This is a genomic window from Roseovarius albus, assembly GCF_900172335.1.
Classification (GTDB): domain Bacteria; phylum Pseudomonadota; class Alphaproteobacteria; order Rhodobacterales; family Rhodobacteraceae; genus Roseovarius; species Roseovarius albus.
This window is the reverse complement of record NZ_FWFX01000019.1, coordinates 1-57,671: the sequence shown is the minus strand read 5'-3', so window position 1 is coordinate 57,671 and position 57,671 is coordinate 1. Positions and strand designations below refer to the sequence as shown.

At 55.8% G+C, this 57,671-nt stretch carries 51 protein-coding genes and 2 tRNA genes (1 of these 53 running past the window's edge); 28 read left to right on the top strand and 25 right to left on the bottom strand.

Features of this window, described 5'->3' with window-relative positions; all coding sequences use genetic code 11:
• The 3 genes from ROA7450_RS19725 to clpB form a co-directional block, all read right to left on the bottom strand.
• Positions 1–57: the 5' portion of a hypothetical protein gene (locus tag ROA7450_RS19725; RefSeq protein ID WP_085807678.1), read on the bottom strand. Its footprint begins 393 nt before the window's first position; the window shows 57 of its 450 coding nt (coding positions 1–57); its start codon is at positions 55–57; the stop codon falls past the left edge of the window.
• A 63-nt stretch (positions 58–120) separates the two neighbouring features.
• Positions 121–948 (bottom strand): SDR family NAD(P)-dependent oxidoreductase, encoded by an 828-nt coding sequence (locus ROA7450_RS19720; RefSeq protein ID WP_085807677.1) that lies wholly within the window; start codon positions 946–948, stop codon positions 121–123.
• A 66-nt stretch (positions 949–1,014) separates the two neighbouring features.
• Entirely contained in the window at positions 1,015–3,633 is a 2,619-nt protein-coding gene (gene clpB, locus ROA7450_RS19715; protein ID WP_085807676.1) for an ATP-dependent chaperone ClpB, read from the bottom strand.
• A 263-nt stretch (positions 3,634–3,896) separates the two neighbouring features.
• On the opposite strand from clpB, the gene ROA7450_RS19710 reads away from it, so the two are divergent.
• The 3 genes from ROA7450_RS19710 to ROA7450_RS19700 are packed head-to-tail and all read left to right on the top strand — an operon-like array spanning position 3,897 to position 5,236.
• The gene (locus ROA7450_RS19710) at positions 3,897–4,190 is read left to right on the top strand and encodes a hypothetical protein (RefSeq protein WP_085807675.1); all 294 of its coding nucleotides are present in this window, start codon (positions 3,897–3,899) and stop codon (positions 4,188–4,190) included.
• A 54-nt stretch (positions 4,191–4,244) separates the two neighbouring features.
• Entirely contained in the window at positions 4,245–4,937 is a 693-nt protein-coding gene (pyrF, locus tag ROA7450_RS19705; protein WP_085807674.1) for an orotidine-5'-phosphate decarboxylase, read from the top strand.
• Between the two features lie 50 nt (positions 4,938–4,987).
• Positions 4,988–5,236, top strand: coding sequence for a WGR domain-containing protein (locus ROA7450_RS19700; protein WP_085807673.1), 249 nt, complete (start codon positions 4,988–4,990; stop codon positions 5,234–5,236).
• 125 nt (positions 5,237–5,361) lie between these two features.
• Here ROA7450_RS19700 and fdhF read toward each other — a convergent pair whose 3' ends face one another.
• The gene (fdhF, locus tag ROA7450_RS19695; protein ID WP_085807672.1) at positions 5,362–8,136 is read right to left on the bottom strand and encodes a formate dehydrogenase subunit alpha; all 2,775 of its coding nucleotides are present in this window, start codon (positions 8,134–8,136) and stop codon (positions 5,362–5,364) included.
• Between the two features lie 288 nt (positions 8,137–8,424).
• Here fdhF and ROA7450_RS19690 point away from each other — a divergent pair, with 288 nt between their 5' ends.
• The 5 genes from ROA7450_RS19690 to ROA7450_RS19670 all read left to right on the top strand — a co-directional run bounded on the left by ROA7450_RS19690 (position 8,425) and on the right by ROA7450_RS19670 (position 12,340).
• Positions 8,425–9,075, top strand: a complete 651-nt coding sequence (locus ROA7450_RS19690; protein ID WP_085807671.1) for a histidine phosphatase family protein — start codon at positions 8,425–8,427, stop codon at positions 9,073–9,075.
• A gap of 12 nt (positions 9,076–9,087) precedes the next feature.
• Positions 9,088–9,705 (top strand): glutathione S-transferase family protein, encoded by a 618-nt coding sequence (locus ROA7450_RS19685; RefSeq protein WP_085807670.1) that lies wholly within the window; start codon positions 9,088–9,090, stop codon positions 9,703–9,705.
• Positions 9,702–10,757, top strand: coding sequence for a saccharopine dehydrogenase (locus ROA7450_RS19680; RefSeq protein ID WP_085807669.1), 1,056 nt, complete (start codon positions 9,702–9,704; stop codon positions 10,755–10,757). Before ROA7450_RS19685 ends, ROA7450_RS19680 begins: the two co-directional genes overlap by 4 nt.
• 3 nt (positions 10,758–10,760) lie before the next feature.
• On the top strand, positions 10,761–11,903 hold the full coding sequence (locus ROA7450_RS19675; RefSeq protein WP_085807668.1) for a saccharopine dehydrogenase family protein: 1,143 nt from the start codon (positions 10,761–10,763) through the stop codon (positions 11,901–11,903).
• A 68-nt stretch (positions 11,904–11,971) separates the two neighbouring features.
• Entirely contained in the window at positions 11,972–12,340 is a 369-nt protein-coding gene (locus tag ROA7450_RS19670; protein WP_085807667.1) for a hypothetical protein, read from the top strand.
• 368 nt (positions 12,341–12,708) lie between these two features.
• On the opposite strand, the gene ROA7450_RS19660 is transcribed toward ROA7450_RS19670, so the two are convergent.
• Positions 12,709–13,035 (bottom strand): DUF3775 domain-containing protein, encoded by a 327-nt coding sequence (locus ROA7450_RS19660; protein WP_085807665.1) that lies wholly within the window; start codon positions 13,033–13,035, stop codon positions 12,709–12,711.
• An 87-nt stretch (positions 13,036–13,122) separates the two neighbouring features.
• A complete protein-coding gene (locus ROA7450_RS19655; protein ID WP_085807688.1) occupies positions 13,123–14,373 on the bottom strand; it encodes an NAD(P)/FAD-dependent oxidoreductase in 1,251 nt (416 codons plus the stop codon).
• Positions 14,374–14,555: 182 nt separating this feature from the next.
• Between ROA7450_RS19655 and ROA7450_RS19650 the strand changes: the two genes are divergently transcribed.
• Complete coding sequence (locus ROA7450_RS19650; protein WP_085807664.1) at positions 14,556–15,893, top strand: amidase; 1,338 nt, start codon at positions 14,556–14,558, stop codon at positions 15,891–15,893.
• A 63-nt stretch (positions 15,894–15,956) separates the two neighbouring features.
• Here ROA7450_RS19650 and ykgO read toward each other — a convergent pair whose 3' ends face one another.
• Together ykgO and ROA7450_RS19640 are read right to left on the bottom strand one after the other, a co-directional pair.
• Complete coding sequence (gene ykgO / locus ROA7450_RS19645) at positions 15,957–16,082, bottom strand: type B 50S ribosomal protein L36 (protein ID WP_085807663.1); 126 nt, start codon at positions 16,080–16,082, stop codon at positions 15,957–15,959.
• A 79-nt stretch (positions 16,083–16,161) separates the two neighbouring features.
• A tRNA-Val gene (locus ROA7450_RS19640) sits at positions 16,162–16,236 on the bottom strand.
• Between the two features lie 146 nt (positions 16,237–16,382).
• On the opposite strand from ROA7450_RS19640, the gene ROA7450_RS19635 reads away from it, so the two are divergent.
• Positions 16,383–17,246 carry an N-formylglutamate amidohydrolase gene (locus ROA7450_RS19635; RefSeq protein ID WP_085807662.1) on the top strand — a complete coding sequence of 288 codons (864 nt, stop codon included), beginning with the start codon at positions 16,383–16,385 and terminating at the stop codon, positions 17,244–17,246.
• Positions 17,247–17,248: 2 nt separating this feature from the next.
• On the opposite strand, the gene ROA7450_RS19630 is transcribed toward ROA7450_RS19635, so the two are convergent.
• The 4 genes from ROA7450_RS19630 to hisS all read right to left on the bottom strand — a co-directional run bounded on the left by ROA7450_RS19630 (position 17,249) and on the right by hisS (position 22,045).
• Positions 17,249–18,502 carry a DNA polymerase IV gene (locus ROA7450_RS19630; protein WP_085807661.1) on the bottom strand — a complete coding sequence of 418 codons (1,254 nt, stop codon included), beginning with the start codon at positions 18,500–18,502 and terminating at the stop codon, positions 17,249–17,251.
• Between the two features lie 125 nt (positions 18,503–18,627).
• Positions 18,628–19,320 carry an ATP phosphoribosyltransferase gene (gene hisG / locus ROA7450_RS19625; protein WP_085807660.1) on the bottom strand — a complete coding sequence of 231 codons (693 nt, stop codon included), beginning with the start codon at positions 19,318–19,320 and terminating at the stop codon, positions 18,628–18,630.
• A complete protein-coding gene (locus ROA7450_RS19620; RefSeq protein ID WP_085807659.1) occupies positions 19,317–20,402 on the bottom strand; it encodes an ATP phosphoribosyltransferase regulatory subunit in 1,086 nt (361 codons plus the stop codon). Before ROA7450_RS19620 ends, hisG begins: the two co-directional genes overlap by 4 nt.
• Positions 20,399–22,045 (bottom strand): histidine--tRNA ligase, encoded by a 1,647-nt coding sequence (hisS, locus tag ROA7450_RS19615; protein ID WP_085807658.1) that lies wholly within the window; start codon positions 22,043–22,045, stop codon positions 20,399–20,401. Before hisS ends, ROA7450_RS19620 begins: the two co-directional genes overlap by 4 nt.
• 112 nt (positions 22,046–22,157) lie before the next feature.
• Between hisS and ROA7450_RS19610 the strand changes: the two genes are divergently transcribed.
• A complete protein-coding gene (locus ROA7450_RS19610) occupies positions 22,158–22,352 on the top strand; it encodes a SlyX family protein (RefSeq protein WP_085807657.1) in 195 nt (64 codons plus the stop codon).
• Positions 22,353–22,358: 6 nt separating this feature from the next.
• On the opposite strand, the gene ROA7450_RS19605 is transcribed toward ROA7450_RS19610, so the two are convergent.
• A complete protein-coding gene (locus tag ROA7450_RS19605; protein ID WP_085807656.1) occupies positions 22,359–22,991 on the bottom strand; it encodes a hypothetical protein in 633 nt (210 codons plus the stop codon).
• Positions 22,992–23,277: 286 nt separating this feature from the next.
• On the opposite strand from ROA7450_RS19605, the gene ROA7450_RS19600 reads away from it, so the two are divergent.
• Positions 23,278–23,721: an SRPBCC family protein gene (locus tag ROA7450_RS19600; protein ID WP_085807655.1), complete on the top strand. Its 444-nt coding sequence runs from the start codon at positions 23,278–23,280 to the stop codon at positions 23,719–23,721.
• 23 nt (positions 23,722–23,744) lie between these two features.
• Here the strand turns inward: ROA7450_RS19600 and dnaE are convergent, their stop codons facing one another.
• Positions 23,745–27,245: a DNA polymerase III subunit alpha gene (gene dnaE / locus ROA7450_RS19595; protein WP_085807654.1), complete on the bottom strand. Its 3,501-nt coding sequence runs from the start codon at positions 27,243–27,245 to the stop codon at positions 23,745–23,747.
• 149 nt (positions 27,246–27,394) lie between these two features.
• Here dnaE and ROA7450_RS19590 point away from each other — a divergent pair, with 149 nt between their 5' ends.
• The 7 genes from ROA7450_RS19590 (at position 27,395) to ROA7450_RS19560 (ending at position 34,348) form a co-directional block, all read left to right on the top strand.
• Entirely contained in the window at positions 27,395–28,918 is a 1,524-nt protein-coding gene (locus ROA7450_RS19590) for an ABC transporter ATP-binding protein (RefSeq protein WP_143534547.1), read from the top strand.
• Positions 28,905–29,987 (top strand): ABC transporter permease, encoded by a 1,083-nt coding sequence (locus tag ROA7450_RS19585; protein ID WP_085807652.1) that lies wholly within the window; start codon positions 28,905–28,907, stop codon positions 29,985–29,987. Before ROA7450_RS19590 ends, ROA7450_RS19585 begins: the two co-directional genes overlap by 14 nt.
• Positions 29,987–30,907: an ABC transporter permease gene (locus ROA7450_RS19580; protein ID WP_085807651.1), complete on the top strand. Its 921-nt coding sequence runs from the start codon at positions 29,987–29,989 to the stop codon at positions 30,905–30,907. The genes ROA7450_RS19585 and ROA7450_RS19580 overlap by 1 nt, the downstream gene beginning before the upstream one ends.
• 33 nt (positions 30,908–30,940) lie before the next feature.
• Entirely contained in the window at positions 30,941–32,014 is a 1,074-nt protein-coding gene (locus tag ROA7450_RS19575) for a BMP family ABC transporter substrate-binding protein (RefSeq protein WP_085807650.1), read from the top strand.
• A 104-nt stretch (positions 32,015–32,118) separates the two neighbouring features.
• Complete coding sequence (locus tag ROA7450_RS19570; protein WP_085807687.1) at positions 32,119–32,781, top strand: DUF938 domain-containing protein; 663 nt, start codon at positions 32,119–32,121, stop codon at positions 32,779–32,781.
• Between the two features lie 69 nt (positions 32,782–32,850).
• Positions 32,851–33,615: a glycoside hydrolase family 25 protein gene (locus tag ROA7450_RS19565; protein WP_085807649.1), complete on the top strand. Its 765-nt coding sequence runs from the start codon at positions 32,851–32,853 to the stop codon at positions 33,613–33,615.
• Positions 33,616–33,736: 121 nt separating this feature from the next.
• Positions 33,737–34,348 (top strand): DUF937 domain-containing protein, encoded by a 612-nt coding sequence (locus ROA7450_RS19560; RefSeq protein ID WP_234999610.1) that lies wholly within the window; start codon positions 33,737–33,739, stop codon positions 34,346–34,348.
• A gap of 139 nt (positions 34,349–34,487) precedes the next feature.
• On the opposite strand, the gene ROA7450_RS19555 is transcribed toward ROA7450_RS19560, so the two are convergent.
• The 4 genes from ROA7450_RS19555 to ROA7450_RS19540 form a co-directional block, all read right to left on the bottom strand.
• A complete protein-coding gene (locus ROA7450_RS19555; RefSeq protein WP_085807648.1) occupies positions 34,488–36,995 on the bottom strand; it encodes a GcvT family protein in 2,508 nt (835 codons plus the stop codon).
• A 143-nt stretch (positions 36,996–37,138) separates the two neighbouring features.
• Positions 37,139–38,743, bottom strand: coding sequence for a hypothetical protein (locus ROA7450_RS19550; RefSeq protein ID WP_143534546.1), 1,605 nt, complete (start codon positions 38,741–38,743; stop codon positions 37,139–37,141).
• Between the two features lie 111 nt (positions 38,744–38,854).
• On the bottom strand, positions 38,855–40,639 hold the full coding sequence (ggt, locus tag ROA7450_RS19545) for a gamma-glutamyltransferase (RefSeq protein WP_085807646.1): 1,785 nt from the start codon (positions 40,637–40,639) through the stop codon (positions 38,855–38,857).
• Positions 40,640–40,670: 31 nt separating this feature from the next.
• Positions 40,671–41,657 (bottom strand): 2-hydroxyacid dehydrogenase, encoded by a 987-nt coding sequence (locus tag ROA7450_RS19540; RefSeq protein ID WP_085807645.1) that lies wholly within the window; start codon positions 41,655–41,657, stop codon positions 40,671–40,673.
• 111 nt (positions 41,658–41,768) lie between these two features.
• On the opposite strand from ROA7450_RS19540, the gene ROA7450_RS19535 reads away from it, so the two are divergent.
• Both ROA7450_RS19535 and ROA7450_RS19530 read left to right on the top strand, forming a co-directional pair.
• Complete coding sequence (locus ROA7450_RS19535) at positions 41,769–42,275, top strand: SH3 domain-containing protein (RefSeq protein WP_370738222.1); 507 nt, start codon at positions 41,769–41,771, stop codon at positions 42,273–42,275.
• A 100-nt stretch (positions 42,276–42,375) separates the two neighbouring features.
• Positions 42,376–42,451 (top strand) — tRNA-Gln (locus tag ROA7450_RS19530).
• A 221-nt stretch (positions 42,452–42,672) separates the two neighbouring features.
• Here ROA7450_RS19530 and ROA7450_RS19525 read toward each other — a convergent pair.
• The gene (locus ROA7450_RS19525; protein ID WP_159454113.1) at positions 42,673–44,517 is read right to left on the bottom strand and encodes a TniQ family protein; all 1,845 of its coding nucleotides are present in this window, start codon (positions 44,515–44,517) and stop codon (positions 42,673–42,675) included.
• Between the two features lie 650 nt (positions 44,518–45,167).
• On the opposite strand from ROA7450_RS19525, the gene ROA7450_RS19520 reads away from it, so the two are divergent.
• The 3 genes from ROA7450_RS19520 (at position 45,168) to ROA7450_RS19505 (ending at position 47,295) form a co-directional block, all read left to right on the top strand.
• A complete protein-coding gene (locus tag ROA7450_RS19520; protein WP_159454112.1) occupies positions 45,168–46,412 on the top strand; it encodes an AAA family ATPase in 1,245 nt (414 codons plus the stop codon).
• A gap of 503 nt (positions 46,413–46,915) precedes the next feature.
• Positions 46,916–47,089 (top strand): hypothetical protein, encoded by a 174-nt coding sequence (locus ROA7450_RS21460; protein ID WP_268808486.1) that lies wholly within the window; start codon positions 46,916–46,918, stop codon positions 47,087–47,089.
• Positions 47,089–47,295: a hypothetical protein gene (locus ROA7450_RS19505; protein WP_085807640.1), complete on the top strand. Its 207-nt coding sequence runs from the start codon at positions 47,089–47,091 to the stop codon at positions 47,293–47,295. Before ROA7450_RS21460 ends, ROA7450_RS19505 begins: the two co-directional genes overlap by 1 nt.
• A 158-nt stretch (positions 47,296–47,453) precedes the next feature.
• Here the strand turns inward: ROA7450_RS19505 and ROA7450_RS19500 are convergent, their stop codons facing one another.
• From ROA7450_RS19500 to ROA7450_RS19480, 5 genes are all read right to left on the bottom strand, one after another.
• Positions 47,454–47,888 carry a hypothetical protein gene (locus tag ROA7450_RS19500; protein WP_085807639.1) on the bottom strand — a complete coding sequence of 145 codons (435 nt, stop codon included), beginning with the start codon at positions 47,886–47,888 and terminating at the stop codon, positions 47,454–47,456.
• A complete protein-coding gene (locus tag ROA7450_RS19495) occupies positions 47,889–48,437 on the bottom strand; it encodes a recombinase family protein (protein WP_085807638.1) in 549 nt (182 codons plus the stop codon).
• Positions 48,438–48,913: 476 nt separating this feature from the next.
• Positions 48,914–50,020 carry an alcohol dehydrogenase family protein gene (locus ROA7450_RS19490; RefSeq protein ID WP_085807637.1) on the bottom strand — a complete coding sequence of 369 codons (1,107 nt, stop codon included), beginning with the start codon at positions 50,018–50,020 and terminating at the stop codon, positions 48,914–48,916.
• Positions 50,017–52,413: a GcvT family protein gene (locus ROA7450_RS19485; RefSeq protein WP_085807636.1), complete on the bottom strand. Its 2,397-nt coding sequence runs from the start codon at positions 52,411–52,413 to the stop codon at positions 50,017–50,019. Before ROA7450_RS19485 ends, ROA7450_RS19490 begins: the two co-directional genes overlap by 4 nt.
• 6 nt (positions 52,414–52,419) lie before the next feature.
• Positions 52,420–53,043 carry a cupin domain-containing protein gene (locus ROA7450_RS19480; RefSeq protein WP_085807635.1) on the bottom strand — a complete coding sequence of 208 codons (624 nt, stop codon included), beginning with the start codon at positions 53,041–53,043 and terminating at the stop codon, positions 52,420–52,422.
• Between the two features lie 68 nt (positions 53,044–53,111).
• On the opposite strand from ROA7450_RS19480, the gene ROA7450_RS19475 reads away from it, so the two are divergent.
• Genes ROA7450_RS19475 through ROA7450_RS19465 form a run of 3 tightly spaced genes read left to right on the top strand, consistent with a single transcriptional unit; the run spans position 53,112 to position 55,884 of the window.
• Complete coding sequence (locus tag ROA7450_RS19475; RefSeq protein ID WP_085807634.1) at positions 53,112–53,942, top strand: aspartate racemase/maleate isomerase family protein; 831 nt, start codon at positions 53,112–53,114, stop codon at positions 53,940–53,942.
• Positions 53,939–54,721 carry a sulfotransferase-like domain-containing protein gene (locus ROA7450_RS19470; RefSeq protein ID WP_085807633.1) on the top strand — a complete coding sequence of 261 codons (783 nt, stop codon included), beginning with the start codon at positions 53,939–53,941 and terminating at the stop codon, positions 54,719–54,721. The genes ROA7450_RS19475 and ROA7450_RS19470 overlap by 4 nt, the downstream gene beginning before the upstream one ends.
• Positions 54,718–55,884, top strand: a complete 1,167-nt coding sequence (locus tag ROA7450_RS19465; protein ID WP_085807632.1) for an aromatic ring-hydroxylating oxygenase subunit alpha — start codon at positions 54,718–54,720, stop codon at positions 55,882–55,884. Before ROA7450_RS19470 ends, ROA7450_RS19465 begins: the two co-directional genes overlap by 4 nt.
• A gap of 206 nt (positions 55,885–56,090) precedes the next feature.
• On the opposite strand, the gene ROA7450_RS19460 is transcribed toward ROA7450_RS19465, so the two are convergent.
• The gene (locus tag ROA7450_RS19460) at positions 56,091–56,855 is read right to left on the bottom strand and encodes a DUF6998 domain-containing protein (RefSeq protein WP_234999609.1); all 765 of its coding nucleotides are present in this window, start codon (positions 56,853–56,855) and stop codon (positions 56,091–56,093) included.
• 272 nt (positions 56,856–57,127) lie between these two features.
• On the opposite strand from ROA7450_RS19460, the gene ROA7450_RS19455 reads away from it, so the two are divergent.
• Positions 57,128–57,418 (top strand): hypothetical protein, encoded by a 291-nt coding sequence (locus ROA7450_RS19455; protein ID WP_234999608.1) that lies wholly within the window; start codon positions 57,128–57,130, stop codon positions 57,416–57,418.
• Positions 57,419–57,671 lie beyond the last annotated feature (253 nt).

Genomic DNA, 57,671 nt, shown 5'->3' with positions numbered 1-57,671 from the left:
AAGACCCAAGATACTGAACACTGCGATCTTTATCCATTTGTGTAGGGCCGAATCCATAACATCTCAATGTTGCCCTATACTGATTGGAAAGCAAATCACGGGTCTGTCACGAATGGCACCTTATATTCCAAAGGGAATTCCGCCGCTGACCGGAAAATTAATGCCTGTTACATAACTCGCATCAGGACCTGCCAGGTAGGCAACAGCCGCGGCGACATCCTCGGGCGATCCTGCCTGCCGCAAAGCAACATCGGCATAACGACGGGTCTTGATCTCATCGACCGACAATCCACTTTCCTGCGCCAAACGTTCATTCGCTGCCAGATGCATATCGGTCGAAATGTATCCCGGGCAAACCGTGTTACACAGGATGCCATCTTTGCCAAATTCTGCCGCGATGGTTTTACTCAAGCCCACCAACCCGTGCTTCATCGCTGTATAAGCACCAAATCCGGCCTCAGCTCCAAGGCTCCCGGTTGAACCTATATTGATAATGCGGCCTCCCCCATTGGCCTGCATGTCCGGGATCACCGCTTGCGCCAGCACCATCGGCCCTAGCAGATTAACTCGAAAGCTGGCCTCCCACTGCGCAGGTGTGGTTGACAAGAACACATCCGATCCCGCCAGTGAACCCGCGTTGTTCACCAAGATATCAATCCGGCTAAGCTGCCGCTTTACCTCAGCAATACATGCTTGAATGCTGCCTGCATCAGTCACGTCCAAAGTTAGCGCTATCCCGGTTCCGCCCGCGTCATGCACGTCGGCAACAAGATCTTGTAGCAAATCTGAGCGATCCAAAACCTCGTTACCCAATTCAACGCTTCCGCTGATGTCCGTCACGACAACGACCGCCCCGTCACCAGCCAATCGCCGCGCAATGGCCCGGCCAATTCCCAACGGTGCAGACGCACCTGTGACAAGCGCCACTTTCCCAGCCAATGAAGCCATGGTACCCTCTTTGATTATTAGTGATGGATACAAAAAAGCCCGCCATAAAGGCGGGCTTTTTCTCTATCAATGCACAACCGCATCCTCGGGCGGTTTCTGGCTGGTGCTGCCAACCCGATCCCCAATGATCAGCCCCTCGGCGCCTGCGGTTACCGGCACCGTGCTACCATCGAGGATATCCCCCGCCAGCAAAGCCTCGGCCAGCGGGTCCTGCAAGGCTCGCTGGATCACCCGCTTCAGCGGACGTGCGCCAAAGACCGGATCGTAGCCTTCATCGGCGAGCCATTTCTTCGCCGCCTCATCCAGCTCCAGCGTGATTTTGCGTGCCGCAAGCCGTTTGATCAGGCGACGCATTTGGATCTCGACAATACCATCCATATCCTCGCGCCCCAGGCGGTCAAAGATGATGGTCTCGTCCAGACGGTTCAGGAACTCGGGGCGAAAATGCGCCCGCACCGCATCCATCACATCCCGCCGGGCATCCGAGGCATCAGCCCCGTCCGGCAGTTGGCTCAGCGCCTGCGCCCCAAGGTTCGAGGTCAAGATGATCAGCGTCTGCTTAAAGTCCACAGTCCGGCCCTGACCATCGGTCAGCACACCGTCATCCAGAACCTGCAACAACACGTTGAACACATCCGGATGCGCCTTTTCAACCTCGTCAAACAGGACAACCTGATACGGACGACGCCGCACAGCCTCGGTCAGAACGCCACCTTCATCGTAACCAATGTAACCCGGAGGCGCACCAATTAGACGAGCAACCGAATGCTTCTCCATGAACTCCGACATGTCGATGCGCACCATCGCGCTGTCATCATCAAACAGAAACTCGGCCACAGCCTTGGTCAACTCGGTTTTCCCCACACCCGTGGGCCCAAGGAACAGGAAGCTGCCCAACGGGCGGTTCTCATCATTCAGACCCGCCCGTGCACGACGCACCGCATTTGCCACGGCTTTGACCGCAGCATCCTGACCGATGACCCGACGATGCAGGTTGTCTTCCATGCCGAGCAGCTTTTCACGCTCGCCTTCCAGCATCTTCGCGGTTGGAATCCCGGTCCAACGCTCGACCACCTGCGCAATCTGCTCAGGGCGCACGGCCTCTTCGACCATAACATCCTTGTCTTCCGATGCTTCCGCCTCGGCCAGCTGTTTTTCAAGCGTAGGAATCACGCCATATGACAGCTCTCCAGCTTTACCCAGGTCGCCTTCGCGCTTTGCTGTATCCAGCTCTATGCGCGCGCGGTCCAGCTTCTCCTTGAGATCTCGGGCACCGGCCAGCTTATCCCGCTCGGCCTGCCATTGCGCCGTCATCTCTGCCGACCGCTCCTGCAGATCCGCCAGCTCTTTTTCCAGCTTCTCCAGCCGGTCCTTGCTGGCCGCGTCATCCTCTTTCTTCAGGGCTTCCGCTTCGATCTGCTTTTGCAGGATCTCACGATCCAGCGCATCCAGTTCCTCGGGCTTGCTGTCGACTTCCATGCGCAGACGGCTCGCCGCTTCGTCCATCAGGTCGATCGCCTTGTCCGGCAGGAACCGGTCGGTGATGTAACGGTGACTCAACGTCGCCGCCGTAACCAAGGCACTGTCCGAGATCCGCACGCCGTGGTGTAGCTCGTACTTCTCCTTGATCCCGCGCAGGATCGAGATTGTGTCCTCAACGGTCGGTTCTTCAACCACCAAAGGCTGGAATCGCCGCGCCAAAGCCGCGTCCTTTTCAACATGCTTGCGGTATTCATCCAGCGTGGTCGCACCAATACAGTGCAACTCCCCGCGCGCCAGCGCAGGTTTGATCAGGTTCGCCGCATCCATCGCGCCATCTGTCTTGCCCGCACCCACAAGCGTGTGCATCTCGTCGATGAACAATATCACCTCACCGGCCGCCGCGGTCACCTCATTGAGAACCGCCTTCAGGCGCTCTTCAAACTCGCCGCGATATTTCGCGCCTGCAATCAACGCCCCCATATCCAAAGACAAGAGCCGTTTATTGGCAAGACTTTCGGGCACGTCACCGTTGACAATGCGCAAAGCCAGACCTTCGGCAATCGCGGTTTTACCCACGCCCGGCTCCCCGATCAAAACAGGGTTATTCTTTGTGCGACGGCTCAGAATCTGCATCGCCCGACGAATTTCATCATCACGTCCAATGATCGGGTCAATCTTGCCTTCCGATGCCGCCTTGGTCAGATCGCGCGCATATTTCTCCAGCGCTTCATAGGTATCCTCCGCGCTGGCACTGTCTGCAGTGCGCCCTTTGCGGATATCGTTGATCGCTTCGTTGATTTTCTGCGCCGTGACGGCACCGGCGTCCAACGCATCCTTAGCCGGCGATTTCACCACCGCCAGCGCCGTCAGCAGTCGTTCAACCGGCACAAAGCTGTCACCGGCCTTTTGCGCCAGCTTTTCAGCCTCAGCCAAAACCTTACCGGTCTGCTGATCCATATAGGTCTGCCCAGTATCCCCTGACACCTGCGGAATCTTGGTAAGCGATTGCTCTAGTGCTTGCATCACACGTTCAGGCGCGCCGCCTGCGCGTTTGATCAGGTTGCTTGCCAGTCCCTGATCGTCATCCATCAATGCCTTGAGCAAATGTTCGGGTGCCAGTTTCTGATGGCTCTCCCGCATCGCAATCGTCTGAGCCGCCTGCAAAAAACCGCGCGACCGCTCCGTGAACTTATTTAAGTCCATCCTGTTCTCCTTTTCTTAAGCATTCCCAAAATGTTGCGCACCCGCTAGGCAGCATGCGTCGGTGTGGAAACCTCTGCACAATAAATGGGCAATCGGGCGCTTACCTTCAAGCCCACCCTCTTAAGATTTATCCATTAAACACTGACGCCGCGTCAAATTGGCACTTTTTCGTGAAACCCCTTGGAAAACAGGCGCTGCATCCCATTTATCCACAAGTTATCCACAGGCACTCAGCATGAGGCCCGAGCAGAAGGAAGACAAAAATGCAGATCGAGAAACTCCACCTCGACGATGTCCGTTACAACCCCGAACTCAGCGGATTCGAGGCTTTGGTCCGTATTCACGAAGACGGTGCGGTTTATTCCTACCCCTGTCAGGTCAACGCGCCTTTGCACGCAGATTTCAAGATCATTTCCCGCCGACTGACACAAAAGGCGAAAACTGCACACAAGGCCCCCTCGCCAATCCTGCGTCTGCGCCGTGATCTGCGCGATCTCAGTGATGCGCCACAGTCCAGCCCGGTCATCCAACAGCTGCGCCGCCTGATTGCCGCTTGACGCCTGCGCCTTGGGCCGCGACAAGGACGCAATTCGCTGCCCAAAGGAAATGCCATGTCTGATGACCGCCTGATTGTCGCCCTTGATGTCCCCAACGCTTTGGCTGGCCTGCAACTGGCCCAGCAACTCGGCGATGATGTCTCGTTCTACAAGATCGGGCTGGGTATGTTGACTGGCGGCGGACTGGCCCTTGCCAATGAGCTCAAGCAAGATCAGGGCAAACGCATCTTTCTAGATATGAAGCTGTTTGATATCGGAGCCACGATTGAAAACGCCGTCCGGGGCCTGGCCCAGTTTGATATCGACTTCCTGACCGTCCACGGCGACCCCCATGTTGTCCGCGCCGCCAAGGAAGGTGCCTCCGGCAAAGACCTGAAAATCCTCGCCGTCACCATCCTGACCTCACTGGACCGCGCCGATCTGGATGCCGGGCTGATCAAAGCAGGCGACATTCCCGATCTGGTGGCTGAACGCGCGGGCAAAGCCTTTGAGGCCGGTGCCGACGGCGTTATCGCCTCCCCGCAAGAAGCCGCAATGATCCGTGCCTTGCCGGAATCGCAAGGCCGGCTGATCGTCACCCCCGGCGTGCGCCCCACCGGTGCCGCGCTTGGTGATCAAAAACGCGTTGCCACTCCGGCGCAGGCGATCAAAGATGGCGCAGATCACATCGTGGTTGGCCGCCCAATCTGGGCCGCAGAAAACCCAAGCGCCGCCGCACAGGCCATTCTGGCGGAACTGCAAGGCTAAGAGATTCGGTTTTTCTTGCGCGCCGAATCACCGTGATCTAGAATCAGCCTATGGCTGTCTGCATTCTTTACCGTCGTACCCGTGCCCGCCGCCCGCGTTATTACCGGGTGGAAATCGCCTATAACCTGTTTGAGGAAATCTCGGTCCTTCGCGAATGGGGGATCGCAGGCGGCAAAGGCCGCTCGATGATCAGCATCTACGGCAACCTGCGCGAGGCGTCCGTAATGGCCGACAAATACCGCCACCGCGCGCAAAAACGCGGCTACAGCCGCGCCGACCAACTCGCCGCAACAGGCTAAGCCACTTATTTTCCATAGCACCAGCGCATCCCGCACCCCCCCGAGGAGAAGGCCAAAAGCCGCCGACGAGACAAAAAGCGCGCGCCCTTAGGCGCGCACCTTAAAATCAAACCTGTCTGATCAGCTTACTCGGCTGCGATCTGGCCTTCCACCGGCTCAACCCGCACAGCGGCGAATTTGAACTCGGGTATCTTGCCGTAGGGGTCAATCGCCGGGTTGGTCAGAACGTTGGCCGCCGCCTCAACATAGGCGAACGGCACAAACACCATATCCTCGGCAATCGCCCGGTCAGCCCGCGCCATGATGTTGATCGACCCGCGACGGGTGCTCAGGCGTACCATATCGCCCGGCTCCACACCCATCTTGCGCAGGGTTTTCGGGTTCAACGAACAGTTCGCCTCTGGCTCCACCGCATCCAGAACCTTGGACCGGCGCGTCATCGACCCGGTGTGCCAATGCTCCAGCTGACGGCCGGTGGTCATGATCATCGGGAATTCGGCATCAGGCGCTTCATCCGGTGCAATCACGGCTGCCGGGGTAAAGCGCGCGCGCCCTTCGGAACGGGGGAAGCCATCGCCAAACACAATCGCCTGACCGGGGTCGGTCTCCGACAGCGACGGATAGGTGATGGTTTCGGTCTTCAGACGCTCCCAGGTGATGTTGTTGAGGCTCTTCATATTGAGCTTCATCTCGTCAAACACCTGGCTCACATCGGTATAATCCCAGTTCAGGCCAATGCGCTGCGCCAGCTCGGTGGTGATCTTCCAATCCTCACGCGCCTCACCCGGGGGCGGCACGGCCGGGCGCACCCGCTGCACCTGACGGTTGGTATTGGATACGGTGCCGTTCTTTTCATAAAGCGCCGAGGCAGGCAGAATGATATCGGCATAGTTCGCCGTTTCGGTCAGGAAGATATCCTGCACCACCATCAGATCCAGCTTGGCAAAGGCGTCACGCGCGTGTTCCACATCCGGGTCGGACATCGCCGGGTTTTCACCCTGAATATACATGCCCTTGATGTTACCCGCATAGATCTCGTCAACGATCTCAGTCACAGTCAGACCTTTTTCGTTGCTGAAATCGTCGCTTTCCCAGACATCAGTAAAGGACTGGCGAATGCCGTCATCTGTTACGGTCTGATAATCCGGCAGGAACATCGGGATCAGGCCAGCGTCAGACGCACCCTGCACGTTGTTCTGGCCGCGCAGCGGGTGCAGACCCGCGCCCGGTTTACCGACATTGCCGGTCATCAGCGCAAGGCTGATCAGGCAGCGCGAATTATCAGTGCCGTGAATGTGCTGGGAAATACCCATACCCCAGAAAATCAGACCCGCTTCAGCACCCGCAAAGATACGTGCCACACGACGCAGCTGATCCGGGGAAATGCCACAGATCTCTGACATCGCTTCTGGGGTAAAGTTCTTCAGATGCTCTTTCTCTTCCGCCCAGTTTTCAGTCCAGCGGTGGATATACTGGCTGTCATACAGCTCTTCTTCGACAATCACGTTCATGATCGCGTTCAGCATCGACACGTCCGCACCGGGGCGGAACTGCACCATTTCAGTTGCAAAGCGACGCAGGCCCACACCACGCGGGTCCATCACGATCAGCTTGCCACCACGTTTGGTGAACTGCTTGAAATAGGTCGCCGCAACCGGGTGGTTCTCAATCGGGTTAGACCCGATCACAATCGCCACGTCTGCGTTTTCGATTTCGTTGAAGGTCGCGGTCACCGCGCCCGAGCCGACGTTTTCGATCAGCGCCGCAACCGAGGACGCGTGGCACAGACGCGTACAGTGGTCGACGTTGTTGTGCTTAAAGCCCTGACGAATGAATTTCTGGAACAGGTAAGCTTCTTCGTTGGTGCACTTGGCCGAGCCAAAGCCCGCAACGCGGCGCGGGTCATCTTCGCGCAGCTTCATCAGGCCTTTGGCGGCCAGATCCATCGCCTCTTCCCACGTCGCTTCGCGGAAATGCGTGTCCAGATTGCCCGGATCAACGTTCAGACCCTTCGCAGGCGCATCTTCACGACGGATCAGCGGCTTGGTCAGGCGGTGCGGGTGGTGGATGTAATCAAAGCCAAAGCGGCCTTTGACACACAGGCGGCCCTCATTGGCCGGGCCGTTGATGCCCTCAACGTATTTCACCTTGCCGTCTTTGACCTTCAGCGAAACCTTGCAGCCCACGCCACAGAACGGGCAAACGCTTTCAGTTTCCGAATCGAAATCACCCCGGTCGCCAACCTGGTTTTCGTCCACAACAGTCGATGGCATCAGCGCCCCGGTTGGGCAGGCTTGCACACATTCACCACAGGCCACACAGGTCGATGCGCCCATCGGGTCGGCAAAATCAAAGGTCGGATAAGCGTCATGCCCACGACCGGCCATACCGATCACATCGTTCACCTGCACTTCGCGGCAGGCGCGCACACACAGACCACATTGAATACAGGCGTCAAGGTTCACGCTCATCGCAACGTGGCTGTCATCGAGCAGCGGAATGCGGCCCTCTTCCAGTTTCGGGAACCGGCTTTCCGATACGCCATTCAGCTCGGCCATATCCCACAAGTGGCTCGACTTGTCATGCGCTTCTTCCTTGGCTGGCTGGTCCGCCAGAAGCATCTCCATCACCATGTTGCGCGCGCTTTCGGCGCGTGCGGTGTCAGTTTTGACAACCATGCCCTCTGACGGTTCGCGAATACAAGACGCCGCCAAAGTGCGCTCACCATCGATCTCGACCATACAGGCGCGGCAATTGCCATCGGGGCGATAGCCGGGTGCTGGCTTGTGGCAAAGGTGAGGGATCACCAGCCCACGGCCATTGGCCACTTCCCAGATTGTCTGGCCTTTTTCTGCCTCGACGTCTTTGCCGTCTAGGGTGAATCGGATTGTCTCAGACATTGCGCGCCTCCTTGGTTGCGGTAACACATAGATCACGCGAGCCCCGTTTGATGACCGGTAATCCCGACATAACCGCGTTTTTTTGCGCCATTTGTGACCAACTAGTTTCGGATAGTGAACATAATTTACGGTCCGCACCATTCACAAGAGACGATTGAGTGATTCTTGCAGAAAAATGCACTGAACTTTCTGATCAAAAAGCGATTTTGCGCCCTTTTATCGCTGGACCGTCAGCGCTAACCTGCCGCAGAGGAAAATCAGACCCCAAAACAACTGAAAGAGAGCAAAGTGACCGAGATTATTTTGGTACGGCACGGGCAGGCCAACAGCCATGCCACGGATGAGAAAAGCTACGACCAGCTCTCTGAACTCGGGCACCAGCAGGCCAGCTGGCTGGGGGACCATATGACCGCCACAAATCCACATTTTGATCAGGTCATCACCGGCACGTTGCATCGTCAGGCTGACACCGCCCGATCAATGGGATATGAGATTTCAAAACAAGACACCCGCTTGAACGAACTCAACTACTTCGCCATTGCACAGGCACTGGAACAGCAACACAAAATTCCGGCCCCACAATCGCCACAGGAATACGCCCACCACCTGCCGGTGCTCATTTCCCATTGGGCGCAGGATCGATTGACCGACATTCCGGAACAATTCAGCGGGTTCGAAGGTCGGATCACCAGCCTGATCACTGAACTTTGCGATCAAGGTGGGCGTCACATGTTGGTCACCTCTGGCGGCGTGATCGGCATCATCGTCCGGCACGTGCTGGGGCTTGCGCCCGATATGGCCTCGAAGATCATGCTGCAGGTCATGAACAGTTCCGTCCATCGATTGCATTTCATTCATGATCAGCTCTTACTGGCAGGCTTCAACGCGACCCCACACCTCGACGCCCCGGACCGCACCCACGCCCGCACATTTATCTAAAGGATCGAAACCATGAAACTCTATGCTATGCCCGGTACCATCGCAGTGGCCTCGGCCATCGCCCTCAAGGAAGCCGGAATTGAGTTCGACCTGCAGATCGTGGATTTCACCAAGGGCGAACAAACCGGCGCGGCCTATAGCAAGGTCAACGCCAAGGGCCGCGTGCCTGCATTGGAAACACCCGATGGGATCCTGACAGAAACAGGGGCGATCCTTGAATACATCGCCGCCATAACGCCCGAGGCCGGGTTAACTCCCAGCGGAGCTTTTGAAACTGCCCAGATGCGCGAAGCGATGAATTACCTCGCCAGCACCATGCATGTGGCCCATGCCCACAAACTGCGCGGCTCTCGCTGGGCCACGCAGCAAAGCTCCTTCGATGACATGACGGCCAAGGTGCCCGAAACCATGTCTGACTGCTGCGCCTACCTCGAATCGCACAACGCCTTCACCCCCTATGTAATGGGCTCAAATTACAGCCTTGCAGATCCGTGGCTTTATGCCATTTGTTGCTGGCTTGAAGGGGATGGCGTCGATATCGCCAAATTCCCGAAAATTCAGGCCTTTTTGGCCGCAATGAACGACCGCCCGGCCGTGCAGGCCGTCAAAGACTTGGGACTGATTAAATGACACACCTCTGGGTACGATCTGAGCAGCGCGAAAACGAAAAACGCGTGGGGCTTTCCCCCGCAGGGGCCGCTGCCCTGATTAAGGCAGGCATCAAGGTCAGTGTGGAAGAAAGCACAACCCGCGCCATCGGCATTGAGGGCTATGTTGATGCAGGCTGCGAGATCGTGGCCGAAAACAGTTGGCCCAGCGCGCCACAGGTTGCGATCATCTTTGGCCTGAAAGAACTGCCCGATGACAGCACCCCCCTGCCGCATCGCCACATCATGTTCGGCCACGCCTTCAAGGGACAGCACTCCGGCAGGGCCCTGTTGGAACGTTTTAAGGCCGGTGGCGGCACGCTTTACGATCTGGAATATCTGGTGGCCGAGGATGGCCGCCGCGTCGCCGCCTTTGGCTATTGGGCTGGTTATGCCGGGGCTGCCGTCACACTCAAGGCCTGGGCCAACCAAAAACAGGGCCGCCTCTGCCCGCCTGTAAGCACCTACAAAGACAAAGACGCGCTTCTGGCCGACCTCGCCAATGACATGCAGAACGCAAACACTGACACCCCTACCGCCATCGTCATCGGCGCCTTGGGCCGTGTCGGTACCGGCGCGGCTGACCTCTGTCAGGCGATGGGCATAGACGTCACCAAATGGGACATGGCGGAAACCGCCACCGGCGGACCTTTCCCCGAGATCCTCCAACATGACCTGTTCTTCAACTGCATCCTTGCCCGCCCCGGCACGCCGGTCTTTATCCCTCAATCGGCTCTGACTGCCGACCGCAAACTCACCGCCATTGGCGATGTCGCCTGCGACCCGGACAGCGACTATAATCCGGTGCCGGTCTATGACCGTGCCACCGATTGGAATGCGCCGGTCACCCGCGCCCATGACACGCCACCACTGGACGTCATGGCCATCGACAACCTGCCCTCGCTTCTGCCCCGCGAATCCTCCGAGGATTACGCCGAACAACTCCTGCCTTCCCTACGGACCCTCACCGACCTGTCCTCAGGTGTCTGGGCCCGGGCCGAGGCCACCTTCAACGAGCATATGAAAGGGATCTGAGACATGACAATTCACTGGTGCGGCACCGGCCTTTCGGCCATTCCCGGTCTGCGTCGCCTGATCGAGGCGGGCTATGATGTCACCGTCTGGAACCGGACGAAGGCCAAAGCCGAAGAGGCCGTTGGCGATCTGACCGACAAGATCAAAGCCTTTGAATTCGACGCCATCTCGGCAGATGTGAACGAGGGCGACTTGGTGGTCTCGATGCTGCCCGGCGACTGGCACGTGCCACTGGCCGAAATGTGCATCAACAAGGGCGCAAACTTTGTGTCCTCGTCTTACATTGCCCCCGAAATGCGCGACCTGCATGCCAAGGCTTTGGTGCGCGGTGTGTCTGTGGTGAATGAGATTGGCCTTGATCCCGGCATCGACCACCTGATGGCCCACCAAATGGTCGCCGATTACCGTGGGTCCAAAGCGTATGACGCCAGCAATGACCTCAGCTTCAAATCCTACTGTGGCGGCATCCCCAAGATCCCGAACCCCTTCCGCTACAAATTCAGCTGGTCGCCTCTGGGCGTGCTCAAGGCGCTGCGTTCCCCCTCCCGCTCGATCAAACACTTTACCGAGCTGAACGTCGCTCGCCCGTGGGACGCGATCTCAACCTATGACGCGCCGCTCGCCACACCCGAAAGCTTCGAGGTTTACCCAAACCGCGACTCCCTGCCCTTCATGGAAGACTACCAGTTCGACGCCAACTGGCGGGTCAAGGAATTCGTCCGCGGCACATTGCGCCTGAACGGCTGGGCCGATGCCTGGAAAGACGTCTTCGCCGAGGTCGAAACTCTTGAAGGTCCCGAGGGCGATGCCCGCCTGAAAGAAATGTCCGATACCTTCTGGGCCGAAAATGCCTATGACGAAGGCGAGCCCGACCGCGTTGTCATGTGCGTAGACCTCAAGGCCGAAAAAAACGGCAGCCCCGTCTGGCACAAGACCTATGTCATGGACGCCTGGGGTGACGCTCGCGGCACGGCAATGGCCCGTCTCGTGTCCATTCCTCTGTCCCTCGCGATTGAATCCGTCCTCAACCGCGAAATCCCCGCCGGCGTCAGCCCCGCCCCGCATGACCCCAAACTGGTCGCGCGCTATCTGGATGAGGTCAACACACTGGCGCAGCATCTGATGGTGGTGGATCATTTGGCGTGAGAAATTTAGGGGCGGGCAGAAATGCCCGCTTCTTTCCGCGCCCCTTGTAGGCAAACGTTAGCATCCAAATGAACTTAAGCAGGATATTTCGAGACGCGCCAGAGCATATCAAGCTGCTCCGGCACTACAACTTATCCAACCGCACACCGCTTAGTGATACGCAGATAAACGAACAGTTTTATGCAAAACATGGATTTGACAAAGCAACCGTACTGGAATGCTGGCAAGAAATTGAACAATGGCTCGGTCTCCCCACAGGAAGAATGCGCCCAAATGACCGATTGGTAGGGGATTTATGCCGCGAAAGAATAATACAGCCGTCAATTGAAAACCTGACCGAAGCAGCGATTGATCGAAGCAGCACAATGAACCTTCAAATTGACTTGGAGACTATCGAGACGGTCAATGACTATATAAAAGCTTTCGCTGCGCCGTAGGGTGGGTACCAACCCACCATTTTCTCCACATCAACTCTCGCTCCCTTTCCCAAGCCGCGCATCACCGACGCGCGGGGGCGATCTCAGGGATGTAACTGCCCCTTTATCCTGCAAAATCCGCACACCCCAACCGCCTCACTCAACCTCTCCAATCGCCGCCGCGTTGGGGCGCGTCGGCGATGCGCGGCGGGCGCTGCCCGCTATCTCGCGCGGGTTTTCTCGTGCAAATATCCCCGCTGGTGGCAACCCTGAGGCGGAGGCCAAAGGTCGACAACGAGACATCAAGCGCGCCGCAGGCGCACATTTCAACGAACAAACAGGGCCACAGGAGTTTTGTACAAAACCCGCGTAAAACTTGTACAAACTTTTCAGCCGCCGCGCACCAATTCGTCTTCGTCTTCCACCACCGAAATTCCCAGCTCGTCCAGCCCATTTTCCAGGTGGTCAGACAAGTGCGGCGTGCCCAATAGATAATCGACCGTTGGCGTGGTCGCCTCTTCGCGGGCGGTGGCTTTGGCCTCTTCAAGCTCATCTCGCATAAAACTATCGCGCCCGATCCACATGACGGCGACAAGGCTGACCTGTTCCTCTTCGGTCAGGCGTTCGATAAAGCCGCGCAATTCCCGCTCGGCCCGGTCAAGTTCGCGGGACATAAGGATAATTTGGGCAATCTTATGGGTGCTGATTCCAATCATCTCAGCCTCCTATACTTACATCTTACCACAAATTGGCCTGTAAATCAGGAGCGCACTTTGATCTGAGACAAATCGGCGAAAGTTGCCTCAGTGCCTGTCAAACCGATTGGCGTCAAACGGGGACAAGTCAATATTGGGTTTGCGCCCGCTGATCAGGTCAGCGATCAACCGGCCTGTTTTCGGCCCCGCTGTCAACCCGATGTGCTGATGTCCAAACCCCGCGTAAACCCCTGTTTTTCCTATCTCTCCGATCAAAGGCAAACTATCCGGGGTGGACGGACGATAGCCCACCCACTCTTCGGCCACGTCATATTCCAGATTGGGAAAATCCTTGGTGATCTGCTTGCGGATTAGTTCCAACGGGGCACGCGAGGCTCCGCGCTCATGGGTGCCAAGCTCCACCGTTCCGGCACAGCGCAGGCCTGTCGACATTGGCGTGACACCAAACTTGCCCTTGCCCAGAATCATCGGGCAACGCGGTATTTGTGAAGGGTTTTTCAGGTGCAGGTGATGGCCACGCTCTGTTTCCAACATCACCTTGAAACCCAGCTTTTTCATCAAGGCCTTGGACCATATGCCTGTCGTTAAGACCGCATGATCGCAAGGAAAGCCACCTTGATCCGTCTCAACCGAAGAAATCTTACCATCGTGCAGGGTGAAATCCTTGGCCTCTGCTTGTGCCACTTGCCCACCCTCAGCACGCAAAATATCCGCGAGCGCATGCATGTATCCGCCCGGATCAAGGATATGCCCCTGTGTCTTGAGCCGCGCGAGACACTGAATCGAGGGTCCCAACATCGGATCAAATTCCTGCACCGCAGCGCCTTCGATCATCTCTGGGACAAACCCGGCCTCGCGTCGGATACCCCAACCAAAGTTGTCTTTGTCAAAGTCTTTGCGCGAGGCGTAAGCATAGACAAAATCACTGCTGGTGATCATCTCTTCTGCCTGTGTCGCGCGGGTCAATGCCCGATGCTGATCACCCCCATCCGCGATGATATCAATCAAGGCCTGCGCCGTGTATCGCGCGTCCTTTGCATTGGCCCGTTTCACGAATTGCCACAGCCACGGGGCCAGCCTGGGCACTTGACCCCATTGCATAAACAAAGGTGATGATGGATCGGTGAGGTACTTGATGCTGTCCTTAATTAATCCCGGCGTGTTGACCGGAATGAACGCCCACTGCGCCATCAATCCGGCATTACCGTAAGACGCACCCGCCCCCGGCCCTTCGCGGTCGATCAATGTCACCTGATGCCCAGACCGCTGCAACCAGATGGCCGAGCTGAGGCCGCAGATGCCTGCGCCGATAACAACAATTTTTAAGGACGTGCTCATTGCCGTCATCCTGCTTTTGCATGACTTTGCGTCAGCTAAGAGCTTTGTGTGTCAAACAGCAAGCGAAGATTTAAACAGGCCGAAAGATCCATCCATTTCAGACAAAAGCATGTCGGGATTGGCAGGTTTGGAAGAGTTCCGCACCGCTATCAAAAACTGAACACGACTAAGCGAGACACGCCATGGACATTATCAAGCTTTCCGCCACTGAACTGACAGCACAGCTTCAGATTAGGGAATTGAGCGCGATAGATGTCTTGGCTGCTTATCAGGCGCAGGTCGAAAAAGTTGAGAGTGATGTGAACGCCTTTGTCACGCTCGACTGGCAAGCGGCCTATGATCGCACCCATGAACTGGACCAGATGGCGCAGCCCGTCGGGCCGCTGCACGGCATACCAATTGCGATCAAGGATATTTTTGAAACCAAAGGGTTACGCACCACATGGGGGTCGCGCAGTTATGAAAAACACACGCCCGGCTATGACGCCCTTCATGTCGCCCGCCTGCGCGCGGCGGGTGCCGTAATCATTGGCAAATCGAACACGCCGGAATTCGCTTTTTCCGGTCAAACCACCAACTTGGTGTCCGGCACAACGCGCAATCCGCATGACTTGTCAAAAACCGTGGCTGGTAGCTCGGGTGGGGCAGCAGCGGCGCTGGCAGCAAACATGGTGGCCTTGGCGGATGGGTCTGATCTTGGGGGGTCGTTGCGCAGCCCGGCGGCGTGGTGTGGGGTTGTCGGGTTCCGGCCCAGCTCGGGTTTGGTTCCCTACAATCCTAATCCAGTGCCCTACGATGGCCTTAGTATTCCCGGCCCTATGGCCCGCAACATCAAAGATCTGGTGATGATGCTTGAGGTCATGCAGGGAAATTCGTCGAAGCAGCCGCTTGGTTTCTGGAAAAACGAACCTTCGATGGAAGGCCTAAGCGCTTCACCGAGATCTGGACGTCTTGCGTTCGATCTGAACCCCTTTGGTGTACCAACTGATCCATCAATCTGCGTGGCCCTGCAACCGGTTGCAGATCTATGCAAGGATCTGGGCTGGCAGTTGGATCAAGCCGCACCGGACTTGAATCCGCTAACACACTATGTGCCGATGGTGCGCACGCTCTCGGCACTCGGAGTGAAAGCCGCGAAGAACCCTAACATGGATATAGCGGCTGAAAACTTTGTCACAGCCTGCCATCAAGGGCCTGAATTCAGCCTGTCAGATTACGCCGAGTTTCAGGTCGCTCGCGGCCAGGTTTGGCAGGAAGTTGCGGCGTTTTTCGAACAGTACGATTTTGCGCTCTGGCCCACCACTAGCGGGCTGGCGTTTGATGCAGATGCGAAGGATCACGAGATTCGCGAAGATTGGCGCACAGTAACGCTCACGCCAATTCTCGAGCTGCCATCGCTTTCGATGCCCTTTGGCACCTCCACGGATGGATTGCCTGTCGGTCTCCATATCACGGGTCCCAAGGGTTCGGATGCGCGTCTATTGCAATTCGCTCGTCAAATCGAACAAGCCGCCCAATGACACCCGTAGCCAATAAAAAACCCCGCTGAACAGCGGGGCATTTTAATCTTAAGCTGAAAGTTCTTAGCCTTGGCGGGCTTTGAACTTCGGTTGTGTTTTGTTGATCACGTAGACGCGGCCTTTGCGGCGCACGACACGGCAATCACGGTGCCGGTTCTTCAAAGAACGAAGCGAGTTTTTGACCTTCATGGTCCTCTCCTCATTTGTCGCGGCGCGGGCCAGCGCCTGGGTTGCGGGTGCTGCACGTTGCTGTGCAGCAGTGAATTCATGGTGGGCGATACAAGGATCGAACTTGTGACCCCTTCGATGTCAACGAAGTGCTCTACCGCTGAGCTAATCGCCCATGAATACCTTAGCGAGCCTGACCCCAATAAATTGGGGCGCGGAATCCCGCGCCGGTGTGCTGGGTCTATAAAAGGAGTCGGAGGAGGGATCAAGGGCTTTTAGAAAGACAATTTCAGTCTATTATAGAATTAATTGGGAGAACACATGCCAAAGGCCGCATATCATCTGAGCTACCCTGCACGGCGCACAACTTCTGTTGTGTTCGCTTCACCTCATAGTGGCCGCGACTACCCCTGGACTTTCGTGCGGCGCACGCAGTTGAATGAATACTCTGTGCGTAGCTCCGAGGATGCCTTTGTTGATGAGCTTTTCGAATGTGCCACGGACTTTGGCGCGCCATTTGTAAAAGCTGGAGCGCCTCGCGCCTTTGTCGATCTAAACCGAGCCCCCGATGAACTGGATCCAGCCCTGATCGAAGGGGTGCGCGCCACTGGACACAACCCACGCGTTGCCTCTGGGCTTGGGGTCGTACCGAGAGTCGTTGCCAATGGTAAGGCGATCTATCGCGGAAAAATCTCGATGAGCGAAGCACAAAAGCGAATCGATGGCTATTGGCACCCCTATCACGAGATTCTTACGGCCCAGATGGATCAGGCTTTTTTGATGTTTGGCGAAGCCATTCTGATTGACTGCCATTCGATGCCACATGAAGCCATGGATACACTGGCACGTTCTGGCATACGCCGCCCTGAGATCGTGTTAGGAGATCGGTTTGGGACTACGGCCAGTGACGAAATCGTCAGTCAGGTCGAAGCGGCCTTTGTCGAAGCAGGCTTGGTTGTGACCCGCAATGTTCCGTTTGCTGGAGCATATATCACGCAGGCCTATGGCCAACCGTCCAAGGGGCATCATGCGTTACAGATTGAAATCGACCGCTCACTTTATATGAACGAGCGTTTGATCCGACCAAACGGCAATTTCCAGTCATTCAAGGCACTTCTCGAAAATATTGTATCCGAGATCGCCGAGATCGGTCGCCCCAGTGAGAGCGCACTGGCGGCCGAGTGAACTTACCGCAAGGCACGGCCTTTCTTGATCGAGTCACGTCCGAATTTTTGCCTGATCTTATCCGTGGCGCGTTCGGCATCAGCGCGACGTCCCGCGTCTGGATCCAGCAGATCAGCTGAAAGATCCGCTTCATTTTCCGGTACAAGTTCAGACAGCCCCACCCCGAGCAATCGGTAGGCAGCACCCTGCTCTGTCTGATCCAGCAAATTTCGGGCGTTCTTGTAAATTTTGTCAGCAATTTGGGTTGGATGTCGCAATGAGATGCGGCGGCTGATCAAAGAATGATCAGCCCTTTTGAGCTTGAGATTCACCACGCGGCCAGCAATGGTTTTCGCTTTCAACCGGTCAGAAACTTTTTCTGATAGCCGCCAGATATGGCCATCCAGAATATCCACATCTGCCGTATCTTCGTTGAACGTCGTTTCGCTGGAAATTGATTTCATCGGTCCATCAGATGAAACGCCGCGGCTGTCCTGACCTCGCGCCAGATACCACAGACGATGGCCCATCGAACCAAACCGAGCAATCAGATCTTTCTGCTCCCACCGCAGTAAATCATCGAATGTACATATGCCTGCCGCATTCAGAGATGACACCCCCACCCGACCAACCCCCCAGATCAGGCTGACGGATTTGTCTTTCAAGAAGGCCGCAGTTTCCGCTTTGCCGATTACGGAGAACCCGTATGGCTTGTCCAGATCCGAGGCTACTTTCGCCAAAAACTTGTTATGACTCAAACCGATAGACCCCGTCAGTCCCAATTCGGATCGCATGCGGCGAATGAGGTTTGCGAGCATGACAGCGGGTGGCGCGCCGTGCAGACGAGCGGTGCCGGTGAGGTCAATGAACGCCTCGTCCAGCGACAAAGGCTCAATCGCGGGGGACAGTTCTGCCATCATCGACTTGATTTCGCGCGAGGCGGCAGAATAGGCCTCCATTCGGGGGCGGATCACCACCGCCTCGGGGCACAGTTTCAGCGCCTTGAACATCGGCATGGCCGAACGTACACCTCGAATTCTTGCAATGTAACAAGCCGTTGAAACCACACCCCGGTGCCCACCCCCAATGATCACCGGCTTGTCAGCCAACTCGGGATTGTCGCGCTTTTCAACGCTGGCATAGAAGGCATCGCAATCCATATGGGCGATACTGAGGTCAAACAACTCGTCATGCGCCACCACCCGACGACTGCCACAGGCTGGGCAACGTGGGGCAGCATCAAACATTTCCAGACAATCACGACAAAGCGCAGGCATAGGATTCGGAGGTCAGATTTTTGTACAACTTGTACAAGTTGTACGCGGGTTTTGTACAAAACTCGATATCGAAACCATGAACTATTCCGCCCTCTAACGCTCTGCTCAATGAATATTAACCAATGTTAAAGTTGCAAAAGCCCCGTGAGCTCTTTCAGTGTCTCGGCATCTGCTTTGGACATGTTTGCCTTGCGTGATCGGAACAGGGTGGCCTGACTGCGCAGCATCAAGCCGTCGCTCAGGATCTTGAGGTGGTTGGCACGCAGGGTGTCACCGCTGGAGGTGATATCGGCAACGGCCTCGGCGGTTTCGTTCTTGACCGTGCCCTCGGTTGCGCCTTGGCTGTCGACCAGCTGGTAGTCGGCCACGCCTTTTTCCCGCAGGAAATCGCGCACCTGACGGTGGTATTTGGTGGCGATGCGCAGGCGGAAGCCGTGGGTCGCGCGGAAGGCGGCGGCGGCGGCGTCAAGGTCATCCATTGTGCCTACGTCAACCCAGCAAGTGGGCACGGCCAGCACCAGATCGGCTTGACCAAAGCCCAGTTCAGCTAGCTCGGCGACCTGTTGTTCCCAAAGGGCCAGCTTTTCGCGAATAAGATCGGTTCCGGTGACGCCAAGGTGAATGCGTCCCGCAGACAATTCGCGCGGAATTTCCCCGGCGGACAGTAAGACCAGTTCGACATTGTCGATACCCTGCACATAGCCGGCATATTCGCGGTCCGAGCCGGAACGGCCCAGTTCAATGCCGCGTTTGGCGAACCAGTCAAAGGTTTTTTCCATCAAGCGGCCCTTGGAGGGCACTCCAAGTTTCAGGCTCATGCTGCGCCCCCCAGTTTAACAACCAGACCGGGGCGGATAACGCCACCAACGGCGGGAATTTCGCGGCCCTGCCCCAGCTGGCGGGTCAGAGCGTCGTAACGACCGCCCGAAGCGACGGGGGGCAGATCGGGGCGGCTTTCGGCGTAGAAGCCAAAGACAAAACCGTCGTAATACTCCATCTGCGTACGGCCATAGCTGGCCTCAAAATCCAACTGATCAACGTTGATACCGTTGCTTGCCAGCGCTTCGAGCCGTTTTTCCAGCCGCTCAACCGCAGCACGGATCTCCGGCAGATCAACAGCGATATCCAGTAGGCGTTCCAGCGCGTAGGGGCTGGTCTCACGTACGGCGAGGACGGCATCAAGAAGAGCGACCTCATTTTCAGAAATGGGCGCGGCAGCAGCGTCTTCTTTGAGGGCATTGATGCGCTGGAAAATCTCAGTCTCGGACCGCAGGCCGGTCATCGGGCCGATGTTGGCCATTGGATCCTCTGCCGCCAGCAATTTCACGCGGCTTTCCGGCGCAGGGATCTTGCCCGAGAACCGGTCGATCAATGCGCGGAACCGCTTTGGCCGCCAGATGTGGCGGCGCAGGGCATGTTTGCGGCGCTCGGTCGTGTTCAGCCCATCGACGGCGGCCATTAGGATGCCGATGTCGCCGGTGGCAGCGCGCAGGTTCATCGGCTTGAGGATGTCATAAATCAGCGCAAAGACACGTGCATCCGCTGCTGCCGGGTTCGCGCGATCAAACAGCTCGAACCCGACCTGCATATATTCGTTGGCACGATCCGGGTCGTCTTCTTGACGGCGGAAGACCTCACCCGAGTAGGTGTAACACGCCGGTTCTGCACCGTGTTCCATGTGCATCTGCACTACGGGCACGGTGAAGTCGGGGCGCAGCATCTGTTCGCCGCGCAGGGCGTCAGAGGTCACATAGGCGCGGGCGCGGATGTCTTCGCCATAGAGATCGAGCAACACGTCGGCCGGTTGCAGCACGGCGGTTTCGACCGGCTGTGCGCCAGCGGCCTCGAACAACCCGCGCAGGCGGTACATTTCAGCCCGGATGCTGTTGCGGGGTGTCATGCGCTTTGCCCGTCAAGGATTTCCTTGACCTTGGCGACAAGCTGATCGCGCGGCACTTCGAACTGGCTGGGGCGTTCTTTCCATTCTTCCAAAGTGGCGCTTTCGGCAATTTTTGCGCCAAGGATCAGATCTTTGATCTGGACGATGCCATTGGCCTTTTCGTCACCGCCTTCGATTACGGCAATCGGAGAATTGCGCTTGTCTGCGTATTTCAGCTGGTTGCCGAAGTTCTTGGGATTGCCAAGGTAAACCTCGGCCCGGATGCCCGCGTTGCGCAGCTCGGCGACCATAGCCTGATAATCAGCCATGCGGTCGCGGTCCATCACGGTGACCACAACGGGACCCGTGACATTGCCACCGATACGGCCTTTTTCGCGCAAGGCCGCGAGCAGGCGATCAACGCCGATAGAAACGCCTGTGGCAGGCACAGCCTGACCGGTGAAGCGTTTGACCAGATCGTCGTAGCGCCCGCCGCCCGCAACCGAGCCAAACTGGCGCTTGCGACCTTTTTCGTCAAAGATTTCGAACGTCAATTCTGCCTCGTACACCGGGCCAGTGTAGTAACCCAAGCCGCGCACAACGCTGGGATCGATGACAACTTGATCTTGACCATAACCTTGAGCCGCTAATAGGTCAGAAATTTGCTCAAGCTCGTCTACACCTTGCCCCCCAACTTCGGAACTACCAACAATTTCTCGCAAATATTGAATCGTGAAGTGCGAGTTAATTGCTAAAGATTTCTCTGGAACAGGAATTCCTCTTTTCTGAGCTATAGGAGCGATCTTCGCTCGCACTAAATCTTCGAAGAAATCGCTACCTGACATTTTAGCGGCTTCTTGAGCGTCGTGGATTCGTTTGAATATGTTAGATTTCGCTTCGACGAACTGCATAACAGTATCGATTTGGAGTGGAGAGAGATTCGCTCCCTTAGTGAAATCTCCACTAGCGTCTGCGCGGCCCGCTCCAAGCAGGTCACGCACACCTTTGCCGCCAAGCCTATCAATCTTATCAATAGCCCGGAGAACAACACCTCTTTCATATTCAAACTTTGACGGTTCGTTAGCGTCCAAGATACCGGCAATTTCCATCACACCATTGAGGACTTTGCGGTTGTTGATCCGCACCAGATAGTCGCCGCGCGGAATGCCAACGGTTTCCAACGTGTCGGACAACATCGCGCAAATCTCGGCATCAGCCGCCATCGACGCCGTGCCAACTGTATCGGCATCGCATTGATAGAACTGGCGGAAACGGCCCGGTCCGGGTTTTTCGTTGCGCCAGACCGGCCCCATCGCATAGCGACGGTAAGGCGTTGGCAGGTCATTGCGATACTGCGCATAAACACGGGCCAAAGGCGCGGTCAGGTCATAGCGCAGCGCCATCCAGTCACCTTTGTCTTCGTCATCGGCTTCCTGCCAGGCAAAGACACCCTCGTTTGGGCGGTCCACGTCGGGCAGGAATTTGCCCAGCGCCTCGACGGTTTCGACCGCGCTCGATTCCAGCGCCTCGAACCCATAACGATGGTAGACCTCAGCAATCGCACGCAGCATCTGCGTCCGTTCGGTTACCTCGGTTCCGAAGTAATCACGAAAACCCTTCGGCGTTTCTGCCTTGGGCCGGGGCTGTTTCTTGGTCTTGGCCATTTATTGAGGTCCTTGAGCGCTCTGAAAACTTGAGGCGGGATGTAGCCGATGGGGGGAACAGGAGCAAGGTGCCCTGTTGCGTGTGGCCCCTTGTTTCATTAATCCGTCACACATGAGCACCGTTGAAGAACATATCGCCCATCTGACCCACACGGTTGATGAACTGTCTCAAGAGGTCGCCTGCCAGCAGACCGAGATCGCGATGCTGACGCGCCGGGTGCAGTTGCTGATGGAACGCGAAGCCGGACGCGAAGCTGATGAGGGTGGTCAGATTGTGTTGGGGAATGAACGTCCGCCGCATTGGTAGGGTGGCTCAGACGCCCTTGCGATCCTGTGCGGCGATGCGGCCATTGTGCAGCAGCACATTGTTCCAGCGGGCGTTGCCGCCAAAACGTTCATAGATGCTGAGAAACACCGTGCCGCGCTCCAGCCGGCTGATCTTGCGGCCGCAGGGTTTGCGCTTGGGCACGCCGCAGGTTTTCGATTTCAGCTTGTCATAGGCTTTGTCGGTGTCGCTGTAGGGGTGGATTTCCGCAGGCAGACCATAGCGGATCTGTTCGTGCAGCGTGACCGATCCGAACACCGCCAAGGCGGCGCTAAACTGGCGGGCACAGCCATCGGCAAAACCGGTGACATAGAAAGTGCGCAGGCCGGTGGCACCGGGTTTGCTGTCATAGAGCTTGTATTTGGGCGATCTGGCGGGGTGTTTCTCGACAGCCTTGCCCAGTTGTTTGCCCCGGACGCTGCAGTTTTTGACCACTTTGCCAAAGGGAACGGGGCCAGACAGAGCCGCGAGTGGTGGGCCGTTTTTGCTGTCCTTTGGCGCAATCTCCAAGAGCGGCGCGCCGTCGGCGACATCTTCAGCTGCGAAACGCGGCATATCACTGATCGGCTCGGAACAAGCGACCAGAGACATGGAAACCAAGATGAAAAGCGGCAGCTTCAAAGGATTCCCCTTACAGGTTGGGGAGGCTTTACACGAAAACAGGGTGTCAGGTCTATGGGGGTGTTTGTCGGGGTCGAATTCAGGCTGGAGGTTGCTGAATACTTTTGCCCGAAAACAGGGGGCGCAGCGACGCCGGGCAGGGCCCGCCGTCCAAATCAGTGGCCTGAGCCATCATTTTTCATTTGGCACGTTGCCTTGCGTGACTGGCGTTCTTAACGGGGTGACCCTAATTCATTCATCACCTAGAATGAGACCGAACAGAAACTAGTCGTGGGGTAGGCACAATATGGCAAAAATCACGCACCAAGTCGGTATCGCGGGCGAAATTAAGGAAATTTACCGTGCCATGCATGAACCGGAAGGTTTGAACGGCTGGTGGGCCACAACCACCGACGGCACACCGACTATTGGAGAGGTTCTGGACTTGCATTTTGCCGATGTTGTGACCTTGTCATTTCGGATCGATGAACTGAACGAAAATGCAAAAGTTGGCCTGCACTGCGTGTCCGGCCCTGGCCCGTGGCAGAATTCTACGCTGCTATTTTCATTCAAATCTGATCATGATCAGGTTTGGGTCACGCTGGAGCATGAAAACCCAGCGGCAACGGACACTGAGTTCTTGTATTTCAGCACCAAATGGACGTGCTATCTTTTGAGCCTGCGCGATTTGATCGAAACAGGTGTCGGGTGCCCGTATCCCAATGACATTAAAATCCACGTCGGAGACTGATCCCGATATCAGCAGCCTTGAGTTTAAAACTCTTCAACCGCCATCACACCGGCAAGGCTTTTGATCGCGCCTTTGATTTGGGGGTTCACGGGGTATTCGGTGCCGGTGTCGATCTCGACCTCGCCGGGCAGTTCGGGATCGAGCAGGCAGAACTGGATCGGGCCGCGACCGCCGCTTTTGACGGATTTGGCCGCACCATCAAGCACCGAGGCGACGGAGGCGATGGCCGAGGCTTCTTCGATAAAGATCTTGAGGCCTGCGGTGCCCGCACCGGCCACCACATCATCCACCGGGGCGACAGAACGGCCCAGCAGTTTGAGCTGGTCGCTTTCCATTGCCGCCTCGACCGTCAGGACCACCAATGAGCCGGTTTCCAGAAACTCGCGGGATTTTTCCAGTGCGTCGGAAAACAGCGTCACCTCATATCCGCCGGTCGTGTCGCTGAGCTGGGCAAAGGCAAAGCGGTTGCCGCGGGCGGATTTGCGTTCTTGCCGTCCGGCCACGACGCCGGCCATTTTTACGATGGCAGGGGCGCGTTCGACCTTGAGCGCGACCTCGTCGAGGGTTTTGACATCCTTGCGTTTGAGCACGGCAAGGTAGTCATCCAGTGGGTGTCCAGACAAGTAAAACCCGATGGCGCGGAATTCTTCGGTCAGGCGCTCGGCGGGCAGCCAATCATCCATCTGCGGCAGACGGGGTTCAGGCAGGTCATCACCCGCCTCGCCAAACAGGGACACCTGATTTGAGTTGCGCTGCTCATGTATGGCGGCGGAATAATTGGTCAACGCTTCAATGCTGCCGAACACCCGGCGGCGGTTCCGATCCAGCTGATCAAATGCCCCGGCACGGGCCAGCATTTCCAACGAACGCTTACCCACGCGTTTGAGATCCACCCTGCGAGCGAAATCAAACAGGGTGACAAAGGGGCTGTCTTCGCGGGCATCGGTGATGAGCTTCATCGCCTCAACACCGACATTCTTGAGTGCGCCCAGCGCGTAGTGCAACACGCCGTCCTGCACCACGAATGTCGCTTCGGACCGGTTCACGCAAGGCGGCGCATAGGGCAGACCAAGCTGCTTTTTTACCTCTTCGAAATACACCGCCAGCTTGTCGGTCAGGTGCATATCGCAGTTCATCACCCCAGCCATAAATTCAACCGGGTGGTTGGCCTTGAGCCATGCAGTCTGATAGCTGACCACAGCATAGGCGGCGGCGTGGGATTTGTTGAAGCCGTAGTTGGCGAATTTTTCCAGAAGGTCGAAAACCTCAGACGCCTTTTTCTTCTCAACTCCGTTTTCAGCCGCGCCTTTTTCGAACTTGGGGCGTTCGGCGTCCATCGCCTCTTTGATTTTTTTACCCATCGCCCGGCGCAGCAGGTCAGCGCCACCCAATGAGTAACCCGCCATGACCTGCGCGATCTGCATCACCTGTTCCTGGTAAACGATGATGCCTTGGGTTTCCTCAAGGATATGGTCGATTAGCGGGTGCACCGACTCGCGTTCCTTGAGGCCGTTTTTCACCTCGCAATAGGTCGGAATGTTTTCCATCGGGCCAGGGCGGTAGAGGGCCACAAGGGCAACGATGTCTTCGATACAGGTGGGTTTCATGCGCTTAAGCGCATCCATCATGCCCGCGCTTTCCACCTGGAACACGGCGACGGTTTTGGCCGAGGCGTAGAGCTTGTAGGTCAGTTCATCATCCAGCGGGATGTGACCTATGTCGTTCTCGGCCCCTTCTTTGGGTTCATAGATAACGCTGCCGTCAGCAGATTCGTGCAGCTGCCGCCCACCGGCGCGTATCTGTTTGATGGCGTTCTCAATCACGGTCAGGGTTTTCAGACCCAGAAAGTCAAACTTGACCAACCCGGCCTGCTCGACCCACTTCATGTTGAACTGGGTGGCGGGCATATCGGACCGCGGATCGCGGTAGAGCGGCACCAGCGCATCCAAGGGTCGGTCACCGATCACCACCCCGGCGGCGTGAGTTGAGGCGTTTCGAAGTAACCCCTCAACCTGCATTCCGTATTTCAGCAGGCGGTCGACGACTTCCTCTGACTTCGCCTCGGTGCGTAGGCGTTCCTCTTGTTCCAGCGCCTTTTCGATGCTGACGGGTTTGACGCCTTCGACCGGGATCATCTTGGACAGGCGATCGACCTGACCATAAGGCATCTGCAATACACGACCGATGTCACGCACGGCGGCCTTGGACAAAAGGGCACCGAAGGTAATGATCTGGCCAACCTTGTCGCGGCCATATTTTTCCTGCACGTATTGGATCACCTCTTCGCGGCGGTCCATGCAAAAATCAATATCGAAGTCGGGCATCGACACCCGTTCAGGATTTAGAAACCGTTCAAACAGCAGGCTATAGCGTAGCGGATCAAGGTCGGTGACTGTCAGCGCATAGGCCACCAGCGAGCCCGCGCCCGAACCCCGGCCCGGGCCAACCGGAATATCATTGTCCTTGGCCCATTTGATAAAATCGGCAACGATCAGGAAGTAGCCAGGGAAGCCCATGCCCTCGATGATGCCCAGCTCAAACTCCAGCCGTTCTTCGTAGTCTTCAACGCTAGCGGCATGGGGGATCACAGCGAGGCGTGCTTTGAGCCCCTCTTGCGCCTGACGACGCAGTTCTTCCACCTCGTCATCAGCGAACTTGGGCAGGATCGGATCACGACGATAGGTACCAAAGGCGCAGCGCTGGGCGATCTCGATGGTGTTCTCAATCGCTTCGGGCAGGTCAGCAAACAGCGTGGCCATTTCCTTTGGCGATTTGAAGTAGTGCTGGGCGGTCAAACGGCGGCGCGGCTCGGACTGGTCCACATAGGCGCCTTCGGCGACGCAGAGCATGGCATCATGGGCCTCGAACATCTCGGCCTTGGGGAAATAGACATCATTGGTGGCGACCAACGGGATGTCCATGGCATAGGCCAGATCGATGGTGCCGCGTTCCGAGAGCTGCTCCGCTTCGGGCAGGCCGCTCTCACCCGGATGGCGTTGAAGTTCGGCATAAAGTCGATCGCCAAAGATTGTCGAAAACCTCTGCATCAGGGCCTGAGCAGCGGGGCGTTGTCCGTTTTGCAAAAGTCGGCCCAGAGGGCCATCGGGGCCACCTGAAAGGCAGATCAAATCGCTGCTGAATTGCTCCAATTCCTCCAGTGTGACATGGGGCAGTTGATCACTGCCACGCAGGTACAGGCACGAGTTCAGCTTCATCAGGTTTTCATAGCCTTGCTCATTCTGAGCCAGCAAAACGATGGGTGCAGGCGGCGCGGGCCGTTCGCCGGGGACAGTCGCAACATAGTTCAGGCTCAGCTGACAGCCCATGATCGGTTGCAATCCCGCGCCCTGCGCCGAGACCGAAAACTCCAGAGCGGAAAACATGTTGTTTGTGTCGGTCACCGCGACAGCGGGCATGCCCATTTCAACGCATTGGCCGGGCAGTTTTTTCAACCGCATTGCCCCTTCGAGCAGGGAGTATTCGGTGTGAACGCGCAGGTGAATGAATCGTGAAGTGCTGGTCATAGCAGCACCTTAGCTCGGCGGGGTGCAGGGCGAAAGACGTCGATTGGTTTTGCGTTGGGTAAATCGTTCAACGCCAATGAAAGCATTGAGCTTAACAATGTGGCTGGGCTAGAGTCGTCAGGGATCAGGGCCAAAGTTGGGGAAGCAGTTTGGTACAGACACTTATGGCCATCAGCAACCTGACCAAAACCTATCCGGGTGTTGTGGCAAATGATTCCGTTTCGATGGAGCTGCGGGCGGGCGAAGTACATGCGCTGTTGGGAGAGAACGGCGCGGGCAAATCCACCTTGGTCAAAATGATCTACGGCTTGGTGAAACCAGACAGCGGGTCGATGAAGTTTCAGGGCCAATCCTTTACCCCAGCGAACCCACATACTGCGCGGCAGGCTGGGGTGGCGATGGTGTTTCAACACTTTTCGCTGTTTGATGCGATGAGCGTGGCGGAAAACATCGCCTTGGGCATGGAGAACCCTCCACCGATGCGTGATCTGTCCGACCAGATCAAGGCGGTGAGCGAAACCTATGGCCTGCCCCTGCAACCCGATCATATCGTAGGCGATCTGTCGGCGGGTGAGCGGCAGCGGGTCGAGATCATTCGTTGTTTGCTACAGGATCCGAAGCTGCTGATCATGGATGAGCCGACCAGCGTGTTGACCCCGCAAGAGGTGGGCGTGCTGTTCGAAACCCTGCGAAAGCTGACGGCGCAGGGTGTGGGGATCCTGTATATCTCGCACAAGCTGGATGAGATCCGTGAGCTGTGCCAGCACGCCACCGTGCTGCGGCGCGGGCAGAATGTGGGCTCCTGCGTGCCAAGTGAGACCAGCGCGCGGGAGATGGCGGAGATGATGGTTGGATCATCGTTCCAGACACCAGAGCGCAGCCGTCATGCGCTGGGCGATGTGGTGTTGAAGATCGATAAACTTTCGGCCCCGTCCCCCAATGAATTTGGCACCCCACTGCGCGAGATCAGCCTGGAGCTGCACGCGGGTGAGATTTTGGGCATCGGCGGTGTCGCTGGGAACGGGCAAGATGAATTGCTGGCCGCGCTGTCTGGTGAGATGCGCACGGTTGCTGATGCGGTTGTCTTTGAAGGCGAGGTCATTGGGCGGTTAGCCCCGGCAGCGCGGCGCAAGATGGGATTGCTGACCGCACCCGAAGAACGACTGGGCCACGCCGCAGCGCCAGACATGAGCCTGACAGAAAATGCCTTGCTCACCGGGGCGGAACGGGAAAACTTGACCAGCCGTGGCTTCCTGAAATGGGGCGCGGCGCAGAAGTTTGCCCAATCGGTGATCGAAAGTTTCGATGTGCGCACGCCGGGCACGGAAACGGCCGCGCGCGCATTGTCGGGCGGGAATTTGCAGAAATTTGTCATCGGCCGCGAGGTGCTGCAACGCCCCAAGGTGCTGGTGGTGAACCAGCCCACCTGGGGCGTGGATGCAGCAGCGGCAGCGGCGATCCGGCAAGCACTTTTGGATCTGGCAACCGAAGGTGTTGCCATCCTCTGCATCAGTCAGGATCTGGATGAATTGATTGAAATCTCTGACCATTTTGCTGCGCTCAACGAGGGACGCTTGTCCGACATTCGGGAAACCGAGAGCCTGAACATGGAACAGATCGGCCTGATGATGGGTGGGGCACATGGCATGGAGGTGGCGCATGTTGAGGCTTGAAAAACGCGCGCAGCCCTCCAAACAATGGGCTGCTTTGGCACCGGTGTTGGCAGTGCTGATCACGATGGTGGTGGGCGGCGGATTGTTTGCTCTATTGGGGAAGAACCCGTTCGAGGTGATCCGCACGATCTTCTGGGATCCACTGTTTGGGGAGTTTGCGTTTTACTATCGTCCGCAACTGCTGATCAAAGCGGGGCCGCTGATCCTGATCGCCATTGGCTTGAGTCTTGGTTTCAGGGCCGGCATCTGGAACATCGGGGCTGAGGGACAATATATCATCGGCGCGCTATGTGGCGCGGGCGTGGCGCTGACGTTCTATCCGCTGGATGCATGGTTCCTGTTTCCGATGATGATTTTGGCGGGTGCCTTGGGCGGCTGGGCCTGGGCGATGATCCCGGCGCTGCTGAAGGTGCGGTTTGGCACCAATGAAATTCTGGTCTCCTTGATGCTGGTCTACGTGGCGGAAAAACTGCTGGCCGCGATGGCGCTGGGCCCGATGCGCAACCCCGAAGGTCACGGTTTTCCGGGTAGTCGCAACCTGCAACAATACGAGTCGGCCCATAATGCCGAGCTGTTCACCGGATCAGGTCTGCATTGGGGTGGGATCACCGCGCTGTTGGCGGTGATCTGCGCTTATATCTTACTGAACCGGCATATTCTGGGCTTCAACATCCGCCTACTGGGACAGGCCCCCCGGGCCGCGCGGTTTGCCGGGGTGAACCCAAACCGGTTGACGGTGTTCTGTTTGGGCATCTCCGGCGCGCTGGCCGGGTTGGCAGGGATGTATGAAATCTCTGGCCCGTCAGGGCAGGTCAGCATCGATTTCAACGTCGGCTATGGCTTTACTGCTATTATCGTCGCCTTTCTGGGTCGCTTGCATCCGGTGGGGATTTTACTGGCGGGGCTGTTGATGGCGCTGACATACATCGGCGGTGAAATTGCCCAGTCGAACATGAACCTGCCCGCAGCGGCCATTCAAATGTTCCAGGGCATGATGCTGTTTTTCCTGCTGGCGGTGGACCTGATGGCCAATTACCGCCTGCGTTTGACCCGTGCGGAGGTGTCGTGATGGATCTGTCGTCAATCAAACCCGCACTGTTGCTGGCCTCACTCATGATTGCGGCGACGCCCGTGATATATGCCGCCATTGGCGAGCTGGTGGTGGAGCGCGCCGGGGTGCTGAACCTTGGCGTTGAAGGCATGATGATCACCGGGGCGATCTGCGGCTTTATCGCCGCCGTGAACACGGATTCGCCGATGCTGGGCTTTATGGCGGCGGCTGTTGGGGGGGCGCTGCTGTCGCTGTTATTTGCATTGCTGACGCAATATGCACTGGCCAATCAGGTGGCCAGCGGGCTGGCGCTGACGCTGTTTGGGCTGGGGGTGAGTTCCCTGCTGGGGCAGGGCTATGTCGGGATCAAGCCGCCAAGCACGCCCAAGCTGGACATTCCCGTGCTGTCGGATCTGCCGGGAATCGGCACGGTTTTGTCAGCGCATGATATCATGATCTACCTGGGCTTGTTGCTGGTGGCGGCAGTCTGGGCGGTGCTGAAATACACCCGCATCGGGCTGATCCTGCGTGCGGTGGGGGAAAACCACGATGCGGCGCATGCGCTGGGCTACAAGGTGGTACGCGTGCGCGTACTGGCGATCATGTTCGGTGGGGCCTGCGCCGGTCTGGGCGGGGCCTACATCAGCTTGGTTCGCGTACCACAATGGACCGAAGGTATGACCGCCGGTGTCGGCTGGATCGCGCTGGCGCTGGTGGTTTTTGCCTCTTGGCGCGCCGGGCGCGTGTTGTTGGGCGCGTGGCTGTTTGGAGGGGTAACGGTGTTGCAGCTCAACTTGCAGGCGGCAGGCGTCGCCATCCCAGTCGAATATCTTTCGATGTCGCCCTACTTGATCACCATCGTCGTCCTCGTCATCATGTCGTCAGACAAAAACAAGGCCCCGGCATCGCTGGGCAAAATCTTCCATGCCTCATCCTAATGGCATGCTGCCAATAAACAGGGAGTATTATTCATGAAGTTTATCAATCTGCTTGCCAGTGCTGTGCTGGCGCTGGGCACGGCCAGCGCGGCGGTGGCCGAAGACAAGACCAAGGTCGGGTTTGTCTATGTCGGCCCGGTCGGTGACGGCGGCTGGACCTATGAGCATGACCAGGGTCGTCTGGCCGTCGAGGAGCATTTCGGCGACAAGGTCGAGACCGTTTATCAGGAAAGCGTTCCTGAAGGCCCGGATGCCGAGCGGGTGATCACGCAGATGGCGCTGCAGGGTGCGGACCTGATTTTCACCACCTCATTTGGCTATATGGATCCAACGCTGAATGTCGCGGGGAAGTTCCCGGATGTGAAATTTGAGCACGCCACAGGGTATAAGACATCCGATAATATGGCGAATTATTCGGCGCGTTTCTACGAAGGCCGCGCGGTGCAGGGCCATATCTCAGGCAAGATGACCAAGAGCAACATCATCGGCTACATCGGCTCGATTCCAATCCCAGAGGTGATCCGGGGCATCAACGCGGCCTATATCCATGCCAAGAAGGTTAACCCTGATGTGCAGTTCAAGATCGTCTGGGTGTTTGAATGGTTCGATCCGGCAAAAGAAGCCGATGCTGCCAAGGCCCTGATCGATCAGGGAGCCGACGTGATCCTGCAGCATACTGATTCAACCGCGCCACTGGCCGCGGCCGAGGAAGCAGGCGACGTCATTGGCTTTGGTCAGGCTTCGGATATGGCCGAATACATCGACGGGCCACGGGTTAGCTCAATCATCGACAACTGGGCGCCTTACTACATTGCGCGTACGCAAGCCGTCATGGATGGCACATGGGAAAGCGTCGCCACATGGGATGGTATCGCGCCGGGCATGGTCGAGATCGGAGAGATCACCGACAAAGTGCCTGCTGATGTGAAAGCCGAAGCGCTCGCATTGAAAGAATCAATTGCCGCCGGCGATTATCATCCCTTCACCGGCCCGTTGAAAAAACAGGACGGCTCAGACTGGCTTGCCGAAGGTGAAGTGGCCGATGATGGTACGCTTCTGGGCATGAACTTCTATGTCGAAGGGCTGGACGGCGACATCCCGCAATAAGATTTCTAGATATTTTTTTAAAGCCCCGCCGATTGGTGGGGCTTTTACATTTGAGAACACTAATGCACGCGATATCTTTTGCAGACATTCATAAGGATACCCAAATGCCAATTCGCCCCCCACTCTCCGGTGTTGCGTCGGTTGCTTCTCCTGAAGGAGGCGGAAAACTCTCGGCTCCGGCGGCAGCACGCAACAAGGATTCAATTGTGGATGCGTTGCGCCGGTTCCTGCCTGCCTCTGGCAATGTATTGGAATTGGCCAGCGGGACAGGACAGCACGCTGTCGCACTGGCAAAGGCGTTTCCAAATCTCATATGGCAACCAACAGATATGGACCCCAGCCGCCTGAGCAGCATCGATGCTTGGGCGGATGAGGCAGAACTGGAGAACTTGAAGTCAGCAGTTACCTTGGATGCGGTGAATCCAGGCTGGGCCACAGCTCACGCTCCACAGGATGGCGTATTGTTGGTCAACCTGCTGCATCTCATCAGCACGAATGAATCCAAATGCATTATCCGCGAAGCTGCGCAGGCGTTGAACCCCGGTGGCCGTTTGATGATCTATGGTCCATTCTTGCGTGAGGGCCGCGCCACGAGCGAAGGCGATCAGAGCTTTCACAGCCGCCTACAGTCCCATGATCCCGAGACCGGCTACAAAGATCATGAGGATGTCATGACATGGGGACTGGACCAGGGCCTTGCACCCCACGATACCATCGAGATGCCCGCCAACAACCTGTTCCTGATCTGGCAAAAACCCGCCGTCTGACAGGTTGTGTTTATCAGAGCGCTTGCTAGGCTAAGGACAGATTCAACCGATTTGTTCCGGAGACTTTTGATGTTGCGCGCTTTGACTTTAGCCCTGATCGCTTCGCTTTCCCTTATCGCCCCAGACTCGCAGGCACAGGATGTGCGCAAAGCCAAATTCGGCGACAGCAAACCGGTCAACTGGAAGAGCCGCGCGCCGTCGACTTACCCGGTGCATGGCATCGATGTGGCGCGGTTTCAGGAGCGGATTGATTGGAAAAGGGCCCGCAAAGATGGCGTGAACTTTGCCTTTATCAAGGTGACCGAAGGCGGTGATCTGCTGGACCCTATGTATGCCGATCACTGGCGCGGGGCGAAAAAGGCCGGGGTCGCACGCGGGGCTTATCATTTCTACTATTTCTGCACCAAACCCGAAGTGCAGGCACGTTGGTTCCTGAAGAATGCGAAGAAAGACAAGGGCGCCCTGCCCCCGGTTCTGGACATGGAGTGGAACCCGTTTTCCCCAACCTGCAAGAAGCGCCCCCCTGCTGCCGAAGTGCAAAAGCAAATGAAAACGTTTCTGAAAATCGTTGAGCGGGGTTACGGCCAACGGCCAATCATTTACACCACGCCGCAGTTCTACAAAGACGCAAACCTGCATCAGATGGCAGGCGAAGAATACTGGCTGCGCTCCACCGCGAAGACGCTGGACAGGGCCTATCCCGGGCAGAAATGGAGCTTCTGGCAATACTCGGCAACCGGGGTGATTTCCGGGGTTGAGGGGGATGTAGATCTTAACGTCTTTGTGGGCAGCAAGGCCGATTGGAAACGCTGGTTGAACGCACGTCAAAGATAGCGGCCAAACGTTTACCTAATGTCAGAACTGTAGTGAAGCTCGGAATATTCCCCTTAATTCTGGATCCAAGCTGTGGTGCATTTGCGCCAAGTTTTTGCGCATTTGATATAGGAGAGTAATGATGTCACTGATGAATTTGTTGCAGCAGGCACAAGGTGGTCAGGGCCTTGGACAATTAGCACAACAACTTGGGTTGGCTCAGAGTCAGGCCGATAGTCTGACGGAAATGCTAGCTCCGGCAATTGGATCAGCTGCACGCAAACGCGCTGAATCAGGTGGATTAGACGATATTTTGGGTGCTCTGCGCGGTGAAAATCAGGCAGGCATGTTTGACGACGCCCAAACAGCGGCCAGCCAAAGCGGACAGGCGCAAGGGCTCGACTTTCTTGAGCGTCTCATGGGTGGCCGCAACGAGGCGCAGGATCTGGCGAATGAAGCGGCCCAACGCGCAGGTGTTGATCAAGGGTTAGTTCAACAATTCCTCCCTGCCCTTGCTGCGATGGTCCAAGGTGGATTGCAAAAACAGATGCCAGATAGCCAGATTGACGGAATGATTGCAATGCAGGCCAGCGCCCAGGGCCAAGGCGGTGGTTTGATGGGTATGATAGGTAATCTCGTTGGTGGCGGAAACGCTCAGCAAGGTGACGTTGATCTGTCGATGTTAACAGGACTTCTGGATGCTGACGGCGATGGTTCGGCTCTGGATGATGTTCTGGGCAAGCTGATGCGTTGACTTTAAAGGGTTCTTAACACTTCTGAGTCATGCTTGATGACACCTCCGAGTTTTACGGTTCCCGCAGGATTTTGAACACTCACAATACAAAACGGGCGGCTCAAGGCCGCCCGTTTCCAAATTGAGTTAAACGCGACGCTTAACCGTCGACGCGGATCACGGCGTTTTTCGGGTCATACGGACTGTCGCAGGTGACAACTGCATCCCACAACTTATCCTGAATCTTGACCTGCAATTTGGTGCCTTCAACCGCCTGCTCGGGCTTGACGTAACCCATGCCAATGGATTTCTCGAAGGCGACCGAATAGCCACCCGACGTCAGACGACCAACACGCTCACCTTCAGGCGTGTAAAGAACTTCGCGGCCCCATGGGTCGGCATCGGCAGGGCCGTCGATCAGCAGGGTACAGCATTTCACGCGCACACCAGTTTCGACCATTTTGCCTTTACCGTTGAAGTCTTTTTCCAGATCGACAAAGCGCGGCAGATCGGCCTCGAGCGGGTTCGCGTCGCGACCCAGTTCGTTGCCAAAGGCGCGATAGGATTTCTCCTGACGCAGCCAGTTTTGCGCGCGGGCGCCAACCAGCTTCATGCCGTGCTTTTCGCCAGCTTTTTCCAACAGGTCAAAGAGGTAGTTCTGCATTTCCATCGGGTGATGCAGTTCCCAACCCAACTCACCGGTGTAGGCCACGCGGATCGCATTAACCGGGCACATGCCCAGTTCGATCTGTTTGGCAGACAGCCATGGGAAACGCTTGTTCGACAGCGCAGTTTCCTTGTCTGCGTCGACGATGATCTCTTTTAGTACATCACGCGATTTTGGACCAGCGATGGCGAAGACACCCCATTGCGTGGTGACGTCCTGAATTTCGATGTAACCGAACTCATCCATCTTGTCCTCGGCTGCCTTGCGCAGGAAGTCGGCGTCGTACTCTGTCCAGGCACCAGCAGAAACAAGGTAGTAGTTGTTCTCGCCATTACGCACGATGGTGTATTCGGTGCGGGTGGTGCCGTGTGATGTCAGCGCATAGGTCAGGTTGATCCGTCCGACCTTTGGCAGCTTGTTGCAGGTGAACCAATCGAGGAACGCGGTTGCGCCCGGTCCTTTGACAACGTGCTTGGTAAACGCAGTCGCGTCGATCAGACCGACGCCTTCACGGATTGCTTTTGCTTCATCCACAGCATGTTGCCACCAACCGCCACGGCGGAAGCTTCGCGCCTCATGGTCAAAGTTTTCTGCTGCATCTACCGGGCCAAAGTAGTTCGGGCGTTCCCAACCGTTGACCCAGCCAAATTGTGCGCCACGTGCCTTTTGACGATCAAATGCTGGTGCGGTCCGCAACGGGCGGGCGGCAGGGCGCTCTTCGTCAGGGTGGTGCAGAATGTAGACGTGTTCGTAGCACTCTTCGTTTTTGCGTGCCGCGAATTCAGTAGTCATCCAGTTGCTGCTGTAGCGCTTGGGATCCAGCGACGCCATGTCGATCTCGGCTTCGCCGTCGACCATCATCTGCGCCAAGTAGTAGCCGGTGCCGCCCGCTGCGGTGATACCGAAGGAGAACCCTTCAGCCAGCCACATGTTACGGAGACCGGGAGCCGGACCAACCAATGGGTTGCCGTCTGGGGTGTAGCAGATCGGGCCGTTGAAATCGTCTTTCAGGCCAGATTCGGCGCAGGATGGAACGCGTTCCGCCATCGCCATGTACTGATCAGCGATCCGGTCCAGATCCAGTGGGAACAGGTCCGCACGGAAGCTGTCAGGTACGCCGTGTTCAAAACGTGCTGGCGCGCCGTGCTCATAAATACCCAAGATCCAGCCGCCACGCTCTTCGCGGGCGTAAGATTCATTGTCGGCATCACGCACAACAGGGTGCTCTGGGTTGCCGGCTTCGCGCCATTTGACCAGCTCAGGGTCTTTGTCCATGACGATGAAGGTGTGCTCAACCGGGATGGCTGGCATCTTGATGCCCAGCATTTTTGCAGTGCGCTGCGCGTGGTTACCTGATGCGGTGACAACGTGTTCGGCAGTGATGACGACCTTCTCGTCGCTCTCAACCAGGTTACCGCCCTTTTCCACCATCTTGGTGCAGGTGACTTCCCAATGCGTGCCGGTCCAGTGGAAGGCATCGGCTTGCAGTTTACGAACGATCTCAACACCACGCTGACGGGCACCTTTGGCCATCGCCTGTGTCACGTCGGCAGGGTTAATATAACCATCTTCGGTGTGGTAGATCGCACCCTTCAGGTCCGATGTTTCGATCAGCGGCCAGCGTTCCTTGATCTGATCCGGTGACAGCCACTCGTAAGCAACATCACAGGTTTCCGCAGTTGATGCATAGAGCATGTATTCATCCATGCGCTCCTGCGTCTGCGCCATGCGCAGGTTGCCCACAACGGCGAAGCCTGCATTCAGACCGGTTTCTTCTTCCAGCTGCTTGTAGAAATCGACCGAATACTTGTGAATGTGCGTTGTCGCATAGGACATGTTGAACAGCGGCAGCAGGCCAGCGGCGTGCCATGTGCTGCCCGAGGTCAGCTCATCGCGTTCAATCAGCATCACATCATCCCAACCGGCTTTGGCCAGATGGTAAGCAATCGACGTGCCAACGGCACCGCCGCCAACAACAAGGGCTTTGACTTGGGTTTTCATTTACTGCGACTCCTGTGGGCAGAATCCAATTGATGAGGTTTTATCAGCAATAGAATTTTACGCACAGCCCAGCCGACCCAAGATCGCGCAAAACCGACGTTTGCAGCAGATAGTCCTACAAAACCGTCACCAAACTTTGGTGGTTAGTTTTTGCAGAACTTCCCAGCTGATCCATTCAGACAGGAGGAGCCACCTGACATTTGGATGCGTTTGGGTTTTTCGCTCACAGATTTGCTGGCCGCAGCTGTTTGATTAGTTTCGGCTGAATCATCTCCGGCAAAGGCAGAAGACACAGCACCCCAGAGTTTACCGAGACCGCCGGAACTGCCACTTTCAGATGTATCCACATTCCGCGCTTCGCGAACCGCCTTTGCATTTTCAAGACAGGCAACTCTTGAGTCGCTAAGGTTGACAACACAATCCCCCGGGGGCAAGCCGCGACGATATTCCATCACACGCGCGGCAGTCTGATCACCTGCATCTTCATAAAATTTGGCAATGTCTTCGTTGTCTTTTGCGTAAGCAATTTCCGCCTGAGTAAAGCCACTTGTTTCGATATTGCCATAATCAATTTGTGAGTTCTCTGACGCATTTTCTTGATATAAGCCCAATTCTTTGGCCAATTCCGGTGACATTTGAGGAGCCTCCGGTTCATCGGCGTCGCTGACACTCGTTTCATCCAGGGTCTGAGCCACCGCATGATGAATCATCGCTTCGATTTCATCACTGGCTTCTTGTGGTGATCGCCCCTCCATCAGGGCGTACAATCCTTTGCGATAGCCAAAGTTGATTAGGGTTTTCATGCTGACCTTTTGGCCTCCGGTCAGGTCTATGGCACCATCCATGCCAGTGTAACCTTGCAAGTAGGTGTTTACGATCAACGCCCCACCATCAATGTTCGCCATTCGATACTGAGCTTCTTGCGCCTTTAGGTTTAAGAATTCACCGCGCAGGCTGGCCATACTTTCAGCCAATTCTGTTTCAGAAGTTCCTTCTGGCAGCGTCACATCATTGCCCACTGTTTTTACCGGATAGCCCAACATGGAATTAAGGCCATCATAGTCAATCGCTTCTAGAATTTCGCGTGTCGTTATGCGTGACGCGTTGGCGTGAACGCGCAGCTCAACTTCTTGACCAAAACCAATGATCCCCTCTAAGACTCGGTAATGGTGTTCACGCTCGCCTTCCCAGTTAACCTGTTCAGTAAATCCAACCCCGCCAACAACAGCGTATCCCACGAGTGAATTCCCTGCCGACATACCATTTATAGTATCGGCAATCAGTCCGGTCAGACTATTGCCGTTTGACTCTTGTCGAGTTCGAACCTCGATATAAACAGCTTCATTGCCACGCTTATACACCCAACTACGATTATCCAGATCTTTAATCCGATCTGCTTCCTTGCGAGCCTCCATCTTGGCAAACATGGAACCACTCGCCTTATCGCTTTTGCTTTGGTCCTTGCGAGGCAGGACAGCACTATTGTCTCCTTCAGACAAAGCGCTGCGTGTCCATCCCTCGGGCGCTTCCGGCAGAAATGGGCGACCACCAGCAAGCCAGCGCGCTTTTCGTTCTTCTTGCTCAGCTTTCAGGCGTTTTTCTTCCTGCGCACCGTTAAAACGTTGCTGATAGGTTGCGATATACGCGCCCGGTGACAATTCACCAAGAGCTAGTCCCGCTGTTTGAGACTGTTGATGGTAATCAACACCAGCAACTACAATTCCCGCGACAACCGCAAATCCAAGCACATGTGTGACCGACATTTCCGACCAAATCCTTGCTAAAAATCTACGACAAAGGTGCTTCGCAATTCCGGCAAAATTAGGATTTGGACCCGGCGATTATCAGGCAAAAGTAGTTTAGTTCCCCAGCGCAATACCTTCGCGACGTGGATCGGCGCCACCTAACAAAGTTTCATTTATTGAGATCGCATGGACACCCGAAGTCATGTCCTTGTTTTCGGTCGCAAAGCCCATAGCCTGCAGGTCTTGCGCTAATTCCTCTGCAGCTGTGCCTGCCTCAAGATCATAAACCCCAAAACGGTTGATCATATTGGGAAAACTGGCCGCTTCTTGCACATCCATTCCCCAATCCAGATGGGCAATGATTGCCTTAGTGACATAGCTGATGATCCGGCTCCCACCTGGGCTGCCAACAACAAGAACTGGTTTGCCATCCTTGAGCACAATTGTGGGTGCCATAGAAGAGCGCGGACGCTTGCCCGGGGCAATAGCGTTGGCGATGGGGCGTCCTTCATCGTGGGTCAGAAATGAGAAATCGGTCAATTCATTGTTCAGCAAAAAGCCCCGCACCATCAGGCGGGACCCAAAGGCATTTTCGATAGTCGTGGTCATCGACAGGGCATTGCCATACTGATCGACGATGGAAATATGCGAGGTCGAAGGCAGTTCGATAGAGATATCATCTGCCCAATTCAGAGCATGATCAAACTCCGGTGCACCGGGCAAAGCTTGCTCTAAAGTGGTATCTCGTTTTAGCAGCTCTGCGCGTTCAGCAAGATAAGCCGGATCAAGCAGACCTTTCGTGGGCACGGGCACAAAATCGCTATCGGCCATGTAGCGGCCGCGATCGGCGAACCCCAAGCGTGTTGCATCACCGATCAAGCGCCAGCTTTGTGGGTCATCGGGGCCAAGGGCGGCAAGGTCGAAGTTTTCAAGAACGCCCAGAATCTGCCCAACGGTCAGCGCGCCAGAGGACGGCGGCCCCATGCCGCAAATCTGGTAACCGCGATAATCGCTGCACACCGGCGCGCGTTCTTTAACCTGATAAATCGCCAGATCCAGCGTGCTCAACACGCCCGGATTGCCGGGGGCTGTCAGGACGGTTTCGACAATATCCTCTGCAATCTCGCCGGTATAAAAAGCCCCCGCCCCGTGCCCGGCAATTTCCTTGAGCGTTTCAGCATATTCCGGATTCGTCAGGATATGGCCGACCTGCGGCACAACCCCATCGGGCACGAAATAGTCACGGGTGGTTTGAAAGCGCGACAGGCGATCCGCATCCCCTTCAATCAGCTTGGCGAGACGGGGGCCGACTGCAAAACCGTTCTCCGCTAGCGCGATTCCATTGACAAACAGCGTCGGCCACTCTGCCGTGCCCCATTTTTGATGCGCCGTTTCAAGCAAAGCCACCGTTCCGGGCGTGCCAACCGAGCGCCCACCCACAACCGCGTCATAGAATGCAAGCGGTTCGCCCGCTTCATCCTGAAACAGGGTCGGAGTTGCTGCCAAGGGCGCGGTTTCACGGCCGTCCAAGGTGGTCAGTTCACCAGATTCGCCATCATACCAAACCAGAAACGCCCCACCGCCGAGGCCCGAGCTTTGCGGCTCGACCAGGCCCAGAACCACCTGAACCGCAACCATGGCATCGGCAGCGGTCCCGCCACTGCGCAGGATCTCGGCCCCAGCCTCAACGGCCAAGGGGTGCGCGGCGGAGATCATCCAGCCTTGCGCTTCGATCGGCACACCGGCCAGCTTCGCCACCTCGGCAGCTTGCGATTCTGGCGTGGTTGCCACCTGCCCCGCACCTGCAAGTTCCGGCTCGAACTGGTCTGCGGTTTGCTCGGCTGTGGCAAAGGTTGGAAGCAAGAATGAGGTCAAAAGGAGTTTTGCGAATTGTCTCATGGTACGGCAGCTACCTTTGGTTTTCGGCGTCTTAAGGCAGGTCTGGAATCACCTGATCCGGGGGGCGGTGGCCGTCATCAAAGGTCTTAATGTTAACCAGTACCTTTTCGCCCATCTCGACCCGACCCTCAAAAGTGGCCGACCCCATATGCGGCAGCAGCACAACATTCTGCAACTCGCGCAGGCGCGGGTTGAGCGCATCCCCGTGTTCATAAACATCCAGCCCGGCCCCCGCGATCTCGCCCGAACGCAAAGCGCGGGTCAGCGCATGTTCATCGATGACTTCGCCGCGCGAGGTATTTACAATCACCGCGTCCGGATTCATCAGCTTCAAACGACGTTCGTTGATCAAATGGAAGGTCGATGGTGTATGCGGGCAATTGACGCTGATGATATCCATGCGTGACACCATCTGATCCAGTGATTCCCAATAGGTCGCCCCAAGTTCGTCTTCGATCTCGCTGCGCAATCGATTGCGGTTGTGGTAGTTGATCTCAAGCCCAAAGGCAGCTGCGCGGCGCGCAACGGCCTGCCCGATTCGACCCATGCCCAATATGCCAAGACGGCGACCTGACACCCGCCCGCCCAGCAAAGCGGTAGGCGCCCAGCCGTCCCAATTGCCTGTCCGCATCACGGCCAGTCCCTCGGGAATGCGGCGGGCAACACTGAGAATCAGCGCCATCGTCATATCGGCCGTGTCGTCAGCTGAGACGCCCGGTGTATTGCTGACCATGATGCCGTGTTGACGCGCGGCCTTCACATCGATGTGATCGATGCCTGCGCCATAATTGGCAATCAGCTTCAGCCGGTCCCCGGCCTGTGCAATTAGGGCCGCATCGATCTGATCGCTTAAAGTCGGCACCAGAACATCCGCCGTTTTTATCGCCTGAACCACCTCAGCCCGGGTCATCGGTTTATTATCTTCGCGCAGGGTCACATCAAATAGCTCTGCCATCCGCGCTTCGGTCGCTTCTGGCAAGCGTCGCGTTACGACAACACTCAGACGGCCAACTGTCATCAAACCCCCCTCGGTTCTTTCAAATTGCAGGCGTTGATGGCAGAGTGGCGCAGGAATGAGCGGGGCACAAGAACCCCAACAAAATTAACCTGCGGTAATTTGAGGCGCACTGTGAAAAGCACCGTGAAAACAGGCTGTGGAATTGTTGTTGCGATTGCATTGTTTTTCAGCACATGGGCCGCTGCGCAAGAGCGCGGGCCGGTGACCAATCTGCCATTGCCGCGATTCGTTTCGATGAAAGCCACCGAGGCCAATATCCGTCGCGGCCCCAGCCTGACCCACAAGATCGATTGGGTGTACAAGCAAAAAGACATCCCGCTGCAGATCATCGCCGAACACGGCCACTGGCGACAGGTGCGCGACCGTGATGGTGCTGGCGGCTGGATTCACTATTCACTGCTGTCAGGCGCCCGCACGGTTCTGGTCGAACGTGACATGCTGGCCCTTCGCAAAACGCCCACACCTGATGGTGTTCCACAGGCTCATCTTGAGCTTGGCGTAGTGGCTCGCATTGAGAAATGCGAGTTGGGATGGTGTCGCCTATCCGCGGGCGGGTACAAGGGCTGGGCTGAGAAGGTTTTTGTCTGGGGTGTAGGCACGAACGAAATCCTTGAGTGACATTTCAAACACGCACGAATGCCGCGCAAAACATGGTTCAAAATTTTTGCAAAACAGCCCTTGCACAGCCGAGAAGTCCAGAGTAACTAGCGCGACACGTTGGGAAGTAGCTCAATTGGTAGAGCACCAGTTTTTGGTACTGTAGGTTGCAGGTTCGAGTCCTGCCTTCCCAGCCAAACACTCCCCTTGTGCCAATGAAGCATAAGTGTGCAAATTCGGTCCATTTCGTGCATATCGCTGTCAAGAAGTTTATTTTTGTAAAATATAGCTGGCAAAATGGAGATTTGGTGCATTTTCGCACATACAATCGAGCAGTTATCACGAAGCCTCATTTTTGATGTTCACTACTGTTGAAACTTCCGTAGGCCATAGTGTCGGCCAGAAGGCTGATTGAATGCTATCCTAGGACCGGTTCGACATCTTCACGGAGATAGAGCGGGCCATAGTCCTCTCCATTTGGAGAAAATCGTTGTACTTTCGCTTCCTCCAATTTCAAAAGTAACGCTTTTTTACTTCGCTCAAATTCTTCTTTCATTGTCTTTGTGGTCAAAAACCGTTTGTGAAATACTTCGATGTCTCTGACAGACGCATAGATCCATTCGCCACCATATTTGGGATGAGGCATTGATGTCGCCGGCGTGTGACCCGCAGCCGCAAGCTTTTCGAACCATCCTTGCGTGCGTATGCCAACTCGTCGACCAAAGGCGGCGGCTGTAATAACCGGGCCACCTACTGCCACTAGGTTTTGAGACTTCACCTGATCAATTTCTTCTTTCAGCACACAAAACGCTGCATACCCTTCAAGGTTGGTGCGCCGGCCCAATTTCAGTTTACCTGCACGCACCTCGGTAATTATTTCTCCGACACCTAAATCAGATCGTTTCTTGGCAGCCTGCATACCTTCCCAGCACTTATCAGATGGCTCAATTGGAATGGCGAGTGCTCGAAGTTCGGCAACCAAAGCAATACCATCCGACGCCCGCCATGGCGACTTGATCTTGGGAGTATTGATCCTGGGCACCAATACACCATCTTGCGCCAATGAAGCCAGCTGTCCCTTCGTTGCCCCCATCGCTCTCTGCATACCAATAGGTCCAACCAACGTCGGAATTTCCGCGAGCAGGTCAGCATAAACCAATGCATCGAAAGTTTTTCGAGCTGTCGGTCTGTCATCGTCAGCATCTATCGCGCCAGCATGAACTAGAAACTGTTCAAGCAACACCTCCCCTATACCTGTTTCTTGTGAGGCAGTAAGGATCGAGTGCAGTTGCCTTTCTGTTTGGATTGCCCCGAGAACAGTTTCGCCAGCTGCGACCGGCCAGACCTCCACGATGCAATCCCGCAAAATTTTCCGAAACGGGGCAAATTCAGACTTATCGAGATATGCACTATTTAGATCTATGTACAATCTACCAAAAGCTTTTTGCGGCCTGGCGTTGGCCCCATCTGCTAGGGTAGCCAACTCGTTCAACGCAGCCCGAATCTTTGCCTCCCCTTGGCACGCCACTCGAAAGCCCAAAGTTCGGGCAAGCCGAAGTTGAGCACCTCGATCCAAGTCAGACGCGTTTTCCAAGCGCAGAAGTTCTTTGCCCAGAAGCTCACAGAATGTTGTGGCGGCATATAGAGTATGATTGGCAAGCCATGTATCGTCCGCTCCTGTTTGCAGGCGCGTGTCGAGCCATAAGTCATATGGTGAAAGGTTAACTCGCGGCTGTTCTAACCTCCCCTCCTGAAGGTCTCGCAAAATGTCGGCAAAGCGGGAAGACAGATCATATCTTCTGGCCAAAGACTGCTGCTCCCAAAGCGGTACGATAGGATGGCAATGTTTGACGCAGAGATTGACTGCTCGTAGTTGCCAGTCCCCACGCATCATCATTTGGGTAAGCGGCTCCGCGCGATCAAGTTCAATATCTTCCTGCAAACAAACAGGACACCCTCGAATGATGGGATTCCTGAGCGCACGAGAAACGAACTCTTCACCACGAAAGGTCATCCGAACATCACCAGCGCTTTGTCCAGTCCAGCTCATAAGTTCCTCGAGCTGCACGTCGGTCAGCCCCCCACACAGCGACAGGTTGCTTAAAGCAACCTCTTCGAATTCGACAAATCTCTTGAGAGAAAACCCCATGTCCAAAGCGAAATTGGTGGCACTTACGCCATTCATTGCTGCTATCCGAGACAGAAAGGATGGTAACGTTTCTCTGTGCTTCGGTACAGGGCGGAGTGGGAGTGGCTTTTGCACGGCGGGAGAAGATACTCTGAAAATATGCTGAAATCGTTATGACTGAAGTCAGCGCTACAGTCTATCAAAAGGAAATCCGCCGCTTTATCGGATTAGCATCTGGCAAATCTCAGTTAAACTAGCTCAACGCGCAGAACATTCAGACCTATACCGTTAAGCCAATCACAACGTGCGAGCGGCCTTTGAGATTTTTCGTAAGTCATCTTTTGTCTGATACTCGTCGAGGCCAATTTCATGGGGTCGAGCTTCCCCAACTATTGAAGCGCTCGGCTTCCCAAAACCCACTCAGATCTAAACACTTGACGGATTACTGATTTCGGTCGTTCAATGTCACTATGGATTCGAGAAAGCTCATATCGCCCATAGGTAATACTATTACCCGCTGACCTTTCGTAAGTTCGCTGGCTCAACTAACTCAAGACTAGCGACGGCTTTCTGACATTCTCAAAATAAAGCAAATAGTTCCATGCCCCTCCTGCCCTCCCGTTTCTGCCAACGAATATCGGTGACCAACCGATAACCCCGGATCACGGGAGGCAGCATGGGTATGCGGGCGGGACTTATAACCCTGTAGCTCCAGATTAGAGTGCACGAGTCGGTTCAAGTCCGACGCCTCCTACCATTCCCGAATGACATCGTATGAGGCGCACATGGAAAAAGGACTTAAAACCGAACTCAAGAAACTCGAAGCTTTTGGCGCTGTGGAGTTCGCCGTGCTGAAGGATCTCTTTCAAGGCTGGGACCACGTGGATTTCCTGCTTGTCGAGGCCGCCATTCAAGCCGCCAGCACCCGCCAACAACTGAGAGAGAGGCTGGATCACGCGCAATGGCAAGAAGATGAGCAATGGGCCATGGCCTGGGAGGTCCATTTTGGCGTGGCATGGAAGTCGGCCGGCTACGCCAATGTAAGGGAAACAGTGGCCCTGTTGAGAAGACTGCAACGCATCACCAATGAATCAGAGTTTCGCACACTTGCCGAAGCGCTGAGGGTGCAAATGCCCTCAGATCAGGAAACGCCCGGGAGGCGATATATTACGGGTGCCCAAAACCAATATGAACTTCCCCGGTCTGTTCGAAATGGTTTGGACAATTATGAAAGGCTCTTTGAAATTCGCAATGTCGCTCGTTTTGACCAAGAGGCACTCTCGAGTGCGTCCGCTATCAAAGAGCGTTTTCCGAATGCGGGCAACGTGGTTGACGGCCTTCTGGGGGAAATGCGGCGGGGGTTCTCCCTGGCTGATGACACCATTCGCATTCGTCCGACCATCATTCTGGGCACCCCAGGTGTCGGAAAAACCACAATGGTCCGGGCCATGCTGGAGGGTCTCGGTGTCGTGCCGGAAATTGTCTCTGTTGCAGGCCACAACGATTCTCAGATCTTCGGCGTCTCTGCCGGTTGGAGCAGTGACATGCCCAGCGTCATGACCACAGCTATTCTAAAGCAGGGCGTCCTGAACCCTGTTTTGGTTGTTGATGAGATCGACAAGGTGCGCCCCTCACACAACGGGGACATCTACGCAGAGCTACTGCTTCTCACTGAGCCAACGGATGCCAAAACCTACCGCGATAAGTTTCTATCAACGACCACCGACTGCTCCGCCATCAGCTGGGTGTTCACGGCCAATTCCCTTGAGCGCATCCCGGAGGCACTGAGAAGTCGATGTGTCATCTACAAGATGGATGCGCCAAACCAAAGCCAGCTCCCCGCGATCTTGCGTTCAATGCATGCAGCCTATGCCGTTGAACGAGGTGTCGACCCAAGGATGATCCCTCTGACATTGGAAGACCGTGAGGTGGTGATCGATGATTTCACCCAGCACACCAGCCTGCGCCGCTCCAAAGAGCTTATTCGAATTCTGGTCGACTTCCGTCAGGGGGAATTGGGAAGAGCGTAAATGATGCTTTGCTAGCTATTTAAGTATAACACTAATCCTGAACTAGCTTTTGCTCGTCCAAAAGCAGCAGTTCCAACTCGAAGTTGTGGAGTAATTTTTGGCACTATCCGCGCTGCTCAGCGCTATGTTTTCTGTCGAATCTTGTCCTGAATACATTCGCGCTCTTGATGACTTCCTCCGATGACAGATATTACGATCACTCCACCATAACGACATCGAACTTCCGGAGCACGAGCCTCAGAAGCCCATTAAAATCGCATTGGAATGCTTCCACAATAAATCTATCGATAGCTGCCTTTGATACGCCAGCTTCCCGTGCCGAATTGGTGCAGCGAGCGATTATGTCTCGACCATCTCTGGCACAGTCTGACAAATCAACTGTGGCCAGTTTAGTATGGTTCAAGGCCTGAAGGTTGCAATGGTTTTTATAGTTAAGCATGTTTTGCCCTTAATTTTTTTAATAAAAACGGGTTTACCAAGCCAAAGTTTAATCAGTATAAAAATTGGACACTGTTCTCACCGCATTTATTCAATTTAGTCACTTTGCCTATCTACGTGAATTTGCGGCGATGATAGCACCCAACATCAACAGCTACTCGCGTCTTACACCAGGGTATTGGGCACCAACCGCGGCGACCTGGCGGGTGGATAGCCAACATTCAGTTCAATCAAGGTAATGACTGCTGCCAGCCCAAACACGACATTGGTTCAAGATGCAGCATCGGCTCTGCTGCGAGTGCAAAGCATTTTGGCTATTTCCCCGAAAGCAGACGTCCAGCAGGTTGCGACGACCCCGGCTGATGCTGCGCTCTACGCCAGCGGCAGCTCTGCGCAGAAAGTGAGCTTTGCAAAGTTCCGCCGCCATCCCGACAACTTGGCATGAATACGCTGCACCGCGACGAGAAAACCGGCCATTGGTGAACCGTGCAGCATTTTTTTGTGCCAGAGGTCGGCTGTGCGGGACGAAGCGCCATTTCGCTGCGGCTGCACCAATGGCAGCTTTGGCGCACCGTAGGCCGGTAAGGTTCATTATGTTAAGATTTAATCTAGATCACAGAACGGCTTTCCTACGAGGTATTCGTCGACAACCTGCTGCATTCGTTCCATTGCCGTTGCCCGACCAAAGCCCTCCGGCTCTGTTGCGACTTCGCAGTAAGCGTACATGACGACTGATCCCGGTGTTTCGCTTTGGTCAACGAAGGCTTTCGCTGTAACGCCAAATGTCTCTGCGAAACCAACTTCCAAATTATTCCTTAGACCATCAGCCTCCAGTCCCGAATCTGAACCAAGTCGAACCGCAATCGCGATACCGTCGTTCTCCCTCGCCCATCTGGATGCTCTCACCCACTCAGGTGGATTACTCACCGATTCAGGTGCATCGTCCTGAGCATCAGCAGGGCGCGAAACCGCCACCAAAGCGACCAGTAGCGCGGCTACAAAACTTGCCACACGCACCCATTGTCCGCAAACTGACATCTAGTCCTTCATCCTCGAAATTGTTGTGTGAGCCACACCCAAATCCTTCGCAATCGAACGACAGCTTTCACCGTCTGCAAGACGCTTCAACGCTAGCTCTCGTTGGTGTTCTGTAAGTTTCGGCTTCGGGCCGAATCTTACGCCTCTGGCCTTTGCAGCTTCTCTTCCCTCGTTGGCACGGCGCACGATCCTTTCACGTTCATCTTGAGCCATACTAGACAGCAACGCGAGTAACCCTTGTCCGATGGGGGTGGTTAGGTCGAGCCACGGCTTGTCCAATACCCTGATTGCCGCGCCTCGGTCTGCTAAACGGGTCATGATTTTTATCCCGTCCGCCATCGATCGGGTCGCACGATCCCACTCCGCGATCACCAGAACATCATCGGTACCGAGCGCATCAATTGCTTTCTCGAGCTGCGGACGGCCTTTTACAGTCTTGGCAGTAGCTTTCTCCCGGAAAATCCGATCCACACCTGCGCCGTTCAGCGCCCCGATCTGACGGTCAAGGTTCTGGGATTGGGTCGATACTCTGGCATAACCGATCAGCATAGTTTCAATCTATCAGATCGGCGTGAAACTTGCACCGGATTTGTGCACCACTTCCACAGCTTGGTTTTCTTAGCAAATGCTCTGCGGTGCATAAGTTATGATATGCACACCTTTTCCGACGTTCGTGCACCTTGCAGCATTAGTCAAAAAGGGGCTCACAGCGGACTTGCGGCGGTGCGGCACCTGAATTTTAACCTATGTGCGAGTTTCTGGGATTCTCAGGCTCCGGAAAATAGCGGCTCCCAGCCCAAAGTGACCATGGTGTAAAGACGATTGGGGTGGACGCCGCACATGCAAACTGTTTGACCTGACTTTCACTAAAGCGGACCTTCAAGCTGTCAAAATCGGATCTTTACTGCCAATGACCGATTTGAGCCCTGGCTGACCATTTTCTGCGACGCAGCCAATGTCTTCTTTTGTCAACTGGAACACGTTATGTCAGCTGAACGTAGACGCTGATTTTTGTGATTTTAATTTTATTCCATCGCTACTACAATGTTGCCAACGTGAGTTTTTGCCATGAACGCTTCTTGCGCGCGGGCCAGATCCTTGAGTGGAAAGGTGGCCGCCAGTAGCGGTGAAAGTTGACCTGTTTCGATTAACCGACAGGCTCGTGCAAACAGGCCCGGTGGGGTGATTGTCGCGCCTGTGAATTGCAGGTCTTTGTAGATGAGGTGTCGCAGGTCAAATTCGACCATTGGGCCGGCGATTGCACCGCTGGTAGAGTAGCGTCCACGTTGTCGTAACGCGCCATTCAGCGAGGCAAAAAGTATTCCGCCGACCACATCAAGTGCGACATCAACTGGGCCACCCGCCGCGTCACGGATGTCATTCTCAAGGGATGTGCTGTTGCGGTCAACAACGGCGGCGCAGCCCAAAGCAAATAGATTTTCGGCTTTTTCGGGTGTCGATATCGCAACAATTCGCGCCCCACGCAACAGGCAAAGCTGGATCACTGTTGTTCCAACCCCGCCGGACGCCCCAGCGATCACGACCCATTCGCCCGGTTGCGGATTTGCTCGCCAGACCAAATGCTCTGCCGTGGTCAAAACTGTGGGAAAGGTGGCGAGTTCCGCGTATGTCAGATCGGACTGGATTGGTATGGCGTTGCTAGCGCGAATGGCCACGTAATCGGCGAAGCCGCCATCACATTCCGAGCCGAAATAGCACGCATTTTCGGCCAAATGCCATTCTCCATGACCGTGCAGCCAAGGATCGACGATCACCCGTTCACCAATCCGGGTGGTGTCAATCTCCGCACCCACGGCTACAATGTGTCCAGCCACATCGGCCCCCTGAATGCGCGGAAAGGTGATTTCTGTATTGCTCCAGCTGCCTTGAGCCGCTTCTGCTTCGGCATAACCGCCCTTGCCACCTTTGTCAGTGATACCGTCCCGCACAGTTTTCGAATACCACGCGGTGCGGGTGTTGATGTCGGTGTTGTTGAGGCCGCAGGCGCCAATTTTCACCAGCACCTCATCGGGCTTGGGCTGCGGGGTGGGCCAATCCTCGCGATACACCAGCTTATCAAGACCTCCATGGCCTGTAAGCACAACAGCACGCATTGTATTGGGGATAGTCATGTTCTGAGCCTTTCATTGCCCGGATCCCATGGTGCATCAGGTAGAACGGTTGCAGTGATCTGCTTGCCAAGGATGGAAATCTGGAGCTTTGTACCTGCACTGCGCGCCTCATCGGCCAAAAACGCGATGGCGAGGGAGTGCCCGACCGAATAACCGTAGGCCGCAGAGGTCACAGAACCAACACGCGTTCCATCCTTGAACACGGCTTCCCCCATTAGGGCGTCGGTGTCTTCGCCTTCAAGAGCAAGTAGGGCAATTTTGCTGTGGGGCTCTCTGGCCAGCATCGCGTCCTTGCCGATAAAGTCTTTGTCTAGCAGCGCAAACCGCTCCTGTGCCACATCCTTGTGACTGGCATCGTTGGCCAGTTCGTGCCCACCACGATAGAATTTCTCAAGGCGGAGGCTGTCGAGCGCCTTGGTTCCGAACGGTGCGATGCCTTGGCTTTGACCCGCGTTCCACAAGATATCCCAAAGCGTGCCAAGCTGATTATTGGGGGCATGTAGTTCATAGGCCAGTTCACCGGAAAAACTGAGTCGCAAGGCCAGTATCGGAACGCCCGCGATGGTCAGGTGCCGACAAGCCATCCACCGAAGCTCATCATTTGAAACGTCATCTGTTGTGCAGGCTTCCAGCACCTTACGGGCCTGTGGTCCCGCAAGTCCGAGAATGCCAATATCATTGGTTTCATTGATCAGTGTCACATCCGCCATCGGTACGTTGCAATGCAGCGTCAACCAATCCCAGACACGGCGTTCAGACGGGGCACCGGTCACGAAATAGAAGCTGTTCGGGCCGGTGCGGGCAATCGTGGCTTCGCCCTCTATCGTGCCTTTGCGGTTCAAAAGCAGCGTCAAACAGGTGCGTCCGACCCGGGGTATCCGGTTGGCGCAAATCGCGTTCAGCCAATCCTTGGCACCCGAACCGGTGATGCGGAACTTGGCAAAGGCAGAGAGATCTGCAAGACCAACGTGCTGGCGCACCGCTTTGCATTCTGCCGCCACCTGATCAAAGGCGCTGGTGCGCCGCCAACCCAGTGGCTCGGGGGCATAAAGGCGCGGGCGTTCCCATCCGCCTGCCTCCTCAAACGTTGCCCCGAGGGTTGTGGTATGGTCATGCGCGCCAGATTTCTTGATCCCCCGGCACGTGTCGCGTTGGTGTTGCGGATAGGGCATCGCCTGACGCAGTGTGTAATCCTCGGTCGCGCGGGCTTTGGCGTAATCTTCATCAGCCCAGACACCAAACCGGCGCGGATCAAAGGCGCGGGTTGATATATCGGCAGAGCCATCAATCATCCACTGCGCCAGCGCACGGCCCGAACCGGGGCCCCAAGCGATCCCGACCGTGGCCCCGCAGGCCAGCCAGTAGTTGCGTAAGCCCGGCGCCGGGCCCAGCATCATCGCGCCATCCGGGGTATAGGTGATGCCGCCATTCACCACCCGTTTGATCCCACGGTTCATCAGCGCGGGCATGCGTTCAAAACAGTTTTCCAACCACGGCGTGATGCCGTCCCAATTGGGCTCAAACAGCTCGTTCTCACTGTCCCAAGGGCAGCCATCCAGCCAGACGGCCTGTGGGTCTTGTTTGTCGTAAAGACCAATAAGGGCTGATCCCTGTTCGCGGCGAATATAGCCGCAGAAATAGTCATCGCGTGTGACCGGGATTTCGTGGCCCATGTCTGCGAATTCGGGAACGGCATCGGTCACGACATAATGGTGTTGCATTGTGGTGATCGGGAGGTCCAGCCCGGCCAAGGCACCAACCTGACGGGCATGATATCCGCCCGCGTTGACCACATGTTCCGCGGTGATTGTGCCTTGATCGGTCACAACTTCCCATTCGCCCGATGGTAACTGCCGGGTTTCGGTCACGCGACAATTGCGGATCACTTTCGCACCCAATTGGCGTGCGCCGTTGGCCATGGCCTGACAGGTGCCAGACGGATCCACATGGCCATCATCGGGAGTGTAGATCGCCCCCAGTACGCCTGCAGCTTTGACATCATAGAGCGGGTTGAGACGCGCCACTTCTGCGGCATCGATGATATGGGCCTCTTGCCCGCGGGCCAGCACCGCGTCGCGGATGTGATTGATCCAGTCCATATGCTCTGGGCTGGTTGCGACCCGAAGAGAGCCGCAATTGTGCCAGCTCACGCCGACATCGGTCTCGGCCTCAATCTGTTTATAAAGATCGACGCCATAATCATGGATGGCGCCAAGTGCTTGTCCGCCAACCATACGGCTGACCAATCCGGCGGCATGCCATGTTGCGCCGCTGGTCAGTTCTGCTTTTTCGATTAGAACACAATCCGTCCAGCCCATGTGCGCCAGATGATATAACACACCAGCCCCCATATTGCCGCCCCCGATGACGACGACACGCGCATGGCTTTGCATAATGGGCTACCTTCTCAGATTAACCGGCGTATTGGCCCAGACGATCTGAGCCTCGCTGTCGCCGGGGTTGGAATAGCGATGAGGCAGACTGGCGGCGAAGGAAAAGCTGTCGCCGGTCTCCAGTCGGAACACCTTGTCCTCAAGGTGGAGATCAATCTGTCCCTTGAGGACAAGACCGGCTTCTTCGCCGTGGTGGGTGTAGAGTTCATCGCCCGAGTTGCCACCCGGCTGATAGGTTGAGATGCCAAGGGCAAGATGCCCATCAAGGCCAGCAGATAGCAAGTGGTCCTGAAAGCCCATGTAGTCGGTCGAACTCAGGCCCGAGTAGCTTAGTTTGCGGCGCCGATTGGCGCGCACCACAAAGGGGCGTTCATCCGCAGGGGCGGGGCCGTCCGTTTCAAAAAACCAACCCACAGGGACGCTCAATGCACCAGCGAGCTCTTGCAGTGTTGTAACCGACGGTCGCGCATGTCCGCGTTCGATCTTCGATATGAAAGACACGGATTTACCACTGGCGGATGCCAGATCCTCAAGCGTCAGCCCTTGCGCTTTGCGTAGGCCACGGAGGTCTTCTCCTAACTGGGTCAGGGCATCATTAGGAGCTGTAGATTCATTTTTCTTGACGTTCATGACAAAATGATGGCTATATTTTTCCTAAAAGGCAAGAAAGAATCTAAAATTGTTTAGGAGTTGATCTGATGAAACCTGAGCGCTGGAACGATCCGACGAAGAAAATCATTCCCCATCAGGTGGGATTCACCGCGCCGCCGCATGATTTTGATGCCGCCCCGCATGACTTTCTGAGGATTGCGCCCGAAGGAGTGGGCGCGCATGGCCGGCTGATCCATGCGGGCGAGTATGCGCATCAGTTGTCGCAACGTGTGGACAATTTTCACAAGCTTGAGGAGGTCGTGCACTGCATGTCCAATGCAGGCGCTGATGTTGTAGGGCAGGTTGGGACAAACTGGTCTCATGCCGGGGGGAAAACACCCGCCGACATCCGTGGGTTTTGTGACCGAATGGAAGACACCTATCAGGTGCCTTTGCACATGGCTGGCATGTCACTGGTCGAGGCGTTGCATAGCATTGGCGCCAAGTCCATCGCGGTGAATGGTGGCTACTTCTGGCCCGATTGGCGCGAAGGCACCACGCGGTTTCTGGCCGACGGCGGATTCGACATTCACTATTCAGGAAACTTCGTTGATCACGGGCTGATGGCGACGCAGGACGAGGTGAACGAGGCAACCTGGATCTTCCCCGGTGATTTTGCGATGCGGTCGTTCGAATATGTGGCCAAACAAGCGCCCGATGCTGATGCGTTGGTGATTATCGGCATGCCCAATTTTCGCCGGGCTGATGGCCTGCCATTGCGCCCTGTTAGCATTCTGCGCGAGATTGAAGAGGCCATAGGCAAACCGATCATCGCCTCTGATTGCGCGCTCTACTGGAATATCTTTCGCACCCTTGGCGTGGCACCCCAAGGGGATCTGCCGCATATATTGAATACCCTGCAGGGAGACAAAACATGAGCGGATATCCGATTTATTTCCTCTGGGCGACGCCGCGATCTACCTCGACCGCGTTTGAATGGATGATGCGCCAACGTGGCGATCTGGCCTGTTTCCACGAACCCTTTGGCATGGCCTGGTATCAGGGGCCTGAGGCACGTGCACCGCGACCCGCGCCGCAGGACAGGCTGCGCCCAGAGGCAACATTCGAAAAAATCTGGAATGACATACAGGAAGCGGCCGAGAAACGCCCAGTTTTTGTTAAGGACATGCCACACCACACCGATCACATGTGGGATGATGCGTTTCTGGACAGGATCACCCATAGTTTTCTGATCCGCGATCCGGCCAAGGTTTTGGCATCTCTGCATCGGTCCTATCAAAAAGCCGGGATGGATGAGGGGTTTGAGACAAATGAAATCAGTTTTGAGCCACAGCAAGCCTTGTTTGATCAGCTGTGCCAACGTGGCTGTAATACCCCGCCGGTTTTGGACAGTGATGACCTGCTGGAAGACCCTGATACCATGGTCCGAACTTACTGTGAGGCCCTTGGCATCCCTTTCATTCGCGAGGCGTTAAGTTGGGAGCCGGGCGCACGCGATGATGTGTTGTGGTATGATGGCAATGACGAGATCTGGCATGCTTCGCTGCGCGATAGTGACGGGCTGAAACCAATTCCGCGCAAACATGTGGATCCCGCTAATTTGCCGCCCAGTCTGTCCGGGCATTTTGAGAAGTTCATGGGGCATTTCGGTGTGCTTCATGCACACAGGCTGCGTCCCGAGATGGTGACCGGATGACACAAGATATTCGAAAAAAGATTGTCGATCTTATCGGTGAAGAGGGGCTGGCGCAGGCATTTGCCCCTATTGAGGAGGCCAGTGGATTGCCCAATGCAGCCTATTGGTCTGACGAATGGCTGGCGCTTGAGCAAGAGCACTGTTTTCGACGGGCTTGGGTTTTTGCCGGAGCGGAGGCGGAGTTGCCTGAGCCGGGTGATATGAAGCCGATTGAGATCGGTGGCGCACCGCTGATCATCCTGCGTGATCAGGATGGGGTGATCCGCGGTTTTCACAATGTGTGCCGCCACCGCGGGGCAAAACTGGTGACGGGACCATGCAAAAAATCAACGCTGACCTGCCCCTATCATGCCTGGAGCTATGCTTTGACGGGCAAGTTGCGATCACGCCCACATTTCAACGGGCCCAATGTAATGGACAAATTTGAGGATGGCGGCGGCGACAAACTGGATCTGGTTGAGGTCCGGGTTGAAACTTGGAACGGCTGCATTTTTTCCAATGTCTCAGGTGATGCTGAACCTCTTCTGGATTGGTTGAAGCCGATGCTCGACAGAACCGAAAACTATGATTTCTCGGCTATTCGGTGGGCAGGAAAGCTGGAATTCGAGGTTAATGCGAATTGGAAACTGGTTTATGAAAACTACATGGAAGGCTATCACGTCTTTGCCATCCACCCCAAATTACTGAAATTCGCCCCAATGAATGTGCGCTGGTCGGGAGAATGGGACCGCCACGTCTTTTATAATGATTACGTCTTTCCTGCGCTAGACGAGGGGCGTGGCGAGGGCCTGCCGCATTATCCGGGATTGCCTGAAGACGACGCCAAGCGTGGCCTCTGGTTCCTGTGTTTCCCACATTTCGCGGCAGAAGTGTTTCCCGATCAATTTTCGGTTTTGGTCAGCTATCCCGTTGCGCCCAACAAAACCCGCGAGGAACTGCATGTCTTTTTGATAGGAGATGCGGCAACGTCAAACGACTTCAAAGAGGCGCGTGAGGCGACCATGAAAATGTGGGACGATCTGAACCGCGAAGACCTAGGCGTGCTTGAGCTGTTGCAACAGGGCCGCTTATCCCCTGCCTATGATGGCGGCCGCCTCAGCCCACATTGGGAAGGCCCCACCCATGACTTTGGACGCCGTGTGGTCGAGCGTATTTTATCTTGATCGAAACTTTTCGGTAGGCAATTTTTGGCAAGTTGGGACGCCATGTGATCCACAACTAGATTTAGATAGCAGACATTTGTGAAAACTAAACGAACGGTAGTTTTGTCCGCATTGCCGACCTTCCGGGCAACAAATTACAGATTTGCCTGACAATTTTCATCAGATGACCGGTTTGAGCCCAATTTGCCCCATTCGCTTCATCAAACCTAAGACAGTGCTTTAATAATGTCCGAACCAAGAGAACGTGTGTTTTTCATGTTGCCTGCGGCGTTTGAAATTTCTACTCCGGTCGCTTTTGCAACCTCTCTGAGGATTGGCTTTGCCACTTCTTGAACGATGCCATTAGTTTCAACCAAAATTGTACCGTTCTCATACTGTACAATCCGGTGTGGCCCATAGCTTGCGCTGCCGGTTTCCTTCAGCTGTTGTATGTCTTCGATTGGTAGGCGCAGGCGCTCGGAAACGCCCTGACCAGCACCGTTTTCCGAAGTTGCACCGCTAATTGAGACGGTAAACGAACCATCACTGCTTGCACCATTCCGTCTAATGTCATCAGCTGAACAGTCCAAAATTTCTTCAATAGATACCGTATCGTCTTCTACAACAAGGCGGAGGATCATTACACGTTGCACAATGTCAAACGTACTTGCCCGAAACTTAACATGGTTTGAACTGGTAACGGTTTTGACAGAGATGTATTCGCCTTGGAGGGATACCACATCATAGCCGCGTTGGTTTGTTGCCAGTGCCATTTGGCCACGAGTTACCATCGCGGCGTAAAGCTCGCCGATCCTGCCCGTCAAATGGTTAAGTTCACCTGGCGAAACACCCCATCCGACTTCCTTTTCGAACCATTCGAGGGCTTGTCCAAGCGAGCGAATTATTTGGGTTTGGGAGAGGGTTTGAGGCATTTCAATTCCAGAGTATTCGTAGGGTCGGGCATTTACTAGGCTCTCATGTTGATAGCCCATCTGCAATGTCAGCTTCGTCCGCTGAGCCGACCTCTGGCACAAAAAAATGCTGCACGGTTCATCAATGGCCGGTTTTCTCGTCGCGGTGCAGCGTATTCATGCCAAGTTGTCGGGATGGCGGCGGAACTTTGCAAAGGTCGCTACCTGCGCAAAGCAGTCGTCGGAGCATGGCACAGCATGTCTAACGTCCGCGCCTATGGGTCCAATTAGGGTGTTCTGACAGGATGAATAAAATGCTAAACTCGTCGCAATTTGACAAAAGGAGTTTGCGCGTGCGCACTGTTATCCTCAGCCTAACCGCTCTCTCGATATCCGCCTGTACGTCCGACCAAACGGTCTCGGATACGGACCTGCCATTTTTTGGGGGCGGTTACCGCGCAGAGGGTGATCAGTGCCGCCGGATCGGTGAGAATGAGTTCACCAATCAGTTCCTCGATGACGCTGCCAACTTAGTCGGCTGCCCTGAAGACATGGAGAACCTAGGTGTTTTTGTCACCGACACTGGCGCTGACGAGGTAGGTCGCAAAGACGGGTACATATTATTCTCTGTTCCAGTGCGTTAGCACGGGTGCCGCGCTGGAAACTACACCTTCGAACCTTTAAGCCATTGAAATCTGCATATTGGAGAATTCGGCCCATAGCTGCCGTTCATCCACGGATCGCCATGCTGCGATGCGGCCCGCCGAACTCGATGGGGTGGATAGCTCCTGCTCCAACCGGCGTCGCAATGCGCCATACTGCAGTTGTTTATCACTGCTAGGAAAGGAGCTACCCAATGCAAGTTACAACAATCGGCATTGATCTGGCCAAACAGGT

Coding starts and splice junctions, on each gene's coding strand:
- ROA7450_RS19720 (WP_085807677.1), bottom strand. CDS start 948: ATGGCTTCATTGGCTGGGAAAGTGGCGCTTGTCACAGGTGCGTCTGCA.
- clpB (WP_085807676.1), bottom strand. CDS start 3,633: ATGGACTTAAATAAGTTCACGGAGCGGTCGCGCGGTTTTTTGCAGGCG.
- ROA7450_RS19710 (WP_085807675.1), top strand. CDS start 3,897: ATGCAGATCGAGAAACTCCACCTCGACGATGTCCGTTACAACCCCGAA.
- pyrF (WP_085807674.1), top strand. CDS start 4,245: ATGTCTGATGACCGCCTGATTGTCGCCCTTGATGTCCCCAACGCTTTG.
- ROA7450_RS19700 (WP_085807673.1), top strand. CDS start 4,988: ATGGCTGTCTGCATTCTTTACCGTCGTACCCGTGCCCGCCGCCCGCGT.
- fdhF (WP_085807672.1), bottom strand. CDS start 8,136: ATGTCTGAGACAATCCGATTCACCCTAGACGGCAAAGACGTCGAGGCA.
- ROA7450_RS19685 (WP_085807670.1), top strand. CDS start 9,088: ATGAAACTCTATGCTATGCCCGGTACCATCGCAGTGGCCTCGGCCATC.
- ROA7450_RS19680 (WP_085807669.1), top strand. CDS start 9,702: ATGACACACCTCTGGGTACGATCTGAGCAGCGCGAAAACGAAAAACGC.
- ROA7450_RS19675 (WP_085807668.1), top strand. CDS start 10,761: ATGACAATTCACTGGTGCGGCACCGGCCTTTCGGCCATTCCCGGTCTG.
- ROA7450_RS19670 (WP_085807667.1), top strand. CDS start 11,972: ATGAACTTAAGCAGGATATTTCGAGACGCGCCAGAGCATATCAAGCTG.
- ROA7450_RS19660 (WP_085807665.1), bottom strand. CDS start 13,035: ATGATTGGAATCAGCACCCATAAGATTGCCCAAATTATCCTTATGTCC.
- ROA7450_RS19655 (WP_085807688.1), bottom strand. CDS start 14,373: ATGAGCACGTCCTTAAAAATTGTTGTTATCGGCGCAGGCATCTGCGGC.
- ROA7450_RS19650 (WP_085807664.1), top strand. CDS start 14,556: ATGGACATTATCAAGCTTTCCGCCACTGAACTGACAGCACAGCTTCAG.
- ykgO (WP_085807663.1), bottom strand. CDS start 16,082: ATGAAGGTCAAAAACTCGCTTCGTTCTTTGAAGAACCGGCACCGTGAT.
- ROA7450_RS19635 (WP_085807662.1), top strand. CDS start 16,383: ATGCCAAAGGCCGCATATCATCTGAGCTACCCTGCACGGCGCACAACT.
- ROA7450_RS19630 (WP_085807661.1), bottom strand. CDS start 18,502: ATGCCTGCGCTTTGTCGTGATTGTCTGGAAATGTTTGATGCTGCCCCA.
- hisG (WP_085807660.1), bottom strand. CDS start 19,320: ATGAGCCTGAAACTTGGAGTGCCCTCCAAGGGCCGCTTGATGGAAAAA.
- ROA7450_RS19620 (WP_085807659.1), bottom strand. CDS start 20,402: ATGACACCCCGCAACAGCATCCGGGCTGAAATGTACCGCCTGCGCGGG.
- hisS (WP_085807658.1), bottom strand. CDS start 22,045: ATGGCCAAGACCAAGAAACAGCCCCGGCCCAAGGCAGAAACGCCGAAG.
- ROA7450_RS19610 (WP_085807657.1), top strand. CDS start 22,158: ATGAGCACCGTTGAAGAACATATCGCCCATCTGACCCACACGGTTGAT.
- ROA7450_RS19600 (WP_085807655.1), top strand. CDS start 23,278: ATGGCAAAAATCACGCACCAAGTCGGTATCGCGGGCGAAATTAAGGAA.
- dnaE (WP_085807654.1), bottom strand. CDS start 27,245: ATGACCAGCACTTCACGATTCATTCACCTGCGCGTTCACACCGAATAC.
- ROA7450_RS19585 (WP_085807652.1), top strand. CDS start 28,905: ATGTTGAGGCTTGAAAAACGCGCGCAGCCCTCCAAACAATGGGCTGCT.
- ROA7450_RS19580 (WP_085807651.1), top strand. CDS start 29,987: ATGGATCTGTCGTCAATCAAACCCGCACTGTTGCTGGCCTCACTCATG.
- ROA7450_RS19575 (WP_085807650.1), top strand. CDS start 30,941: ATGAAGTTTATCAATCTGCTTGCCAGTGCTGTGCTGGCGCTGGGCACG.
- ROA7450_RS19570 (WP_085807687.1), top strand. CDS start 32,119: ATGCCAATTCGCCCCCCACTCTCCGGTGTTGCGTCGGTTGCTTCTCCT.
- ROA7450_RS19565 (WP_085807649.1), top strand. CDS start 32,851: ATGTTGCGCGCTTTGACTTTAGCCCTGATCGCTTCGCTTTCCCTTATC.
- ROA7450_RS19560 (WP_234999610.1), top strand. CDS start 33,737: ATGTCACTGATGAATTTGTTGCAGCAGGCACAAGGTGGTCAGGGCCTT.
- ROA7450_RS19555 (WP_085807648.1), bottom strand. CDS start 36,995: ATGAAAACCCAAGTCAAAGCCCTTGTTGTTGGCGGCGGTGCCGTTGGC.
- ggt (WP_085807646.1), bottom strand. CDS start 40,639: ATGAGACAATTCGCAAAACTCCTTTTGACCTCATTCTTGCTTCCAACC.
- ROA7450_RS19540 (WP_085807645.1), bottom strand. CDS start 41,657: ATGACAGTTGGCCGTCTGAGTGTTGTCGTAACGCGACGCTTGCCAGAA.
- ROA7450_RS19520 (WP_159454112.1), top strand. CDS start 45,168: ATGGAAAAAGGACTTAAAACCGAACTCAAGAAACTCGAAGCTTTTGGC.
- ROA7450_RS19505 (WP_085807640.1), top strand. CDS start 47,089: ATGACTGCTGCCAGCCCAAACACGACATTGGTTCAAGATGCAGCATCG.
- ROA7450_RS19500 (WP_085807639.1), bottom strand. CDS start 47,888: ATGTCAGTTTGCGGACAATGGGTGCGTGTGGCAAGTTTTGTAGCCGCG.
- ROA7450_RS19495 (WP_085807638.1), bottom strand. CDS start 48,437: ATGCTGATCGGTTATGCCAGAGTATCGACCCAATCCCAGAACCTTGAC.
- ROA7450_RS19490 (WP_085807637.1), bottom strand. CDS start 50,020: ATGACTATCCCCAATACAATGCGTGCTGTTGTGCTTACAGGCCATGGA.
- ROA7450_RS19485 (WP_085807636.1), bottom strand. CDS start 52,413: ATGCAAAGCCATGCGCGTGTCGTCGTCATCGGGGGCGGCAATATGGGG.
- ROA7450_RS19480 (WP_085807635.1), bottom strand. CDS start 53,043: ATGAACGTCAAGAAAAATGAATCTACAGCTCCTAATGATGCCCTGACC.
- ROA7450_RS19475 (WP_085807634.1), top strand. CDS start 53,112: ATGAAACCTGAGCGCTGGAACGATCCGACGAAGAAAATCATTCCCCAT.
- ROA7450_RS19470 (WP_085807633.1), top strand. CDS start 53,939: ATGAGCGGATATCCGATTTATTTCCTCTGGGCGACGCCGCGATCTACC.
- ROA7450_RS19465 (WP_085807632.1), top strand. CDS start 54,718: ATGACACAAGATATTCGAAAAAAGATTGTCGATCTTATCGGTGAAGAG.
- ROA7450_RS19460 (WP_234999609.1), bottom strand. CDS start 56,855: ATGGGCTATCAACATGAGAGCCTAGTAAATGCCCGACCCTACGAATAC.